The organism is Streptomyces sp. NPDC004658 (assembly GCF_040609555.1).
Classification (GTDB): Bacteria; Actinomycetota; Actinomycetes; order Streptomycetales; family Streptomycetaceae; genus Streptomyces.
The window spans coordinates 1-57,671 of sequence record NZ_JBEXKG010000027.1 but is presented as its reverse complement, the minus strand read 5'-3'; the positions used below and the strand labels follow the sequence as shown (position 1 = coordinate 57,671).

Here is a 57,671-nt window from a genome sequence, read left to right as displayed (position 1 = left end):
CTGCCCGTGCTGCCGCTCGACGACGAGGTCGTGCTGCCCGGCATGGTGGTCCCGCTGGACCTGAGCGACGCCGAGGTGCGGGCCGCGGTGGAGGCCGCCCAGGCCGCCGCCCGCTCCGAACCCGGAAAGCCCAAGGTGCTGCTGGTGCCGCGCATCGACGGCACGTACGCCAAGACCGGCGTCCTCGGCACGGTGGAACAGGTCGGCAGGCTCGCCGACGGTGACCCGGGGGCCCTGATCCGCGGGCGCAGCCGCGTCCGCATCGGCGCCGGCACCACCGGCCCGGGCGCCGCGCTCTGGGTCGAGGGCGCCCGCGTCGAGGAGACCGTTCCCGAGCCGCTGCCGGGCCAGGTCGCCGAACTGGTCAAGGAGTACAAGGCGCTCGCCACCACCTGGCTGAAGAAGCGCGGCGCCTGGCAGGTCGTGGACCGCGTCCAGGCCATCGACGACGTGTCCGCGCTGGCCGACAACTCCGGCTACTCGCCGTTCCTGACGACCGAACAGAAGGTCGAGCTGCTGGAGACCGCCGACCCGGTGGCCCGGCTCAAGCTCGCCACCCAGCAGCTGCGCGACCACCTCGCGGAGCAGGACGTCGCCGAGACCATCGCCAAGGACGTCCAGGAGGGCGTAGACAAGCAGCAGCGCGAGTTCCTGCTGCGCCGTCAGCTGGAGGCCGTCCGCAAGGAGCTGCGCGAGCTCAACGGCGAGAAGGAGGGCGAGGAGTCCGACGACTACCGCGCCCGCGTCGAGGCCGCCGACCTGCCGGAGAAGGTCCGCGAGGCCGCCCTCAAGGAGGTCGACAAGCTGGAGCGCGCCTCCGACCAGTCGCCCGAGGGCTCCTGGATCCGCACCTGGCTGGACACGGTCCTGGAGATGCCGTGGAACGAGCGGACCGAAGATGCGTACGACATCCAGGGCGCGAAGGCCGTGCTCGACGCCGAGCACGCGGGCCTGGACGACGTGAAGGAACGCATCACCGAGTACCTCGCCGTGCGCAAGCGGCGCGGCGAACGGGGCCTGGGCGTCATCGGCGGGCGGCGCGGCGGTGCCGTGCTCGCGCTCGTCGGCCCGCCCGGCGTCGGCAAGACCTCGCTGGGCGAATCCGTGGCGCACGCCATGGGCCGCAAGTTCGTCCGCGTCGCCCTCGGCGGCGTCCGCGACGAGGCCGAGATCCGCGGCCACCGCCGTACGTACGTCGGCGCGCTGCCCGGCCGGATCGTGCGCGCCATCAAGGAGGCCGGGTCCATGAACCCGGTGGTCCTGCTGGACGAGATCGACAAGGTGGGCTCCGACTTCCGGGGCGACCCGGCCGCCGCCCTCCTCGAAGTGCTCGACCCCGCGCAGAACCACACCTTCCGGGACCACTACCTGGAGGTCGAGCTGGACCTGTCCGACGTGGTCTTCCTCGCCACCGCCAACGTCCTGGAGGCCATCCCGGAGGCGCTCGCCGACCGCATGGAGATCGTCCGCCTGGACGGCTACACCGAGGACGAGAAGGTCGTCATCGCACGCGACCACCTGCTCCCGCGCCAGCTGGAGCGGGCCGGCCTGGACAAGGACGAGGTCACGCTGGACGAGAGCGCGCTGCGCAAGCTCGCCGGCGAGTACACGCGCGAGGCGGGCGTGCGGACCCTGGAGCGGTCCATCGCTCGGCTGCTGCGGAAGATCGCCGCCCAGCACGAACTGGGCGAGCGCGAGCTGCCGTTCACCGTCACCGACGGCGATCTGCGCGGGCTGATCGGCCGGCCGCACCACGTGCCCGAGTCCGCCCAGGACCCGGCCGAGCGCCGTACGGCCGTCCCCGGTGTGGCGACCGGCCTCGCGGTCACCGGCGCCGGCGGCGACGTGCTCTTCGTGGAGGCGTCCCTGGCCGACCCGGAGACGGGCGGCGCCGGGCTGACCCTGACCGGCCAGCTGGGCGACGTGATGAAGGAGTCGGCGCAGATCGCGCTGAGCTTCCTGCGCAGCCACGGCGCCGAGCTGGAGCTGCCGGTGGCCGACCTGAAGGACCGGGGTGTGCACATCCACTTCCCGGCGGGCGCGGTGCCGAAGGACGGCCCGAGCGCGGGCATCACGATGACGACGGCCCTCGCCTCGCTGCTCTCCGGCCGCCTGGTCCGCACGGACGTCGCCATGACCGGCGAGGTCTCGCTGACCGGCCGGGTGCTGCCCATCGGCGGCGTGAAGCAGAAGCTGCTCGCCGCCCAGCGCGCCGGGGTGACCACCGTCATCATCCCCAAGCGCAACGAGCCGGACCTGGACGACGTCCCGGCCGAGGTGCTGGACAAGCTCGACGTCCACACCGTGACCGACGTCCGGCAGGTCCTGGAACTGGCGCTCGCGCCCGCCACGAGCGACGCGGCGCCGGAGGTTCCGGCAGCGGCGTGACGGACGCTGCCGGATGAGGGAAGGCCCGGGTTCCGTGAGGGAGACCCGGGCCTTCGCCATGCCCCCGTACGGCTTTCCGGGCCCCCGCTCACCAACGGGTGTCAGAGCGCGGTCAGCGACTGCTCCGCCCACACCGTCTTGCCGATCCGGTCGTGCCGGGTGCCCCAGCGCTCGGCGAGCTGGGCGACCAGCAGCAGGCCCCGGCCGCCCTCGTCGAAGATCCGGGCCCGGCGCATGTGCGGGGTGGTGCCGCTGGCGTCGTAGACCTCGCTGATCAGGGTCCTGCCCTGGTGGATGAGCCGGAGCCGGATGGGCGGGCGGCCGTAGCGGATGGCGTTGGTGACCAGCTCGCTGACCATCAGTTCGGTGGTGAACGCGGCCTCGTCCAGGCCCCACGCGGACAGCTGGTCGGTGGCGTACCGGCGGGCCAGGGAGACGACGGTGGGTTCGTCGGACAGCTCCCAGGAGGCGACGCGGTCCTCGTGCAGGGCCCGGGTGCGGGCCACCAGCAGGGCGATGTCGTCGTCGGGGCGGTGGCTGAGCAGGTCGGCGAGGACCCGGTCGCACACCGACTCCAGCGATGTCGCGGGGTGGCCGAGCGCGATGAACATCCTGTCCAGCGCCTCGTCGATGTCGTGGTCGCGGGCCTCCAGCAGCCCGTCGGTGTAGAGCGCGAGCAGGCTGCCCTCGGGCAGCTCCGTCTCCATCGCCTCGAAGGGCAGCCCGCCCAGGCCGAGCGGTGGCCCGGCGGGCACGTCGAGGAAGCGGACCATGCCGTCCGGGGTCACCACGGCGGGCGGCGGATGCCCGGCGCGGGCCACGCAGCAGCGGCGCGACACCGGGTCGTAGACGGCGTACAGACAGGTGGTGCCGATGCCGCCTGCGGTCTCGGTGTCCGGGTCCGCGCTGCTCTCGTCGGCGGCCAGCCGCAGCACCAGGTCGTCCAGGTGGGTGAGCAGCTCGTCGGCGGGCAGGTCGACGTCGGCCAGGGTGCGCACCGCCGTGCGCAGCCGGCCCATGGTGGCGGACGCCCGGATGCCGTGGCCCACCACGTCGCCCACGACGAGCGCCACCCGGGCCCCGGACAGCGGGATCACGTCGAACCAGTCGCCGCCCACGCCGGCCCGGGACGCGGCCGGCAGATAGCGGGTGGCGATCTCCAGGGCCGCCTGGTCGGGGACGGAGTGCGGGAGCAGGCTGCGTTGCAGCGCCACGGTGGTGGTGCGGGCCCGGGACCAGCCGCGGGTCTGCTCGATGCCGGCGGCCGCCTTGGTGGTGAACTCCTCGGCGAGCCGCAGGTCCTCCGGCCCGAAGGGCCCCCGCCGCCCGTGCCGGCCGAACAGGGCCACGCCGAGCGTGCTGCCCCGGGCGAGCAGCGGCACCGCCAGCAGGCAGCGCGTCCCGGACGCGCGCAGCCAGGAGGCGCCCGGGTCCAGCGCCGCCCACTCGGCCACGGCCGGGTCCGCCATGTCGTACAGCAGCGGGCGGGCCGCCGTCAGACACCGGGCGGGCGGCGAGTCCGCCGGGCAGACGACCGCCTCGCCGACACCGGCACCCGCGCCGGCGCTGCCGGCGTCGCTGCCGCGGCCGGGTCCGCCGCCGTCCGGGACCGCGCGCAGGGCGGCGCGGCGCAGGACCACCTGCTCCGGCGGCCGGCCGGCGGCCTCGGCGGTGGTCCACGGGGAGTCCAGCAGGTCCACCGCCATGAGGTCGGCCAGCCGGGGGACCGTGACCTCGCCGAGTTCCTGGGCGGCGCGGGCCTGGTCCGCCCCCGTGCCGGCGGGCGCGCCCGCCTCACCCGAGGGGCGCCTGCCGGGCTCCTGGGCCTGCTCCGGCGCGGACAGGCACACGGCCCGTACCCGGCCGTCGGCGTCCTTCAGCGGGGTGAGGACGACGGCCCGGCCGAGGTCCGGACCGAGCCGGCCGGGCGCCTCCTGCGGCCGGCCGCACTCCAGCGCCCGCCGCATCGACCGGTCGGCCTCCTCGCTCGCGGCCCCCGGCACGATGTGGGTGAGGCGCAGCCCGCGCATCGCCGCCTCGGGCAGGGCGAGGGCGTGTTCCATCCGGCGGTTGGCGCGCACCAGGCGCAGGTCCGCGTCGAAGATGGCCAGCGGAAAGGGGGACTGGAGGAACGTCCACTCCTCCAGCGGCTCGCCGCGCGGCGGCTGCGTCCGGGCCGTCACCGCGCTCACCACGAGCCAGTCGGTGGCGCCGGTGGGCGAGGTCCGGCGGTGGGCGAGGACGCCCAGTTCGAGGCGCGTGCCGTTCTGGTGGCGCAGCGGGACGGTGCCGTTCCAGCGGGTCCGGCCGGCCAGTGCCCGCCGGACCGCCGCGCCGTCGGCGGCGAGCAGCGCGGTGGCGGGCCGGCCGACCACCGCCGGGGAGTCGTAGCCGAGCAGCCGCCGCGCGCCCTCGCTCCAGCCGGTGAGGATGCCCTGCTCATCGATGGTGGCCGTGGCCGTGTACGTCGACTGTCGCTCCATCGCCGCTCATCTCGCCCTTGCTCGGCAGGCTCTCCTGACCAGCATGATCCCGGGCGGGGCGGAGCACCAACGCAACGCGGAGCGCACGGTGGCCCCTGCCGTCCGGCAGGGGCCACGCGGCGCGGGAGGCCGTGAGCGGGGCCGCCGGGTGCCGGCGGCGGGCCGTCAGCCGAGGGCCAGGGCCTGCACCCGGTCCAGGGCGCCGTTGAACTTGTCGTGGTCGCCGACCGTCGGTCCGGAGGAGGTGTACTGCCACATCGTGTAGTACGACCACCCGGCCGGCAGCGTCCCCGGGTCGGAGGCGTAGCGGGCGATCCACAGCGGGTTGTTCACGGCGAAGCCGCCGTAGTTGCCGGTGCACTGGGTCCACCAGCTGGTGGCGGTGTAGATCACCGGGTAGCGGCTGGTGCGCGCCTTGTAGGTGTTGATGAAGTCGGCGATCCAGCTGACCATCTGGCTGGCGGTCTTGCCGTAGCAGGCGGCGCCGTACGGGTTCCACTCGATGTCGAGGGCGCCGGGCAGCGTCTTGCCGTCCCGGGACCAGCCGCCGCCGTGGTCGACGAAGTAGTTGGCCTGGGTGGCGCCGCTCGTGGTGTCCGGGGTGGCGAAGTGGTACGAGCCCCGGATCATGCCGACGTCGTAGGAGCCGTTGTACTGCTGGGCGAAGTACGGGTTCGTGTAGTACGTGCCTTCCGTCGCCTTCGTGTAGGCCCAGCGGACCCCGCTGTTCCACAGGGTCGACCAGGCGACGTTGCCCTGGTAGCCGGAGACGTCGACGCCCTCGGTCTGCGTGACGTCACCGGTGCTGGGCGTCCCGTCCTGGCCGTCGTGGGCGAGGACGCCCATGCCCATGTGGGCGGAGCCGCGGCTGGGCGTGCTCGCGGCCTGGGCGGAGGTGAGCGGAAGCGTGAGGGAGAGCGCCGCGAGCAGGGCCGTGAGCAGGACGGCGAGGGGGCGCGGGCGCAACGACAGGGGGGAGCGGGGGGAGCGGACGGAGCGGGTGGAGCCGGGTCTGAGCACGGGCATGGCGTGCCTCCGGGGAGTCAAGTGGGGGAGTGACCTGGGGGATTGCGACACCGACCGTCGGCCCACTGGCGTGGGCATGCCATAACTGACGTGGTAAGGAAGCTACGCACGTAGATGACGGCGTGGGAAGAGGGTCCGGACGACGCCGTTGGTCTACGCCTGCGAAATACTGACAGAGCTGCGGCAATGACGATTTTTGACAGAAACTTTCAGGACCGCGAAACCGAGCAGGGGTGCTGACGTGCACGAGGACGGAAGCGGCGGCGCGCACGGCGCCGCCGACGAGACGACGCCCAGTGGTGCAGACCAGGAATTCCTGGCGCTGGAGCGGGAGTTGACCGTGCTGCTCCGGCGTGCCCGCGCCAACCAGGGCGAGATGGCCCGGGAGGTCCACCCCGACCTGGAGTCCTCCGCGTACGGCCTGCTCATCCGGCTGGACGAACTGGGCGGCCAGCGGGCCACGGAACTCGCCGGCTACATCGGCGTGGGCAAGGCCACCATGTCCCGCCAGCTGCGGGCCCTGGAGAACCTGGGCCTGATCGCCCGTGAGCCCGACCCCGCCGACGGCCGTGCCTGGCTCGTCACCCTCACCGACGAGGGCCGCCGCCGCGTCGGCACGGTCCGCGAGGCCCGCCGCGCGCGCTACGTCCGCCAGCTCGCCCACTGGGACCGCCGCGAGGTCGCCGAACTGGCCCGGCTGCTGCACGAGCTGAACGGCGTCATGGCGAAATGACGCCGCACCGGCGGCGCGTCCCGGCAGAACGCAACGGCCCGCTCCCGCCGTACGCCCCGGCGTGGGTGTGCGGTCCGCTGGCGGCGCAGGGTCCGGCGCCGGTGTGGGTGTGCGGCCCGCTCCCGCCGTACGGCCCGGCCCCGGCGTGGGTGTGCGGCCCGCTGGAGGCGCAGGGTTCGGCGCCGGTGGTGGGTGTGCGGCCCGCTCCCGCCGTACGGCCCGGCGCCGGTGTAAGTGTGCGGTCCGCTCCCGCCGTACGGCCCGGCGCCGGTGTAAGTGTGCGGTCCGCTCCCGCCGTACGGCCCGGCCCCGGCGTGGGTGTGCGGTCCGGCGGCGGCGCAGGGTTCGGGCCCGGCCGCGTCGCGCCCCGTCCGCCCGTCACAGCTCCACGTACACCACCGTCGCGTCGTCGTGCGTCTTGCCGCGCCCCAGGAACGCCCGCTCCTCGCTGTCCGCCGTCTCCAGCTCCCGTACCCGCTCCACCAGCGACCGGGCGCCCTCCTTGGCGACCAGGTCCAGCAGGGCCGTCCAGTCCCCCTCGCGGAACGTCTCCGTCCAGCGGGCCGCGCCGTCCGTCAGCGCCGCTAGCGCCCGGACCTCCCGCCGGGGCAGGGTGCCGGTGACCGCCCGGGCGGCGACGGCGGGGTCGGCGGCGGCGGTGAAGAAGCCGCCCTCCTTGTTGCGCAGGGTGGCGTCGACCAGGGCGTCCGTGGCGAGCGCGGAGCGGGGGAGCCGGGCGAGCCGGTCGTCCAGCACCGGGGTCACCGTGCCGTCGGGCCCCCGCACCAGCAGCGCGGAATCGGACAGCACCAGGTACTCGACCGCGGCGGCGGACCAGCGCGTCAGGACGACGGTTGCCTGGGGGGTTCGCGGGTGAGAAAGCTCACAAGTGTCCGCATGGGCGTCGGCGGTCCGCCGGATCGCCCGCGCGAGAATCTCCGGGAGCGTCAGATCTAGGCGCGAAACGGTCAGTTCGGTCAGCGCACCGCCCAGTCGCGCGGTGAACCAGGGGACGGAATGCAGACAGCCCGTCCCGCCGCTGGGCGGAGTCACTCCGTCCAGCACGATCACGCAACCTCCCTGTCCGGAGGCGGGTAGTCCGACACCGGCGAAGTCCTCGTTGGGGCGGGACGCGTCGCCGGGTTCCGAAACGAGATCAGTGCGCATCCAGCCAGTCTGCACGAGCCCTTCACACGGTGTTCCGAAGGCCGGCACGTGCCGGTGAAATCCCACGACCCCGCAGGTCAGGCGCCTGGTTTGGGTAGGAATGATCCACTCCGGGAAGGCGTGGCGGCGAATATTGCCAAAGCCTGCCGCGCGCGTCCAACCGGCCCACCGTGCAAGAGCGTCGCACGCGCCAGAGGAACTTGCCCGCCAACTCCCCTCCGATGTTCACTCCTTCGGGTGGCGGGTCAGGTGATGCGCGACCACTGCCCACCGGCGCTGGGAGGGTCGGGAACCGTACGAACCGGGTGTACGCACCACTTGGCACCGAGCTGACGGGGCGCCACCCGGGCCCCTGGGTAGACGAGTTCAGGAATGCGAGCACCGGTGCAGAAGAAGCGGCCTCGGCGCACAGGCAGGCAGACGGCCCCCGAGGGGACCGTCCCCCAGACCCCCGTGGGCTCCGGTCGCCCCACCCATGTGCGCACCCGGCTGATCGTCGCCGTAGCCGTGGTGGCCGCCGCCGTCGCGGGAGCCGGCGCGCCCGCGCTGCTCACCGCATCGGAGGACGTCAGCGACTCCCAGGACCTGGTGACGCTCGCCGCCCGCACCCAGGACGCGCTCACCCTCGCCCACTCCCTCGCCGACGAACGCGACGAGGTGACCTCCTACGTCGCGGCCGGCCGCCCCAAGGACAAGGCGCCCTCCGAGGACCGCAGCGCCCGCGTGGACCGGCAGGTCGAGGAGCTGCGGGCCGACACCGACACCCCGGCGAGCCTGCGCACCGCCCTCGACGGCATCGACGCGCTCCGCCGCAGCGCCCTCACCGGCAAGACCGGCGCCCTGCAGACCCACCAGGCGTACTCGGCGACGATCACCGCGCTGCACCGGCTCGCCGAACAGCTGGCCGAGCAGACGCCCCCGCGGGCCGGCTCCGGCGCCCACGCCCTCGCCGAGCTGGACTCCGCCGTCCAGCAGTCCGCCGCCGCCCGCGGCCTGCTGCTGGCCGCGCTGAACATCCCGTCCAGCACCCAGACGGTGATCGACCCCACGACCGGCCTGCCCACCACGAGGGCCACCAGCACCGACGCCGACCGCAAGCAGCGCGACGCGCTCACCGCCGCCGCCCAGCAGGCCCGGCTGCGCGCCGACGCGGCCCTCGCCGACTTCCGCGAGACCGCGCCGAAGGCGGCCGTCGACTCGTACGACTCGACGGTCACCGGTCCCGAGGTCAACTCGGCCGACAAGTACCTCGCCTCGCTCACCGACCAGCCCACGCTCGCCGACAGCGAGCTGACCACCAGCACCAAGAAGCTGGACGCGGCCCTGTCCGCCCGCGTCGACCTCATGCGCGGCGCCGAGTCCGCGCTCTACGACCACCGCACCAAGGACCTCGCGAAGCTCCGGGACGACGACGTCACCGCCCTGGAGATCCGCGTCGCCGTCCTCGGCGCGCTGATGCTGGTCGCGGTCGGCATCGCCACGGCCATGGCCCGCACCCTGACCCGCCCGCTGTCGGTCCTGCGCCGCGGCTCGGCCCGGCTCGCCGAGTCCGAGGACCCGGCGGCCCAGGAGCCGATCGCCTTCACCGGCCGCAACGACGAGTTCGCCCAGGTGGTCCGCTCGGTCAACGCCCTGCACGCGCACGCCGTGGCGCTGCACGAGCGGGTCACCACCCTGGAGACCGACCGCAAGCACCTGGTGGGCCAGCGCCAGAAGATGGCCGACGCCCGCGAGGAACTGCGCGCCGAGCTCGCCGAGTCCACCGCCCAGCTGGAGCGGCTGCGCACCAGCATCGGCTCCACCTTCGTCAACCTGGCCCTGCGCACCCTGGGCCTGGTCGAGCGCCAGCTCGCGGTCATCGAGGGCCTGGAGGAGCGGGAACAGGACCCCGACCGCCTCGCCACCCTGTTCAAGCTGGACCACTTCGCCACGGTCATGCGTCGGCACAGCGAGAACCTCCTGGTGCTCGCCGGAACCGAGCACGTCCAGCAGCATCCGGGGCCGGTGCCGCTGGTCGACGTCGTCCGGGCGGCGGTCAGCGAGATCGAACGCTACGAGCGCGTCCGCATCGCGGCCCTCCCGCCGCACGCGCACGTCGCGGGCTTCGCCGCCGACGACCTCTCCCACCTGCTGGCCGAGCTGATGGAGAACGCCACCTCGTTCTCCCCGCCGGACCTGCCCGTCGAGGTCTCCGGCTGGCTCCTGGAGTCCGGCGAGGTCATGCTGTCGGTCCAGGACGAGGGCATCGGCATGACCGCCGACCGCCTCGACACCCTCAACGGCCGCCTCGGCGACTTCGACCCCGAGGCCCTCTACGACCAGGAGGGCGAGGACGGCCTCGGTCTCGGTCTGTACGTCGTCGCGCGCCTCGCCCACCGGCACGGCGTCCGCGTCCAGCTGCGCGAGCAGAAGCAGGGCGGCATCGCGGCGGTGGTGGTCCTGCCGGCCTCCCTGCTCGTCGAGGCCCCGCCCGCGGCGCTGCCGCCCCAGACCGCCGCCCCCGGCGCCACGGGCACCTTCACCCTCCCCGGTGCCGACGCCGAGGCCAACTCCAACGTCCTGCCCACCCGCGCCAAGCACCAGGACCCCCTGGTCACCCTGGCGGAACAAGCCGTACGGGACGCCTCCGCCGAGGCACCGAAGGAGGCACCGCGGGAGGAACCGGCGGAGGAGGCGCACGAGCAGGCGGCCCGGCCGGCCCAGGACACGGAGACCCGCCCGAAGGCCCCGGTGGAGACGTACGCCGAGACCACGATGGAGCTGCTGCTCCCGAACGTTCCGGCAGCCGCCGGCGGCGAGGACACCCCGCAGGGGTCACCCGCACCCGACGACGAGACCCGCACGGGCGGTGCGGCAGGGCACACGGACTCCGAAGACGAAGTCCAGGAGGAGCGGCTCACCAGCAAGGGGCTCCCCAAGCGCACACCGAAGATCACCGCCCCCACCACCCCGCCCCGCCAGCGCAGTACCAGCGTCGACGCCGAAGCCCTGCGCCGCAGGCTCGGCGGCTTCCGCACCGGCGCCCAGGCCGGCTACCGCGACGTAGAGGCGGAGATCGCCGAACAGACGGCCAACAACCGGCGGCCGGCCAGCGACGCACACGCCGAAGAAGCCACGGGGGGCACAGCCGAGGAGGCAAGCAGTTGACCGCGCCCACTACCTACGGACTGAGCAGTGAAGCCCGCAACCTGCACTGGCTGCTGACCAACCTGGTCGAGGAAGTACCCGGCATCCAGTCCGTCGCCGTGGTCTCCTCCGACGGACTGCTCCTGCTGTCGTCCGACCCGGGTCACACGGAGGAGGCCCGCCAGTCCCGCGACGCCAAGCGGACCGGCCCCCGGGGCTCCTCCGCCGACCTCGCCACCATCGTGTCCGGCATCGGCAGCCTCACCGTCGGCGCCGCCAAGCTGCTGGAGTTCGGCGGGGTCAAGCACACGATGGTCGCGATGGAGGAGGGCAGCCTGTTCGTGATGTCCATCAGCGACGGCTCGCTGCTCGGCGTGCACGGCTCGGCCGAGTGCGACATGAGCGTCGTCGCGTACCACATGGCGCTCTTCGTCGGCCGCGCCGGCCACGTCCTGACGCCCGAACTCCGCAGCGAACTGCGCAAGAACCTGGAAGCCGAGTCGGCGGGGAGCGACCGATGACCGGCACCCCGAAGAAACCAGGGAAGACGCAGCTCCCGGTCCGCGGGGGCGACCGCAAACCCGCCCGCGTCCGCCCCTATTCGCTCACCGGCGGCCGTACCCGCTTCGGCCACGTCCTCCTCGTGGAGACGTTCGTGGCCGCGCTGGAGGCTCCGGAGGAGCGCAAGGAACTGACGAACGGTTCGCTCACCACCCGGGTCATGCCGGAGATGCGGGCCATCGTCGAACTGTGCCGCCGTATGCGCACGGTGGCCGAGATCGCCGCGCTGCTGAAGATGCCGCTCGGCGTGGTCCGCGTGCTCCTGAGCGATCTCGCGGACCAGGGAAAGATCCGTGTGTACGGCACCGGAACCGGTCACGGCACCGGCCGCCCGGACCGCGCTCTGCTGGAAAGGGTGCTGAGTGGACTCCGCCGTCTCTGACGCCACCGCCTCCTTCGGGGGCACCCCCCTCGTCGCCGGGTTCGCCGAACCGGACGAGGACCTGAAGTCCTGGCAGACGGACCGGACGCGCGCCCCCATCGCGACGAAGATCGTGGTGGCGGGCGGCTTCGGCGTCGGCAAGACCACGCTCGTCACCTCCGTCTCGGAGATCACGCCCCTGCAGACCGAGGCGCTGATGACCGAGGCCAGCGAGGGCACCGACGACCTGTCCGCCACGCCGGGCAAGCTCACCACCACCGTGGCCATGGACTTCGGCCGCATCACGCTCGACGACGACCTGGTGCTCTACCTGTTCGGCACGCCGGGCCAGCAGCGGTTCTGGTTCATGTGGGACGACCTGGTGCGCGGCGCGATCGGCGCCGTCGTCATGGCCGACACCCGCCGGCTGAAGGACTGCTTCCCGGCGCTGGACTACTTCGAGAGCTGCGGACTGCCCTACGTCGTCGCGGTCAACCACTTCGACGGCAGCGAGCGGTTCGAGCCGGAGGACGTGCGGGAGGCGCTGACGATACCGGCGCACATTCCTGTCATGATCATGGACGCGCGGCGGCGGATCTCGGTGATCGAGACCCTCCTGGCCCTGGTGGCCCACGCGCTGGACGAAACCCCCGAGTAGTCCTCATCCCTCGTCCTCATCCCGTAGGAGGCACCACCCGCATGCGGAAGATACTCGTCGTCGGGGCCGGTCAGTCCGGCCTCCAGCTCGCCCTCGGCCTGCAGTCGCACGGCTACGAGGTCACCCTGATGTCGAACCGGACCGCGGACGAGATCCGCTCCGGCCGGGTCATGTCGACGCAGTGCATGTTCGACACGGCCCTCCAGCACGAGCGCGATCTCCAGCTGAACTTCTGGGAGTCCCAGGCCCCGAAGATCGAAGGACTCGGCGTCTCGGTCGCCGCGCCCGGCTCGCACGACCCGGGCCCCACCCAGCGGGCGATCGACTGGGTGGGCAGGCTCGACGGGTACGCGCAGTCGGTGGACCAGCGGGTGAAGATGGCCGGCTGGATGGAGACCTTCGCGCAGCGCGGCGGCCAGCTGGTCATCCACGGCGCCGCGGTCGGCGACCTGGACTACTTCTCCCGCACCTACGACCTCGTGCTGGTCGCGGCCGGCAAGGGCGAGCTGGTCTCGATGTTCGCCCGCGACCCGGAGCGCTCCCCGTACAGCGAGCCGCAGCGGGCGCTGGCGGTGGCCTACGTCCACGGGCTCGGCCCGCGCCCGGAGCACCCGGAGTTCGACGCGGTCCGCTGCAACCTGGTCCCCGGCGTCGGCGAACTGTTCGTCATGCCGACGCTCACCACGTCGGGCCGCGCCGACATCCTGTTCTGGGAGGGCATACCCGGCGGCCCGCTCGACGTCTTCCAGGGCGTCAAGGACCCGGCGGAGCACCTCTCCCTGACCCTGGAACTCATGGAGAGGTTCACGCCCTGGGAGTACGCGCGGGCCACGAAGGTCGAACTCACGGACGCGGGCGGCACCTTGTCCGGCCGCTACGCCCCGACCGTCCGCAACCCCATCGGCCGGCTGCCCTCGGGCGGGCTGGTGCTGGGCGTGGCCGACGTGGTCGTCGCCAACGACCCGATCACCGGCCAGGGGTCCAACTCGGCGTCCAAGTGCGCCGCCGCCTACCTCGCGTCGATCCTGGAGCACGGTGACAAGCCGTTCGACGAGGAGTGGATGCGGCAGACCTTCGACCGGTACTGGGCCACCGCCCAGCACGTCACCAAGTGGACGAACGCGATGCTGGCGCCGCCGCCGGAGCACGTGCTCAACCTCATCGGCGCGGCCGGGCAGTTGCAGCCGGTGGCGGATCGATTCGCCAACGCGTTCAACGACCCCGCGGACTTCGAGGACTTCTTCTACGACCCGGACAAGACGGCCGCGTACCTGGCCTCCGTCACGCAAGGCTGACAGCTTCAGAGCCGGCCCCGGCCTTCGTCAGCAGGTGCCGGTCGGCGTCGGCAGCCCTCGCACGCCCCACAGACGGCCCCGGAGCAGCTCTCCGGGGCCGCTGGCGTCACCGGCGCCGTTGTCAGCGCTCTGAACGAATCCAATCCCGGACCAATAATAAGTAGCCACCGGCAGATTTCGTTGAAGAGCACATAAAGGTGTTCCGAAGGTGCCGCCGGTCGTCCACTCTGCAATCAACGCAGATGGTTACCTCGCTCTCCGGGATCAATTGTTACAGCTTTTACGGTCACTTCTTCAACGGCCCCTACGGGTTGACCCGAAGCCCGCAGGGTGCTCGAATGGAATCAAGAACATCTGGGGCGCCTGGAAAAAAAGGCGGCGACCATTAGAGGGGCTCATTTCTTGGACCTCGCGCCGGCCTGTCCAGCCGTAGCCCTATTCTTCCGTAACCCCGTCGAATGCCGCTTCGCGTCGAAGCGGGCGGCAAGACGGTCGCGAAGGAGCTAGGAGGACCGTGATGACCCAGGCGCAGGTGCCCACCCTCGCGGGTGCTCCCGCGAGCGCGTGGGAGAGACTGGCCCGCTTGGTGAGCCAGCAGAACGGCAATGAGGTGACCGCTGACCAGGTGCGGGAGGAGTACGTCCACCGGCTCCAGACCGCGGAGAAATACCCTCGATTCGACGTGACTGTCGAGCGGCCGAAGCCGCATTTCAACGCTGACGGAAGCGCGCATCTGGGTCCGTACCAGGTCGACTTCGGTATCGGCAGCATTTCCCTCGAGGGCGATTTCAACCCGGGCCCTCCGTGGTCGGCGGACATAAGGGTCGATCTCAACGTGATCGGTGTCAACGTCTGGAACGACACCATCCACCTCTCCGACGACGGCGCGTACGTTTCGCTGCACCCGAACGTCGGAGTCGCCAAGGCTGATGTGACCATCGGGGTCTTCGGCAGCAACTACTGCCTGAGGACCTATGGCAGGGCCTGCTACTGGAGACTGTTCAGTTGGTCCTGCGCGGACTACGACGAGACCCTTTACTGCTTCGGATAATCCGAGGCGGTTCAGGACACCCGGGCCGACCCGCCGCCGAGTGGGCCGGCCCACGGAATGCGACCCCTTTTTTTGCGGATGACGTCGAACCGCAAATGCCTGCGAATCGCCCTTTGACCCGGAAGACGCTGGACCACCAGGGCGATGGCCTCCTGTGCTGTAGCCGCCGGGCCAACTGTCCGGCTTCGGAGGCCGCTTCCAGCAACTCCACCCGTACCCGCCCGTCGTCCCGTACTGCCTGCCTACCAGCCTGCTTCGACGACGGCTTCGCGCGCTGCATCCCTGTTCACGTCACCATCGTGCACGAGGGCGAGAGCGGCCTTCGTTCGGTCCGGGACGTACTTCAGAAGGTGATGAGGATCTTGCCGAGCAGGCCGCTGGCTTCGAAGCGCTCGTGGGCGGCGCGGATGTCGGTGTACGGGTAGCGGTCGGCGATCCGCAGGCGCAGTTCGTGGGCGTCGACGAGCTTGGCGAGATGCGCGAGGTCGGTGGCGTTCTCCTGGACATAGCTCTTGCGGGCGCCGGGCACGTCGGGCAGGGGGTGGTCGGCGATGGAGACGTAGCGTCCGTCGGGTACGAGGGCGGTGGACGCATCGATGCCGGCCGTGTCGAGAATCACCGGATAGCGGCCGTGGGGCAGGTCGTCTCTACGGTGCCAGACCTCCTGAGCACCGAGCTCCCGGGCGGCGTGTTCGTGTCCGGGGCGGGAGACCAGGGCATCAGCCTGAGCGCCGGTTTGACGGGCCAGTTGTACGGCCAGGCCGCCGACCGCCCCGGCCGCGCCGATGACCAGGATGCGCTCGCCGGCGGTCAACTCGGCGGTGCGCAGGGCCTGCAGGGCGGTCACCCCGGCCAGGGGCAGGGCCGCCGCGTCGGCCAACGGCACCGTGGCAGGGGCGGCGGTCACCAGACGGCCGGGCAGGGCCACGTGCTCGGCCCACGTACCGAGGCCGGTGGCGATCTGCGCCGACATGGCGATCACGGGCTTGCCCACTTCGTGGGCCGGGTCGGTGCTGGCGACGATACGGCCGGCCAGGTCCCAGCCGAGCGTGGCCGGCAGCGGCGGGCCAACCTGCCAGGCGCGGGTCTTCCAGTCCACCGGGTTGAGACTGCTGGCTGTGGTGCGGATGAGGACTTCGCCATCGGCGAGGACGGGTTCGGCGATCTCGCGGACGGTCAGGACCTCAGGGCCGCCGTGGCGGTCGATCTGGACGGCATGCATGGTCGGGAGAAGACCTTCCAGGGCGTGAGGAGTGGCGGTTCACACAGCGGTGGAGACCGCGGCCTTGCCGGTACGTGACGCGGCCTGGGCGCGGGGCAGGATCAGGTGGGTCAGGGCCAGGCCGGCCAGGCTCAGCACGGCCCCGGCCAGTCCGGTCCAGCGCAGCGCGCCCGCGGCCACGAGGAGCCCACCGAGGGCGGAGCCGACGGCGGCGCCGAGGTTGAACGCGCCGACGTTGACGGAGACCGCCAGGGTCGGGGCCGCCCCGGCGTGGTGCAGGATCAGGCCCTGCAACGGGGCGATGGTGGCGGTGGCGAGCAGTCCCAGGACGAGGACGGCGAGGACGGCGGTGGGCTGCCAGGCGGCGGCGAACGGCATGGCCGCCAGCACACCGGTCAGGCCGCCGAATACCCCGCGCACGGTCGCGGACATGGACTTGTCGGTCAGCTTGCCGGCAGCCAGGTTGCCCAGGAAACTGCCGGCGCCGTACGCAAGCAGCAGGGCGGAGACGGCGGCCGGGGAGAAGCCGGCGACGCGGGTGAGCAGCGGTGCGATGTAGGTGAACACGACGGCGACACCGGAGAAGCCGACCGCGGTAGTGGCGATGGCCAGCAGCACCGGCTTGCGGGTCACCACCCGCAACTCGTCACGGACGCGCGTAGTGGGCGCCTGCTGCCTGGGCAGCACCAGTGCCAGCAACGCGACGGCAGTCAGGGTGAGCGCGGTGAGCACCGCGAACGGGGCGCGCCATCCGGCGGCCTGCCCCAGCAGCGAGCCCAATGGCACCCCGAGCAGCGTGGCCACGGTGAACCCGGAGGCCACGGTGGCGATCGCCGAACCGGTCCTGTGCTCGGGCACCACGCTTGTGGCCGTCACCAGCGCCAGCGCCAGGAACGCGGCGTGGCTGAGCGAGGAGATCACCCGCCCGGCCAGCAGCACCCCGAACGTAGGGGCCAGCGCGCTGATCGCGCTCCCCGCGGCGAACAGCAGCATCAGACCGAGCGCCAGACCCTTGCGAGGCAGCCGCGCGGTCGCCATGGTCACCACGGGACCGCCGATCACCACCCCGAGCGCGTAGGCGGTCACCGCCTGGCCGGCGGTGCCCTGCGACACCTGAAGATCCGAACCGATCTCGGGCAGCATGCCCGCGACCAGGTATTCCGACGTGCCGACAACGAAGACGCTCGCGCACAAGGCGGCGAGCGAGAGGAAGCTCTTGCTCATGCCCCGGACGCTAGAGTCTCACATCGATGTGAGAGTCAAGCGGCGTCGCCGCCGCCCAGGCATCCGTGAGGAGGAGCACGTGCGGATCGGTGAGCTCTCCCGCAGGACCGGCGTACACGAACGACTGCTGCGTTACTACGAGGAGCAGCAATTGCTTCAGCCCGAGCGGCGCCCCAGCGGCTACCGCGAATACAACGAGGCGGACGTAGACACAGTGCGCCGCATCCGCAGCCTGCTCGCCGCCGGCCTGAGCACCGCCACCATCGCCACGATCCTGCCCTGCCTGCGCGACGAGGGCGAGCGCCTCGTGCCGACCTGCTCCGACCTTCTCGCCGACCTGTTCAAGGAACGCGAGCGGATCACCAAGGCCATCACCGACCTGGAAATCTCCCGGTCCGCGCTCGACGACGTCATCGCCGCCGCCCCCGCCGACGTCGCCGAACGCGCCCGGCGCAGCGCGCTGTCAACAGCCGGCCGGCGACAACTAGGCCCGCCCGTCCGTACCGGGTCGTACGGCGCCCAGGACGGGATAGCTGGCGATCGGTGACACCGTGACCTTCTCGCCCGGTCTGGGTGCCTGCACGACCTTCCCGTCGCCCACGTACATCGCCACGTGGGTCGCCTCCGGGAAGTACACCACCAGGTCGCCCGGCCGGAGCCGGTTCAGCGGGACCCTTCTGAGGCGGTCCCACTGCTCCTGGCTGGTGCGCGGGATCGGTGACCCCGCGTGGGACCAGGCCTGTGAGGTCAGGCCCGAGCAGTCGTACGCGTCGGGGCCCTGCGCGCCCCACTGGTAGGGCTTGCCGAGCTGGTCCATGGCGTAGCGGACGGCACGCTGGCCGGCCGGGGTGGCCGCCGCCCGGTCGGCGGGCAGGGCTCCGGCGGTGGTCAGGCGCTGCTGGGCCGCGGTGACCCCCTGCTGTTCGAGGCGGGCCACGGCCGCGAGCTGGGCCGGGGTGAGGCCCGCCAGCAGGCGTTCCACCTCGGCGAGCTTCGCCTGGACGTCGTCGCGCTGCCGCTTCAGCCGGCCGGCCAGGCCGAGCTGGGTGTCGAGGGCCTTGCGGGCGGCGCGGGCCAGTGCGTCCCTGCGTCGCTCCGCGGCGGTGAACCGGGCCACCGTGCGGGCCTGTTCGCGTGCCAGTTCGCCGAGGACATGGCCCTCGTCCAGCGCGTGCTGCGGGTCGGGCGCGAGGAGCACGCGCGCGTACGGGCCGAGGCCGCCGCTGTTCTGGTACTGCTGCCGGGCCAGGCGCCCGGCCGCGGTGCGGCTGCCTTGCAGGACGAGCCGGGCGCGGGCGAGTTCGCCGTCGAGGCGGGCCACCTCGGCGCGCTGCCGCTCCAGCCGCTCGGTCGTGGCGTTGTAGGTCTCGGTGGCCTGTTCGGTCTTCCGGTACAGCTGCTGAAGGTCGGTCAGCAGCTGGGCCACGGACCGCTGGGGGTCCGGCGTGGCCACGGCGGGTGCGGGCGCGAGGACCGCCTGGGCCGCCACCGCCGTCGTACAGGCCAGTCGCAGAAGCCTTCCTGACATGTCATCACCTCCGCTGCACGGGAAGCGGAATCTCCGCTTCCCAGCGCAACCCGATAATCAGACGTGTCGGTGCCGGCCGGGTACGAAGCCTGCGCGGTTCGGCGCAGTGGTTTCACCCGTTCGCGTCGTCCGGCTTGCCGGTCGGCGTGGCGTCCGGCTTCGACCAGGGCCAGCGGAGCTTCCCGCCCGACCTGTCGTCCGGGTCGTAGCGGTACTTCCACCCCTGGATCAGCCCCAGCCTCCTGCTGTGCCCCCGGGGCACGCGGCGGTAGACGAGCACCGTGGGCGGGCCGCCCCCGGGGTCCGGGACGGGGATGCGGTACGTCTTCGGGGGGTGCCCGGTGGGGCCGACCAGGACGGGCAGCACGCGCCCGTCCATGGGGCCGCCCTCGAAGGGGGTGTCCTGGCTCTTCACAGGTCCAGTCTCAGCCATCCGCCGACAGCGCGGTGACCAGCGCGGCCGTCTGCGGGTCCCGGCCCGCGGTGACCGTGAGGACGGCCACGAACTGCTCCACCAGCCAGTCGCGCAGCTCCTCCACCGGGGGCTGCTTGTCCTCGTCCAGCCAGATCAGCGAGGCCGCCTCCACGGCCGTGATCCACATCCGGACGGTCATGCGCAGCCGGGCCCCCGGGTCGGGGACGCCGAGGTGCTGGTAGATGTGCTCGGCGGCGGACCGGCGCACCCCGTCCACGATGGCGGTGGTGCGCGAGGTCTCCACCACGCTGCCGCCCTGGAGCAGCGCGCTGAAGCCGGTGCCGTGCCCGCCCACGAAGGCCAGATAGCGGTCCAGGGCGCGCGACAGCCGGGCCAGCAGGGGGCCCTCGCGGGGCTCGTCGAAGCACTGCCGGAGCTCCTCGGCGGCGGAGCGCAGCGCGGCCTCGTACAGCTGCTGCTTGCCGCCGGGGAAGTACCGGTACACCAGCGGGCGCGACACCCCGGCCGCCTCCGCCACGTCGTCCAGCGAGACGTCCTCGGGCGCGCGGTGCGCGAAGAGGCCCAGGGCGGCGTCGAGGAGCTGGCTTCGTCGCTCCTCGACGCTGAGCCGACGGTATGCGGGGGTGGCCGACGGGGTCATGCCTCGCAGCCTAATCGCCGCGCGGCCCCGGCCGGCTTCCCACCTGTTTCGGCTCCCCGCCCCTCCGGCCGGCGCGGGCCCTAGGCCAGGAGGCCGGAGGACCTCCACAAGCGTCGGCCGACACCCCGCAGCACCCCGATGTCGTCCAGGAAGTCCGTCAGCCGCTTCGCGCCCGTCTGCATGACCTCCCGCCGGTGCCCGCTGGCCTTCACCTGCGCCATCGCCTCCCGCTTGTCCAGGCCGACGTTGGTGTAGACCTCCGGGTTGACGAAGGCGACGGAGAAGACGCGGGCGAACTCGCCCGACGTGACCCGGGTGAACTCCTGGGACCACTTCGGGGCCGTCACCATCTGGCGCCGCAGCTCCTCGCGGGCGTACCGGACGTGCCGCGCCTCCTCCACCACGTGGATCCGCGTGACGCCCCGGATCAGCGGCTGCACCCGCTCGTCGGGGAACGTCAGCCGCTGCATCCAGTCCAGCACCTCCTCGCCGAGCAGCGTGGCGGTGAAGGAACCGGGGGTGGTGGAGATCGTCTTGAACAGGCGGCCCAGGTTCTGGTGGGCGCGGCTCACCGGGTACCAGGGCGTGCCGCCGTGCGAGATCAGCCGGGCGAACATCTTCGAGTGCCGGCACTCGTCCTCGATCTCGGTGAGCGCGTACCGCACGTGCGCGCTCGTCGCCGCCTTGTCGTAGATGTGCCGGACCAGCAGCTGCATGAGGATGATCTCGAACCAGATGCCGAGCGAGGCGAGCGCGGCGGCCTCGTGCTGGGAGAGCAGGATGCGCTGTTCCTCGCTCATGCGCTTCCACATCGGCGTGTCGTACAGCGACACCAGCTCCGGCGGCCAGAACCACTTGCCCTCCTCGAAGGGCGCGTCCCAGTCCAGTTCCGCGTCCGGGTCGAAGGAGTGCTTGGCGGAAGAGGCGAGCAGCCGTTCGGCCACCTGTTCCCGGTCCTTGAGCAGGCCGAGCGCGTCGCGCAGCCCGTCCAGCGCGTCCGCTTCCGTCAGGGTCGTCATGGCTCCCTCACCTCGTTACCCGGGGGTAGTCGTTCCTGCCTCTTATGAGACTGCCTGTCAGCAAGACCGTCAATCCCCTGCGCATGACTTGTTGACTCGGCGTCTACGTGTGAGCCTGCGGGGTATGCCGACCCATGAGCTCTACGCCAACGACCCGGGCGACTCCCCCTGGCGGGTTCCCGCCGCCGGAGCGGCCCGGTTCAGCTGGGAGTACGACGACGGCCGCGACCGCCTCCTCGCCCTCTACCAGAAGGGCAAGGACAAGCAGTGGGACGGGCGGACGCGGATCGACTGGGACCTGGAGGTCGACCCCTACGACGCCCTCGGCACACCCGACGAGGCGATGTCCCTGTACGGCACGCCGTACTGGGACAAGCTCTCCGAGAAGGACAAGGGCGAGCTGCGCCTGCACTACGCCTCCTGGCAGTTCAGCCAGTTCCTGCACGGCGAGCAGGGCGCCATGATCTGCGCGGCGCGGATCGTGGAGTCCGTGCCCGACCTGGACGCCAAGTTCTACTCCGCGACCCAGACCATGGACGAGGCCCGGCACGCCGAGATCTACGGCCGGTTCCTGCACGAGAAGATGGGCCTCGTCTACCCGATCAACGACAACCTCCAGTCGCTGCTCGGCGACACCCTGCGCGACAGCCGCTGGGACATGCCCTACCTCGGCATGCAGGTGCTGATCGAGGGCCTGGCGCTGGCCGCCTTCGGCATGATCCGGGACACCACGAACAAGCCGCTGCCGAAGCAGATCCTGACGTACGTCATGCAGGACGAGGCCCGGCACGTGGCCTTCGGCCGGATGGCGCTGCGCGACTACTACAAGCAGCTCACCGACGCCGAACTGCGCGAGCGCGAGGAGTTCGTCATCGAGGGCTGCCACCTGATGCGCGACCGGCTGCGCGGGGTGGAGGTGCTGGAGAACTTCGGCATCCCCAAGGCCGAGGCGGAGGCGCTCAGTGAGCGGTCCGAGTTCCTCCGGCTGTTCCGGAAGCTGCTGTTCAGCCGGATCGTCCCGTGCGTGAAGGACATCGGCCTGTGGGGCGAGCGGCTCCAGCGGGCCTATGTGGACATGGGCGTGCTGGAGCTGGGCGACTCCGACCTGGACCTGCTGATGGCCCAGGACGAGGAACTGGCCGAGCAGTTGGACGCCGAGCGCTTCGCCGCCGAGGAGAGGGAACGGGTGGCCGAGGTGGCAGGGGCGATCGAGTCGGGGGCGGCGGAGGACTGACCGGGCGCGGGACGCGGCGCCGGTTGTTCACCCGCGTGCAGTAGCGTGCTGGCGTGTCCATGCCTCCACCGCCGCAGAATCCCGGCCCCTACGGCCAGCAGCCCCCTCACGGTCAGCAGGCCCCGGGTCCGTACGGCTCCCCGTACCCCCAGCAGCCCTACCCGCCGCAGCAGCCGTACCCCCAGCAGCAGCCCTACCCGGCCCAGCAGCCGTACCCCGGCTGGGGCGTGCCGCCCATGGCCCCGCCGCCGAAGAAGCGGCGGATCGGGCTGGTCCTCGGCATCGTGGGCGGTGTCGTCGCGGCCGTCGTGGTGCTGCTCGTCGTGCTCGGGATGGTGGCCGAGAGCGGTTTCCCCGCGGCGGAGCACAAGCTGACCCTGCCCGGCAAGCTGCTCGACGGGACGTACCAGCTCGTCGACGACCTCTCCGGGTCCGAGGGCAAGAAGATCAGCGACGAGGCCGACGGAGCCTGGGACGCCAAGGACACCCACGGCGTGGTCGGCACCTACAGCCCCGGCGGTGACGAGGCCAAGGGCACCCTCGTGGTGTCCGGCATGTACGGCCGGTTCAAGAACACCGAAGAGGCCCGCACGAACATGATGAAGGGCGCCGGCGAGAGCGACGGCGCCACGATCGCCGTACCGGCGAAGGAGTTCGAGCTGGGCGGCGTCACCATCAGCTGCGAGGTGATGACCGAGGAACACCTCGGCACGAAGATCACCGTGCCGGTGTGCGCCTGGGCCGACGGCAACACGGGCGCCACGGTCGCCGAGGTGGCCACGGCGGCCATGGACCAGGACCCCTCGGACGTCGACCTGGAGGCGTTCGCGCGCAAGACCCTCACGATCCGTTCGGAGATGCGCAAGCCGATCGGCTGACCCTCACCGCCCCAGCACCGCCCGCATCACCTCCCGGGCGATCGGCGCCGCGTCCCCGCCGCCGCTGATCTCGCCCCGGTCCGCGGCGGCGTCCTCCACCACCACCGCGACCGCCACCTGCGGCTCCGGCGCGTCGTCGGCCTGCGCCCAGGAGACGAACCAGGCGTAGGGCACCCCGGCGTTGCCGACCCCGTGCTGGGCGGTGCCGGTCTTGCCGCCGACGAGCGCGCCGGGGATGGCCGCGTTGGTGCCGGTGCCCTCCTCCACCACGCCGGCCATCAGCTCCCGCATCCGGGCCGCGGTGGCCGGCCGGATGACCTGCCGCGCCGGCCGGGCCGCGCTGCCCAGGACCGTCTCGCCGCCGTGCCGGGTGGTCCGCTCCACCAGGTAGGGCGGACGCAGCCGGCCGCCGTCCGCGACCGCCGCCGCCACCATCGCCATCTGCAGCGGCGTGGCCCGCGTGTTGTACTGCCCGATCGAGGACAGCGCCAGCTGCGCCCTGTCCACGTGCGTGTCGAAGGTGCTGGGCGCCACGGCGACGGGGATGCGCACCCCGGTGTCGTTGAACCCGAACGCCTGGGCCGTGGCCGCCATGTCCCGCACCCCCACGTCGACGCCCAGCTTGGCGAAGACCGTGTTGCAGGACCACTCGAAGGCGTCCCGCACCGAGGCGTCCCGGCAGCCGTCGCCCTCGTTGGTCAGCCGGGTGGTGGTGCCGGGCAGCCGGTAGGGGTCGGGGGAGTCGGTGCGCCGGTCCAGGTCGGTCACCACGCCCGCGTCCAGGGCCGCCGCCGCGGTGACCACCTTGAACGTCGACCCCGGCGGATACGTCTGCCGGACCGCCCGGTTGAGCATCGGCTTCTCCGGGTCCTGGTTGAGCCGCGCCCACGCCGACGTCACCGCCTCGCTGTTGCCGGACAGCTCCGAGGGGTCGTACGACGGGCTGCTGACCAGCGCCAGGATGCGGCCCGTGGCCGGCTCCACCGCGGCCACCGCGCCCTTCCGCCCGGCGAGCCCCCGGTAGGCGGCCTCCTGCGCCTGCCGGTTCAGGGTCGTGACGACGTCGCCGCCGCGGTTCGGCGCCCGGGTCACGTCGTTCCACAGCGGCAGCGGCGCGAGCAGCGGATCGGTGCCGGAGAGCACCCCGTCCTCGGTGTGCTCCAGGTAGGTGGTGCCGTACTTCTGCGAGGAGAAGCCGGTGACCGGCGCGTACAACGGGCCGTCGCGGTAGGTGCGTTCGTAGCGCAGCTGCTCCCCGGTGTCCACCGACCCGGTGACCGGCTCGCCGTCCACCACGATGTTCCCGCGCGGCACCTGGTAACGAGCGATCGCGGCCCGGCGGTTGGCCGGATTGCCGTTGTACTCCTCGGACTGCACGACCTGCACCCGCGTCGCGTTGGCCAGCAGGGCCGCCAGCAGCAGGGCGCAGAACACGCAGGCGTGCCGGATGTACTTCCCCATCGGGCGCCCGCCGTCGGGAAGGCCGTACTCGGTCACGGTGCCTCCCGGCCGTCGTACTGACTGCGCGCCGAGTCGCTCACCCGGACAAGCAGCGCCACGATCGCCCAGTTGGTCACCACCGACGAGCCGCCCTGGGCGAGGAACGGCATCGCCATGCCGGTCAGCGGGATCAGCCCGGTGACCCCGCCCGCGATCACGAACACCTGCAACGCCACGATGGAGGCGAGCCCGACCGCGAGCAGCCGGCCGAACGGCTCGCGCAGTGCCAGGCCCGCCCGGTAGCCGCGCTCCACCAGCAGGGCGTACAGCAGCACGATCCCCGCGAGCCCCGCCAGGCCCAGTTCCTCACCGGCGGTCGCCAGGATGAAGTCCGACTTGGCGGCGAAGCCGATCAGGATGGAGTGGCCGAGCCCGAGCCCGGTGCCGAGGAAACCGCCGGCGGCGAAGGCGAACAGCGACTGGGAGAGCTGGTTGGGGCCCTGCCCGGCCTCGATGGTGGCGAACGGGTGCAGCCAGTCCTCGATCCGCCCGCCCACATGCGGTTCGAGCCGCCCGACGGCGAACGCGCCGAGCACGGCGAGCAGCAGCCCGACCGCGATCCAGCCGGTGCGCCCGGTCGCCACGTACAGCAGCACCACGAACAGCCCGAAGAACAGCAGCGAGGTCCCGAGGTCCCGCTCCAGCACGAGCACGCCCACGCTCACCAGCCAGATCGTCAGGATCGGCCCGAGCACCCGCCCGGTCGGGAACTGCAACCGCCACAGCCGGCGCCCGGTGTACGCGAGCGCGCTGCGGTTGGCGGCCAGGTAGGCGGCGAAGAACACCGCGAGCAGCACCTTCGCGAACTCGCCCGGCTGGATGGAGAACCCGGCGATCCGGATCCAGATCCGGGCCCCGTTGACCGGCGGGAACAGGATCGGCAGCGCCAGCAGCACGAGCGCGGTCACCACACAGACGTACGCGTACCGCTGGAGCACCCGGTGGTCACGCAGCACCAGCACCACGGCGATGAACAGGCCCACCCCGAGCGTGGACCACACCAGTTGCGTGGGGGCCGCCCGGTCGCCCGGCGTCTCCAGGTCCAGCCGGTAGATCAGGACCAGCCCGAGCCCGTTGAGCAGCACGCCGATGGGCAGCGGCAGCGGGTCGGCGTACGGCGCCCGGATGCGGACCGCGATGTGGGCGAACAGGGCGAGCACCCCGAGCCCGGCGCCGTACCCGACGGCACCGGGCGGCACGGTACCGGCCCGCGCCAGTCCCACCGCGCAGTAGCCGTACACGGACAGCAGGACGGCCAGCACGAGCAGGGACAGCTCGACACCCCGGCGCCGGGGGAGGCGCACGGGACGCGCGGGAGCGGGAGCCGCCGCCAGGGTGGTTCCGGCCTTCGTCATGCCCGGAACCTACCTAAACGGGGCGTCTTGTGCGGGGAGGGCGGGGCCGCGCCCCCTGGGGTCCCGGGATCTACTCGGCCACCGGCAGCGTCAGCGTCGCCACCGCGCCCCCGTCCACCGCGTTGGCGAAGGAGAGCCGCGCCCCCAGCACCTCCGCCTGCCCCACCGCGATGGTCAGCCCCAGCCCATGCCCGGTGGCCCCGCCCTCCGTGCGGAACCGCTGCGGCCCGTGCGCGACGAGGTACCCCGGAAAGCCGCCCCCGTGGTCCCGCACGGTCACCACGGGCCCGTCCACGGTCAGCACCACCGGCGGCGCCCCGTGCCTGTGCGCGTTGGCCACCAGGTTTCCCAGCACCCGCTCCAGCCGCCGCCGGTCGGTCTCCACGCGCGCGTCCCGGAGAATCCGCACCACCGTGTCCGTGCCGGACGCCCGCACCACCCGCTCCGCCAGCGCGCCCAGCTCCTCCGTGTCGACCTCCAGCCGCTCCCGCCCGGTGTCCAGCCGCGAGATCTCCAGCAGGTCCTCGGTGAGCGTGCGCAGCGCCGCCACCCGGTCCCGGACCAGCTCCGTCGGCCGCCCGGGAGGCAGCAGCTCCGCCGCCGCGTGCAGCCCGGTCAGCGGAGTGCGCAGTTCGTGCGCGACGTCCGCGGTGAACCGCTGCTCGCTCAGCAGCTTGCTCTGCAGGCTCGACGCCATCGAGTCCAGGGCCGCGGCCACCGCCGCCACCTCGTCCTGCGGACGGGTCGGGTCCTTCGTCCGGGGGTCGTTCACCCGGGCGTCCAGGTCGCCCGCGCTGATCCGCCGGGCCACCCGCGCGGTGGTGTGCAGCCGCCGGGTCACCCGGGTCACGGCGAACACGCCGACCAGCACGGTCGCCCCGATCGCCAGCCCCGACGACCACAGGATCGACTGGTCGAGACCGGCGATGGTGCGGGACTGCTGCGAGTAGTCGACCTCCACGGCCAGCGCCCGGTGCCCGGCCGCCGGTCCCGCCGCCCACATGGTCGGGCGCCCCCGGTACGAGGCGACCATCGTGCCGCGCTCCCCGGCCACCGCCAGCCTCCGCAGCGACGCGGGCAGCCCCGCCGGGTCCACGCCGGCGCCCGGCAGCAGCGTGTCCCCGGCCTCGTACGCCTCGGTGGCGTCCGCGAGCCGGGACAGCGCCAGGTCGCGCGCCTGGCCGACGGTCTGGTTCCGCACCGAGACGTGCACGAGCACACCGAGCAGCGCGGCCAGCGCGCAGCACATCACCGTGATGAACGCGGCGGCCTTGACGGCGAGGGTCCCGGCCCACTGGGGGAGCGCGAGCCTCATCACGGGCTCTGCGCGGGGGAGGGCGACGGGGACGGCGTCTTGCTGTGCCGGCCGTCGCCGACGTGCAGGTACTCGTCGCGGGAGAACACCATCGCGCGCTGGCCCGGGTCCCACAGCCAGGTGGTGCGGTACTCGTAGCCGGAGATGTCGGCCGGCGAGCGTTCGATCAGCGCCCGGCCGGCCAGCTCCACCCCGATGATCGCGTCGTTGTCGGCCAGCACCTGCACCAGCCTGTGCCGCTCGACGGTGTACACCCGTACCGCCGTCTGGTTGGTCGGGTACAGCCGGAAGCCGAGCGTCAGATCGGCCCGGCCGTCCCCGGTGAGGTCCCGGTAGTACGGCTTCAGCAGCGGGCAGCGCGCCCGGTCCCCGCCCGGCCGGCACTCCTTCATCCGGTCCACGGTCCCGTGGTAGGCGCCCTTCGACCCGTAGTCGTCGGGGTGCGCCTTCAGCTCCGCCTCCACGACGTCCACCGGGTCGACCTTCCGGATGTCGTCACCGGGGACCGTGACGCCCCGCACGGTCGCCCGGGTCGCCACGTCGTACGGGTACGCCGGGCTGGACGCCGGACGCAGATCGGGCCAGAGCTTGGCGGGGCTGACCGCGGTGGGGGTCGGCCCGGCGCCGCGCAGCTCGCCGGTGTCCCCGCAGGCCGCCGCGGTCGCCGAGAGCAGGGCGACGGCGGCCACGGCGAGGGCGGTGCGCGCGGGACGGCGGACTGGCATGGTCACATTCTGACGGAAGTGACCTTTGTGTTGCTTCGTGGGTCGGGCAGGGGGACGGGCACCCGGTCCGCGGGGCGGGCGGGGCGGCCAGGCCGGGCACCGGGAACACGGCCGGCGTGCCTACTCGGCCAGCTCCTCCAGCAGCCGCACGGTCGTCAGGCCCGCCCGCAGGTACTCCACGAACAGATCGTTGTGCAGCGCCCAGGCCGAGCGCCGGGCCCGGATCAGCTGGATCGCCTGGTCGGCCGAGTCGCCGCGCTGCACCAGGGCGTGCGCGATGACCAGCCCCGAGCGGTTGTACCCGTGGTAACAGCGCACGAGCACCCGGCGGCCGGCGTCCAGCGCCTCGTTCGCCGCGCGCGCCAGCCGGATCACCCCGGCGAGCTGCGTCCCGTCCAGGGGGCCGTCCGGGATCGGCCACACATGGTGCTCGACCCCTGGATCGGGGCCGTACCCCGGCAGCCGCAGCAAGGACTGCACCACGTCGAACTCGTCGTGGACGACGGCGAACTCCAGGCCTCCGGACCGGCCCCGGAACTCGTGCCCGCCCATCCACAGGCCAGGCACGATCTCGCTCCACGGGCTGTCCGGAGCCGGTACGTCGGGCTGCATTCCGCGGGTCCGCAACGGCGCCTCCCCAACTCCCGCCTCACCGGGCCGCCCTCCACGGTAACCGGTCTTGCCCCGGGAGCACCCCGCCTGTTCCCATGGTCGAGGGGTGATGGCGCATGAGCACACTGCGCGTGGTGCCGGCCTTCCGGCACGGCCGGGAACGGCTGTACGTCTGCCGCGAGGACGGCAGCAATATCGCCTGGTACGACCGTGAGACAGGCCGGGTGAACCTGCTCGGCGAGGACAGCAGGGACGATGTGCTCCACGCCCTGAAACCCTTCCTGACCGGCCCGGTGACCGTCGGCCCGCCCCCGGTGCCCACCCCCGCCGAACTCGCCCGGCTGACCCTGCACCCGGACGACGACCTGGCCCCCAACCGCCCCGGCGAGGCCCTGCTCGTCGCCCTCGACCGCGACCCCGGCCCCGCCCACCGGCTGCGCCCCGACCCGCGCCGGCGCGCCCTGACCGCCGAGCAGACCGTCGGCGAGGTACTGGACGGCCTGGAGGGGGCCGGCTGGCACACCCTGCACTCCCTCCCGCTGCCCGGCGGCGACCGCATCCACCACCTGGTGATCGGCCCCGGCGGCCTGTTCGCCGTCCACGCCCTGTACGCCCGCAGGATCCGCGTCCTGGTCGCCGACCCGATGGTCACCCTGGGCCGCCGCGAGACCGAGCCGCTGCTGCGCCGGCTGCGCGCCGACGCCGACCGGGCCTCCTACGCCCTGACCGCCGAGGTGCGCCCGCTGCTGGCCCTCGTCGGCCCGTCCGAGGTGACCGTGACGGCGCAGCCGCGCGGGGTGCGGATCATGACGGACACGGACCTCGCGGGCCTCGCCCGGCTCGGCGGGGTGCTCAAGCCGGCGGACGTGGAGGCGCTGCACGGGATGGCCCGGGACCGGAACACATGGGGGAGGCTGTAGCGGACGCCGCCCGCGAGGGCCGGGGTGCCGTCACGGCAGAGGGGCCGCCGACCGCCGGTCCAGCAGCGGCTCCATCAGGTCCCCGTGATCCCGCAGGCGCGGCGCCACGTCCTCCGCGAGGATCTCCAGCTGCCCGGGACTCCGGCAGTCGGCCACCTCTTCCCAGGTCACCGGCGCGGACACCAGGGGGGAGCGGCGGGCGCGCACGGTGTACGGGGTCGCCGTGGTCTTGCGCGCCGCGTTCTGGCTCCAGTCGACGAACACCTTCCCCGGCCTGAGGCTCTTGGTCATCCGGTGCACCACCAGCCGGGGCATCGCCCGCTCCGCCTCCACCGCCAGCGCCTTGGCATACTCGGACGTCTGTTCGGAAGAGCTCCCGCGCACCGCCGCCAGCAGGTGCAGCCCCTTCGACCCGGCGGTCTTCGGGTACGCCTCGATCCCGTCCGCCGCGAGCCGCTCCCGCAGCCACAGGGCGACCTCGCAGCAGTGCACGATCGTCGCGGGCGCGCCCGGATCGAGGTCGAACACCAGCCGGTCCGCCTCCTCGGGGGACTGCACCAGCCACTGGTGGGTGTGGAACTCGGTGACGAGGTTCGCCGCCCAGACCAGACTCGGCAGGTCCTGCACCACGACCATCCGGGCCGGACTGTCCGCCGACGACCGGGGGACCTCGGCCGTGGTGACCCACTCGGGCGTACCCGGCGGCACGTTCTTCGTGAAGAACAACTGCCCGTCGGGGCCGTCCGGATAGCGCAGGAACGACACCGCACGGTCGCGCAGATGCGGCAGCAGGGCCGCCGCGGCGGTCGCGTAGTAGTGCAGCAGCTCCCCTTTGGTGAAGCCGGTCTCCGGATACAGCACCTTCTCCAGGTTGCTGAGCGCGACCCGGCGCCCCTCCACCTCTGTGATAGGCGTCATACGATGACAATCCCAGACAAACCATGAAAATCAGCAAAGGGAAGGGTGCGGCACGTGCGATCGATATGGAACGGCGCCATCTCCTTCGGGCTCGTCAGCATCCCGATCAAGCTGGTCAACGCCACGGAGAGCCACGCCATCTCCTTCCGGCAGATCCACACCGAGGACAACGGCCGCATCCGCTACCGCAAGGTGTGCGAACTGGAGGACCGCGAGGTCAGCCAGGCCGAGATCGGCAAGGCGTACGAGGACGCCGACGGCTCGATCATCCCGATCACCGACGAGGACCTCTCCCACCTGCCCATCCCCACCGCCCGCACGATCGAGATCGTCGCCTTCGTCCCGGCCGAGCGGATCGACCCGCTCCAGATGGGTGCGGCCTACTACCTGGCCGCCGGCGGAGCCCCCGCCGCCAAGCCGTACACCCTCCTGCGCGAGGCCCTCAAACGCAGCAACAAGGTCGCGATCGCCAAGTACGCCCTGCGCGGCCGGGAACGCCTCGGCATGCTCCGCGTGGTCGGCGACGCCATCGTCATGCACGGCCTGCTCTGGCCGGACGAGGTCCGCTCCCCGGAGGGCGTCGCCCCCGACGCCTCCGTCACCATCCGCGACAAGGAACTCGACCTCGCGGACGCCCTGATGGACACCCTCGGCGAGGTCGACCTGGAGGACCTGCACGACGAGTACCGGGAGGCGCTGGAGGAGGTCATCGCCGCGAAGGCCTCCGGCGAGGCCCCGCCCGAGGCCCCCGAGCCCGCCGCCGGCGGCAAGGTACTGGACCTGATGGCCGCGCTGGAAAGCAGCGTCCGCGCGGCCCGCGAGTCCCGCGGCGCCCCGCCCCGCGCCGAGGAGGCCGAGGTCAGACCCCTGCGGCGGGGGCGGACCGAGCCGAAGGAGACGGACGGCAAGAAGTCGACGTCCGCGAAGAAGACGGCCGCCGCGAAGAAGACGGCACCCGCCCGCAAGACGACGGCCAGGACGGCGGAGGGCGCCAAGAAGACGGCGACCGCGAAGAGCGCGGCCACAGCGAAGAGCACGGCGAAGAAGACGACGACGAAGAAGACGACTTCACGGAAACGCTCCGCGTGACGCCCCGGAGGCCCGGAACACACCTGCTGTCGCGACCGACCCGGACCTGGCTTGGGAGGGCGTACTTCCCCCCAAGCCAGGTCCGGGCTCAGTTCTCCTCGAAGCCCGTGTCCTCGAACTTCAGCTGGGCGGTGTTCTCCCGGACGGTGCGCACCTGCTGTTCGGTGAACCCGTCGGGAGTGCTCGCCGTGATCTCGATGCGGACCTCGAGCGTGACGCCGTCGGCCGCTTCGAGGTGCGCCAGGACCTCCTGCTGGATGTTCGCGAAGTCGGCGGCCGGACGGTCGGGGTTGAGGGTCTTGACGCCCCAGAACCTGCGGGTGACCTTCCTCGCCGGCGGAGCCGGGGGCTGGGAGCCGGGGCCCGGCGCGGGCGTGACGGCACCGGGACGGGGCGACGGGCCGCCGCCTTCACCGCTGTTGCCACCGTCCGCGGGGGTGGCCTGCTCGACCGGCGGGGTGGCCACGGCCCGTTCGCGCTGGGCGACGGCTCGTTCCGGGTGGACGAGGAGCGTGTCGTCGGTGACGAGACCGGGTTCGGGCTTGTCACCGTGGATCCACAGGTTCCGGTACTCGCCGGTGGCCTCGTCGTAGCCGTCGGCGAGGGCGAAGGCGTCCTGCTGCCAGAGGAGGACGTCGGCGGCACCGAGTACGGCCTGCTCCAGCACCTGCCGGTTGGGCAGGCGCTTGAGGTAGGGGTACTGCGTGTACCAGGACCACAGGTCGCCGAACCGCACGTGCCCCTTGCCCCAGGCGCCGGCCAGGGCGCCCTCGAGCGCCATGCGCACCAGCGTGGCCCCGAGCACCGGAGTGATCCAGCCCTTGGCCTTGAGCGCCGCGGTGACGCGCTCGGCGAGGGAACCACCGTCCTTGGCGATGCGGGTGAAGGAGACGGTGGGCTTCTGCCCGGGCATCTCGGTCGGGACCAGCGCCGCCGTGAAGGCCGCGCGGACACGGTCGTCGACGGCCGCGTCCAACTGGCGTGCGCGGGTGACGGACTGCTTGCGCTGCTGGGCGCTCAGCTCCAGCTCCTCGGCCTCGTCCGCGATGGACTGCCAGGCCCGGTACTCCCGCACCACGCCGTCGAGCTCGGGGTAGGTGTCCCGGTCGGCGGCGACCATGACCAGCATGTTGCGCCGCTGCCGCTGCCCGGTACCCGCCTCCCGCAGAAGACGCGCCGCGAAGTCCGTGGCGGTGGACGCGTCCTTGCCCCAGGTGAACCTCGGGTGCAGCACGACGAGCTTGAGCACCTCGGAGTCCGGGATGTCCCCGGTGTCGAGGGGCGCGGCGTGCACGGCACCGAACGAAGCCCTGGACGCCTTCGCCATGGCCTTGAGGCGTTCGACGATCGTGGCGTGCACGTCGGCCTCGCCGTAGCCGGCCGCGCGGTCGGCGGCCACGCGGGAGACCGAGGCGGCCAGGTCGTACCAGGAGCGGTCGCCGTCCTCGTAGAAGTAGGTCGCGCGCTGGCCCAGCAGGGCGCGCGCGTCGCCGATGTGGTTGATGACGTCGCCGGGAACCGCGGTGCCCAGGCGGAGCTGCTGGATGTCCACGCCCTTGTGCGCGGAGCGCAGCGTCGGGACGGTCGCCATGAACACCGACCGGGCCACACGCCTGGTCAGGGCCCGCTGCCCGAACGACGGACGCTCGCGGTCGATCTGCACCGGGGTGGCGCCCTCGCCGTCGACGTCCTTGTCCACCACCGGCTTCCAGTTGTCGTCGAGATACTTCGTGATCTCGCTGAAGACCTGGGTGTCGTGGACGGGCACGGCGCCCGGGGTGATGAGCGGGGCGGTGTCGTTGGCGGCCCACAGCGCGTTGATGACCACGCTCATCAGACGCAGCACGCCACGGGTGCGCTGGAACTTCGGCAGCGTCGACCAGTCCTCGTAGAGCCGGTCGAACAGCTCGGGGTGGATCGGGTACGCCGCGCGGATACGCTGCTCGTACGCGCCGGTGCTCGTCTCGCGGGGGAAGAACCCGGTGTTCTCCTGGTAGTACTTCACGTACTGCTTGGCCACCGCCGCGATGTCCGCCAGGGCCACGGCGTCGGGCTCTTCGAACAGGCGCCGGCGCACGATCTCGAAGGACTCGATGTTGTTGGCCGGCCGCCAGTCGTCGGCGTTCCGGCCGATGGTGTGCTGGAGGGTCTCCAGAGCGACGTGCCCGTTGGGGCCGCCCACCTCCAGCGCCGAGCCGCCGCCCCCGTTGTCCAGGGAGTCGGAGGCGGGAATGGAGACCACCAGCATCACGCCGGGGATGGACTTGGCCATCTCGGTCAAGTGCTGGGCGAAGGTGTGCTGCGTCGCGAACGTTCCGCCGGGCAGGTCGTCGCGGCCCACGAGCTGGCGGGCGTAGGCCACCCACTCGTCGATCAGGATCAGCACGCTCTTGCCGCCCGCGACGACGTCCCGTACGACGGCGTCCAGCGCGTCGCCGGGATCGGTGCCGGTCGCGTCGGCCATCGCGACCCGGTCGAACGCCTCGCGCTCTCCGAGCTGCCAGGCCAGCTCCCCCCAGAGGGTGCGCACCTGCGTGCCGTCGTCCTTGAGGATCGGCTGGCTAGGGGAGAGCTTCGTCCCGACCAGGGTGACCCGCTTCACGTCCAGCGACTTCAGCGGATCGCCCTCGGCCGCGGGCAGGGACGCGTGGACGACGTCCTGGACGGCCTGGGGCAGCGCGCTCGTGGTCAGACCGGCGGAGAACAGGTGGTACAGGGCCAGCATCGAGTGCGTCTTGCCGCCACCGAACTGGGTCTGGAGGTTCACCACCGGGCTCGCCCCGGCGTCCCCGGACAGGCGCTTGAGCGCACGCGTCAGCAGGTCGGACAGACCGCTGGTGAGATAGGTCCGGGAGAAGAACTCCGCCGGGTTCAGGTACTCCGGCGCCGCGGTGTGGCCGTGGGCCACCGCGTAGAGGTCGGCGGCGAACTCCGCGGCGGAGAACTGCCCGCGGATCACGTCGTCGTGCGGCTTGACGACCTCACGCCACGGCTTGATCGCGGTGCCGGCCTGCATACCGGCCACCTTGACCGCTTGCGCCTCACGCGTCAGCCGGTTGCGGGTCTGCTTCTCGAAGACCTCCCGCTGGTGCTCCATGCGCATCTTCGCGACCGCGTCGGCCTCGTCCCCGGCACCGATCACCGTCAGCAGACGCTCGATCGTGTCCAGCGCGCGGTAGGTGTCGTCCGAGGAGAACTTCTGCCCGTGATGCGCGGCGTTCGCCGTCTCCCGCAGCTCGGACGCCAGCGCGGACTGCGGGCGCGAGAGGTCCTTGTCGAAGACCTTCCACCTCTCGGTGACCATGCGCAGCAGGAACCGCACGTCGTCCCGCGAGTACGTCTTGGCCGTACCGAACTTCGCCTCGTCCTCCGCGGCGATCAGCGCGACCCAGTCCTTGCCGGCCGGAGCCTGGGCCGACATCCGCATGTCGACCCACGGGCGCATCCCCTCGAGCAGCTGGTCCAGTCCGCGCAGGACCTTCTCGTTGTTGGTCAGCGCCATCAGATCTCCTCCCCGAAGAGCGTGTCGGCCACAGCGGCCGGGCGAACCGAGGCCGACGTCGCGGAGACATCGGCCCACGCCCCTCCGAGACCGTTGAACAGGCCCGCCGTCGAGGGGTCCTGAGATTCCATCAGCTCGTACAGGCGGGTGGCCAGGCGGTTGACCTCGTCCAGGTCCACCTTTCCCTGCACCCCGGCCATGAGCCGGGCGGCCTCCTCACGCCCCTCGGTCGCGTACGCACGTGCCAGATGGCAGGTGACCTCCCACAGCGACAGCCGGTCGTCGTGGGCCGGGTCCCACCGGGGATCCAGGTCCAGCGGCTTGATGAGCGCCACCTTCCCGCCGCCGGAGGTGAGGACGCTGCTGCGGGTGATGCCCTCCACCGACAGGCCCAGCGGCACGGCGATGGACTCCGCGTCACCGTAGGGGCGCGTGCTCCAGGCGTAGGAGCGGAACCAGTCCAGACAGAACCGGGTGTCGGCGTCCAGCTCGGCGTCGTGCTCGTTCTGCAGGGCGTCGAAGGTCTGGTTGATGAGGGTCAGCGCCGTCTTGACGGTCATGGTGGAGCCGTCGTCCTCCAGCACCCGGGAGTACTTGGAGAACACCGCCATCCCCGGGCCCAGGATCGTCTGGCGCAGATCCGCGGGGGCGATGGCACCCTCACGGATCCGCGGCAGGGCGTCCTCCAGCTCCGCGTGCAGCGTGGCCAGGAAGCCGGTGCGGTCGGTCGAGGGAGCCGTACCGGCCCGCGGACGCAGCGCCAGCACGATGGAGGAGGCGAGGGCGTTGGTGCCGGAGGCGATCATGCGCGCCGCCCGCTCCGACCGGACCGGCCAGGTCGCGGTGATGGTCCAGCCGGCCCGGATCATGCCCTCCAGGAACGTGGACCAGCCGGTGCTGGTGATCCCTTCCTTCTCCAGCTCCGCCTGCTTGAACGCGTAGAAGACGGTGATCGGGTAGTCCCACGACGCCGCCTCCCGGGCGTGCCGGAAGACGTACTCGAAGCCCTCCTCGAAGAACGCGGCGGCCTTTTCCTTCGTGCCGTGCCGGTAGGGGTTGGCGACGAGCTCCTCCGCTTTGGGGACGAGCATGGTGCCGAACAGATCCGGATGGATCTCCCGGAGCGACCTGCGCAGCCAGACGTAGAAGAAGTCGGACAGGTCCGAGTACCCGATGTTGTCGTAGTACGGCGGATCGGTGCAGACGAGCAGGCCCGTGTAGTCGCGGCTGGCCGCGTCCGCCTGGACGACACGGCCGGCCGGCTGGTCGGCCGGCAGGGCCTCGATCCCGTCGGCGACCCATTCGACATGGGTCCCGAAGTTCCCCACGGAGTTGGAGAAGACGTTGACCTCGGTGTAGTCCCAGGTCATCGCGATGGCATGACGCGGGAAGGTGTTGCGCACGCCCTCGATCTGCGGAATCCAGCTGCAGATGGAGGACGACCAGTCCGCGAGCTTGGAGATGGCCATGGAGAGGTACGTCGCGACCGCGTCGGCGTAGGCCTCGGCCCCGGTCCCTCCCTCCGAGAGGCGTTCCCCGCGGGGCAGACCCGCGGCGACGGCGTCGTCGAGCACCTTCGTCCGGGCCTCGCCGACCAGGTCGCTGAATTCCATGAGCGCGGTGAGCTGCCTGTTCGTGAACAGGTCGGAGAACTCCGTCAGCCCGTACTGCGGGGGAGAGAACCACCGCGGGTTGTTCGCCACGGTTCCCGTCGGGGCGCCGGACGGCGGCGCGACGTCCGCCGCTTCGATCTGGCGCGCGCTCGGTGCGACGTAGACGCGCTGCCGCTTGCCTTCCGCGACGACCGCGAGGAGCTGGGTGCCCATCCTGCCGGCGACCCCCTCGGCCCGGATGGCGCTCAGGGGGGCGAAGCCTCCGCAGGAGACGCAGGTCGCCCCCTTGCCCGTGGTCATGGTTCCGTCGTCGGCCTTTGACGGCGCCCGCTGCGGATCGCGTCCCACGGCGAACTCGACGCGGCGTCCACCGGGGGCCGAGGCGTCGTCCACCAGTGAGGGAACGAGGTAGGCCGTCTTGCCCTTCTTCTTGGCGAGCCACCAGGTACGCACCAGAGGCATCCGGATCCCGCAGGCCGGATTCGGACACACGACGGTCCGGGCCCAGAGCCATCCGACGACCGTCGCCTCGGTGGTGGCACCGGTGGGTTCCCCGTCGGGGCCCGGAACGGGGACGTCGGCCTTCGGGAAGAGGTGCCCGATGCGTGTGGCGGCGCGCTCGCGCATCCACGCGCCGTAGCGGCGCACGTCCTCCGCCAGCCCGGTGGCGCCCGGCCACCCCCCGAGCCGGCTGTCCGCGACGCCGGGGAACACCGGTGCCCGGTCCGCGAACTTCGGCGCTATCTCGATCAGAGCCCTGCTCTTCAGGGCGGGGACGGGGTTGAGATCACTGGCCTGAGCCGTGAGCCCGAGCCGCTGCGCCTCGACCGGGATGGTCCCTCCGCCCGCGAAGGGATCGAGAATGGCCGGAGGGTTCCCGCCCGTGCTCTTCAGGATCTCGTCCCGGGCCTCGCGGTAGACCCTCTCGTTGGAGGTGTTCTCCCACTGCACGATTCCGCGGATGATCCCGTGCAGCCGCTCACGCTCCCTCTTCTGGTCCTCCTCCGTGGGAAACAGGTCGGGATGCGACGAGGGGTCGTCGACGAGCTGCGCGAACAGCACCGCCCGGACCGAGGCCAGGGGGCGGGGCGCCCACCACAGGTGCATCGTCGCGGGGTGTCCCTTGCGCGGCACGGACTTCTCGTGGACGGACGCCTCGTTGATGTCCTCCAGCGGGAGGGATACCTCGATGAGCTTGCGTCGGGGGACGGAGTCCGAAGACGTTCCGGGCTGCACTGCGGTGTTCACCTGCTCACTTTAGATTCCTGCGTGCTCAAGCTGTCCATCGGGTGATGCGCGGACGAACGCGCGGATCTCCCCTACAGGGGCTCCACACCGCGGTCCCACTCCGCCTTCCACTTGCGGCGCAGGTCGTCGACGTACGTGTCCAGGACCAGGTCGGCGAAGGGATTGAGTACATAGCGGACCTGGTCGTTCGACCCGTCGGGGGTGCCGGGGTCGACGGCGACCAGGGCGAGCCGGTAGTCGGGCTCGGCGTTCTTGGCGTAGCCGACCTCGCTGGTGGTGACCGTGAAGGAGTCGGCACCCAGCACACGCCCCTTGACCTCGATGAAGACCAGGTGGCCGTCGGGCTTGCGGGACCGGATGTCGAAGCCCTTGTGGGAGTGCGCCATCTCCTCGGGCACCCGGCCGAGCCGGCGCTCGGCCGCCAGCACCGCGTCCACGGCACGACGCTCGGTGACGGTGGTGTCCAGGGCGGAGCCGTCCGGCGCCGGCTGTTCGCCGGCGCCCGGGACGGCCGCGGCGGGCAGGACGAGCGCCGCGCCGATGATCTTCGGTGGGTGCACGGTGACCTGGGCCTCCAGATCGAGCTCGCTCTGGCGGCGGGCGAGCCGGGCCTCCAGGGAACGGGCGCGCTCACGCGCGGTGGCCGGGGAGACGCGGATCTTCCTGCCCGCCGCCTGCGCCTCCGCGAGCTTGATCGACTCGCCGTCCCAGTAGTTCATCTGAGCGAGCAGCCGCTGACGCACCAGCTTGCGGGTCCGCTCCACGGCGGGGACGACCCGAGCGGCGACCTCGGCCCGGTGCTCGGGCAGGCCGTGCCGGATCGCCCAGCCCTGCGCGATCTTCTCGACGCCGTCGGCGAGCCAGGCAGACGACAGCTCCGCGTCGACGGCGAGGGCCAGCGCGCTCTGCTGCTCATGGTCCGGGTCCACGGGCAGCGACAGGTCGAGGTACGGGGCGGGACCCGCCGGCCGCGCGGTTCCGTCCGGCAGCACGGAGACGTACGCGAACCGTTTGCTGATCGCGGTGCCGCGCCCGTCCGACAGCTCTTCCAGCAGGGCGAACACCAGCCGGGGCGTGGTGGCGGCCCGGTCCAGGAAGGTGGCTCCCCGGGTCAGCGTGTCGCCGTACCGGTTCAGGATCTCGTCGATGATCGCGTCCATCAGCGGATGACCGGGCGCGATCAGCTCGGCGTCCGGGCGGCCGGGCATCACCACGGCCGAGGGCTCGAAGGTGACGCGCCCATAGCGAGGGCTGACACTGCGCCGGCCCTCGCGCAGGACGGCCGGCACCTGGGTCAGCTCGAACCGGTCCTTCTCCCGCTTGGAGGCCCGCCCGCCCAGGGCACGCAGGGACTCCATCACGAAGGCCTGCACGAAATGGGGCTGCATGCGCCGGGCGCGCGCCTCGTCCATCTGCCGGCGCAGCTCGGCCAGCTCCTCCAGCCCGATCTCCGGGGTGGCCAGGGCGCGTTCCCTGATCAGCTCCTGGAGGCCGTCGGCCACGGACCTGTCGATGACCTGGTCCAGATAGGCCCGGACCTCCGGCTGCTCGCCGTAGCGGATGGCCCGCACGAGCAGATCGCGCAGCGGCTCGTCCGCGAAGGCGTTCTCCCCCAGCACGTCGAAGACCTTGCCGCCGTAGGCGCGGCGCTGCTGCTCGATCTTGGACAGCAGGCGCTGGAAGACCTGGCCCTCCCTGGTCTCCGAGGCCACGAGGTTCCACAGGCGGCAGACCTCGCGCTGGCCGATGCGGTGGATGCGTCCGAAGCGCTGCTCGATGCGGTTGGGGTTCCAGGGAAGGTCGTAGTTGACCATCAGGTGCGCGGCCTGGAGGTTCAGCCCTTCGCCGGCGGCGTCGGTGGCGATCAGGACGTGGCAGCGCGGGTCGTTGGTGAACGTGGTGCGGATCTCCCGGCGCGCCTGCCGCGCGGTGCCACCGTGGATGGTGCGCACGGCATCCTCGTCGCCGCCCAGCAGGGTGGTGATCCGGCCCGCGAGGTAGTCGAGGGTGTCGCGGTGCTCGGTGAACACGATGATCTTGTGCGGGGCGTGGTTGCTGCCGGCCAGGCCGTCCTCACGGGCCTTGAGGACGAGGGACCGCAACTCCTGCCACTTGCGGTCCTCACCCGAGGCACGGACCTGCTGCGCGATCTCCTCCAGCCGCGCCAGGACCGCCAGCTCGGCGTCCAGCTCGGCCGCCGTGCGCGCGGCGGTGGCGACGTCCAGCACCTCGCTCTCCAGCTGCTCCAGCTCGGCGGCACCCAGCTCGTCGGCGTCGAAGTCGTCCGGGTCGAACGACGGCGTCTCGGGCGGGGGGACGAACCTGCCCGCCAGGGTCTCCTCACGGTGGGCGCGCAGGCGCGCGGCCCGGCGCCGGATCGACTGGTAGATCGCCTCCGGGCTCGACGCCAGGCGTCGCTGCAGGACCGTGAGCGCGAAGCCGACGGTACGGCGCCTGCCGTCGGCTCGCTCCGCCCGGTTCATCTCCGTGCGCACGTACTCGGTGACCTCTTCGTACAGGTGCATCTCCAGCGGGGAGAGCCTGTACTCCACGGTCTCGGCCACCCGCTCGGGGAACAGCGGCTTGCCCTCGAAGGTGAGCAGATCCTCCTTGATCATCCGGCGCATCAGTCCGGTGGTGTCGGTGGAGTGCACCCCCTGCCGGTACTGCCCGGCGAACCGGTCGGGGTCCAGCAGCGCGAGGAACGTCTGGAAGTTGGCCTCCGACCCCGAGTGCGGAGTCGCCGTCATCAGCAGGAAGTGCCGAGTGATCCCGCCGAGCAGCTGGCCGAGCTCGTAGCGGCGGGTCCGCCGGAGTTCGTTGCCGAACCAGGAGGCGCTCATCCGGTGGGCCTCGTCCACGACGACGAGGTCCCATTCCGACTCCGCGAGCAGGGTCTGCCACTCGTCGTTGCGGGCCAGCTGGTCCATGCGCGCGATCAGCATCGGGTTGCGCCGGAACGGGTCGCCGTCGCGGTCGGCCTCCGCGAGATCACGGGTCAGGATCGCCATCTCGATCCCGAACTTCTCCACGAGTTCGGTCTGCCACTGCTCGACCAGCCCACCCGGCGCGACGATCAGGCACCGCTGCACGTCCCCGCGGAGCAGCAACTCCTTGAGATACAGACCCGCCATGATCGTCTTGCCCGCGCCCGGATCGTCCGCCAGCAGGAAGCGCAGGGAGCCGGGCTGCGCCAGCAGGGTGCCGTAGACGGCGCGGATCTGGTGGGGCAGCGGGTCGATGTCGCTGGTCTCCACCGCCAGCATCGGATCCGACAGCCCCGCGTGCCGCATGCGCAGCGCCTCCGCCGCAAGCCGGAACCGCTCGGGGTCGGCGTCGAACGACCACCGCGCCCTCGGCGCCTCCCGCCGCAGCCCGGCGATGTCCTCGGGGAAGAGCACCTGGTCGAACAGGTACCCGGAGTCATCGCGGACCGTGACCTGAAGAGCGTCACCCACCGGCGTGGCGGCCACGACGGTGACCGGCCCCGCGGCCAATCCGGCCAGCCGGACCCCGGGCTCGACGTCATCGGCGCGCATACGACCCTCCCCCCAACCAGGCGCTCCCCCCACGACCGGGCGCCGAGGACTCGCTACCAGGCGCCGTGGACTCGCCACCGGGCGCCGTGGACTCGCCACCGGGCGTTGAGAGGCTCGGCGCCGGCCGCGTTGGGCGCTGGTACGACGAGCTGCCGAGGCGCAGCAGCTGTAGCATTCAACCACTTTCTCCACGGGGGGTTCACATTTGGGGGTGGGGGCGGGGCCAGGGGCTCTGCAGCCGCCGGTGCGCTGGTCCGCGGTGGACAGTTGGTGATCGAGACGGGTTTCCGGCTGCTCGCGTCGCAAGGGGCAGGCCAGGCCCTCATCCGCGTGGCTGTCTGCATGGCGCCCGACCGGCAGATGCGCACCGTTCACCATGGCAACGCGCCACGGTAAGCCGTCAGCCGACCCTGCTTGCCTGAATGGGGCCCGAGGTGCTGGCGTAGTTGCCTTGGGTGCTCTGCCGAGCGTCCTTGCTTCCCGGCGGGATGCAGAGCACCGTCGGAAGATCGCTCAAGAAGCCGCCCGGAGCCGCACGCATCCCCTCCGCGCGTGCCCGTGCCACCAGTGTCCCGAACTGACACCACGGCCGTGGTCAACGCTTGTCCACGCCCTTCGTGAGGATCGTGGGCTCACTTGTCGTCGCGGTCGGCGCCCAGCGGCGCTGTGAGTAGATCGTCGGCGTGCGGCCAGATGGTCAAGGCCAGTGCGCCGAGGTAGGAACCACGTGCGCGGATCCGGTGCTCGTCCCAGGTGGCGGTCCAGTCGCTGATGTCAGCGTTCGGTGGTGCGCTGAGCAGGGTGCCGTGGGTGAGACGCAGCAGGCTGTGCTGGCTGAGCCATTGCCGCTTGTCCTCCCACGCCATGTTTCCCAAAGTGGGGTTCAGGCGAGCGGTGACTAGGGTCAGGTTGCCGAGAGTGTGGACCAGTTCGTCGCGGTCGGAGCCTTCGGACGGATCATCTTTCAGGGGCGGCCAGTTGTCGCGCCAGCTCTGCGGCATGACGTGCTCGATGGTCAACTTCGCGCCCGCCTGCTCGCCGAGGGGGACGACGAGCTGCTCGGTGTGGTCGGTGCGCAGTTCGTCCTCCAGCGCTTCCAGGAGGATGCGTACCCCGCGGCGGTACAGGCGGGTGTAGATGGGGTCCTGCTCCAACGAGGCACGGAACTCATGGTCGCTCGGCCAATGACGGTGGGCTCCCTGCATGGCGGACAGGGCCTTGATGACGGCCTCGTCCGCACGGTCGGGCTGCCGGGCTGCGGCTGCGACCAGGTCACGGAAGACGTTGTTGTGGTCGCGGTTGCTGAGATTGAGCAGCGCCCGGCGAACGAGGTAGCTGTCGATGGCACGGATCGCCCGTCGACGACGCTCCAGGGGCAGCACGGTCTCGTCGAGGCCGAAGAGGAGAAGAAGCAGCGGCATCGGCGTGGAGGTCTGAAGGACCTTCATCCGGTACAGGAAACGGCCCTCGACGCCGTGCTGCGGGTAATCGTCGATCAGGTCATAGATGTCGGCGTACCGCGCCAGTTCGGCGAAGACGTCCTCCGTGGGGACGGCGGCCGAGAGCAACCAGCGCTCGAATTCCTTGAACAGGGTGGAGGAGGTGAACTCCCGCTGAGTTCGCATCGTGAGCCAATACGTCAGGAAGACATCGAGACGGCTTCGTGTGATGCGGCCGGTCGTCTGTTCCGTGCGCCATTCGTCCTGGTCGAAGGGTGCCCAGTACGTCTTGTAGAGCCGGTCGACGTCAGCACCGGCACGTTCCGCGTCACGGAACAAAAGGTTCTTGATCAGATCTGCGTGCTCCAGCGGTGTGCCGCGGCTGTTCAGCGTCTCGAAGACGACCTGCGCGTCGTCGTGTTCTTCCAGGTCGATAATCACCAGACGCAGCTGTTCCCGCAGGGTCTGCACCAGCGTCCCCAGCCGCTCCTCCGGTTCGGCGGCTTCTGCCAGCCAGGCATCGATTTCCTGTTGGAAGTAGGTGACGGCTTCGGCGAGCCGTCCTGCCCCGCCCTGACCGAGCATGACGGTGCGGAACTCGTCGCGGTCCGCGTTGGTCGGCCACACCTTGTACAGGTGATCGGGGTGCTGGGCGCGGTCGAACAGGTCCTCGTCGTTCTCCAGGAACTTGCTCAGCAGCCGCACGGACCGCTCGTGATTGAGAGTCGCCGCCGACAGGCGGGCCGCGAACAGGAACAACTGTAGGGTCGTCAGACGCTGCTGGCCGTCAATGACCTGTCGCGTCTCCAGACTTGCCGAAGGGTACGGCGTCTCGTCGAAGACAACCGCGCCGAGAAAGTGCGGAGCCACCGTCTCACCGGTCAGGGCCGCCTGCTCGGCCCGCTCGACGGTGCGGCGGATGTCCTCCCACAGAGCTGACCAGTTGTCGTCCCGGTTCCACACGTATGGTCTCTGGAACAGCGGCACCGTGTAACGGATGTCCCTGCCGAAGATCCGGCGAAGGTCGACTGTATCTGCTCGCATGGACCGAGCTCCCCTCTTCGCTCTGCGGTTATCACCGTAGCGATCACTACCGCAGTCGGCTGGCCCGATCCGTGAAATTCGGCGGCATGACAGCAGGCGCACAGTGGACACCGGGGTGCCGTCGAGTGTGCCGCCGCGGTCTTGGGGTAAGCGGTGCGACTGCCGGGGGGAGCGGCTGACGGCGGAGGTCGGCGACGACGGCAGTTGTCCGGTCGGCAACTTGCCTGACCTGCCGCGACGCGCCAACCACGGGGAAAGGGGGGCCGTTTTCGTCGCTGCGCCGACCTGGTCCGGATATCTGACACAGGCTGGGGGTACCCGCCTCTCAGCATGGCCCATGGCCGAGTCCGGTACGCGGTGACAGCAACGGAGAACCAGATGAAGGCCCGCCAATCAGCAGCCCCGCCAGCGCCGACGCCGGTTCCAGTGGATGATCAGCCCGCCGAAGTCCTCTCCGGCCGCTACCGGTTGGGCGCGAGAATCGGATCGGGAGGCATGGCCGACGTGTACGAGGGCGTGGACACGCGCCTTCGCAGGCCCGTGGCCGTCAAGGTGTTCCGGCCCGGCCCAGACCCGCAGACGGAGGACCGTCTCACCGAGGAGGCCGTCCTTCTGGCCCGCCTGCAGCACCCGGGACTGGTCACCGTCTACGACGCCGGCCGCCACGACGACCGCACCTACCTGGTCATGCAACTGATCAAGGGCACCACGCTGCGCAGCCTCTTGGCGTGTGGAGCGCTGTCAGAGCGGCGTGTGGTGGATGTGGGCGCCGCCCTCGCGCGGGTGCTGTCCTATGTCCACCGCGCCGGCGTCGTGCACCGAGACATCAAACCGTCGAACATCCTCCTCGACGCGGCCGGTGCTCCTCACCTCGCTGATTTCGGCATCGCGCGCCTGGCCGACGCCACCCGCCATACGGCACCGGACGTGCTGATAGGCACCGCCGCCTATCTGGCACCGGAGCAGGTCGAGGGCAGGCGGATCGGACCGGCCGCCGACGTCTACGCGCTCGGCCTGGTCCTGCTGGAGTGCCTGAAAGGCGAACTGGAGTACCAGGGCACGCCGTTGGAGGCGACAGTCGCCCGCCTGCACCGCCCACCCGAACTCCCCACCTGGCTCCCCTCGGACCTCGCGGCCCTGCTGCGGGCCATGACCGCCCAGGACCCCGAGGCCCGTCCGGACGCCGAGCAGTGCGCGCGAGCCCTCGCCTCCCGGAACGCCGGACCTGATCGATACCCCCTGCCGCTCTCGGCGCCTTCCGAGGCCCGCCTTCCGACGCCGCTGGCCGCTCACCCCGGAACGGAAGAGCACATACGCTCCCAGGAGGCGGCAGTCACCCGACGCAACCTCCCCGGCGGCACTCGCCACAGCCGGCGCCTGGCAGCGGGGGCGGCCCTGGCTCTCTCCGTGGCCCTGGGCGCGACTCTTGCCGTCACATCGAGCACTGGCACAAGCGACGACCGGGCAGCAGCGGCGCCCGCCGAAACCCCCTCGCACCCGCCCTCCGGTACGGCGACTGACAAGAGCCGGCCAGGTGCCCTCCCACCCACCGGATCCCACGGCGCTCAGCCCCCCTCCAGGGCATTCGATGCGTCCCACCCTGCGGCTGCGGCAACCGGATCCCACGCCCAGCCCGTCTCCAGGACACTCGGCGCTTCTTATCCGGCGGCTGCCCCCAGCTCGAGCCGCAGCGCCTCTGCACCGCCCGCGAGCTCGAGGCCGCCCGGATCGGCGACACCGCCGCCACGACCCGCGCCGACCGCAGCCGGGGCCGCCGGCCCGAGCCGGACGACCCCCGCGACGACGCCAACCGCTGGCACGACGCCCCCCTCACCAAGTCCTTCGAAGAGCGGCACCGCTACCGGCACACCGCCCAGCCCAAGCCCGACGCATTAGAGGCCGAGGACCGAACCCGCCGTGCCGTTACATGCTTTAGGGGCACACCCGGCTCAGGAGTTCGATCCGAGCCCGCTCCGGCCACGGTCGTCGGCTGGGGCGACAGCCGGACGGAGACGCTGGTGTACGTCTCCTTCCGGCGTCGTTGGTGTCAAGCGTAGATGTCAGCAGCCCTCACTCTGCCTGTCTCGCAGGTCGATGGGTGTACCTGGACAGATGGACAGATGCGAAGGGCTGGTCCACCCTTCACTCCTATGACCGCCCCTCATCATGAGGCTGCCACGCGATCGCGGCTGCCTGAAGCCATTTGTGCCGTAGCCGAGGAGATAGCCGGGTTGCTCCGGTCGTGCACAGATGCCCCGGTGCCCATTCCTGGTGCTGAGTGGACGGTTGGAGAGTCTGCGGCGCATCTGGTCCTGGCCAACCAGCTGATGGCTGCCCTTGCCGCAGGGCGTGAGCAGGTGTATGGCGACGGCACACCAGGAGGACTTGCGGCGGCCAACGCCGCCTCGCTGGTTTCCTTCCCCGAACGCGACACCTCCGTCCTGGCGGACGGCATCGTCCGGCATGCGCGGGCATTCACCGAGGCGGCCGGCCTGCGGTCGGCGGACACACCGACGGTGACACCGCTGGGGCCCATGGACTTGGGAATCCTCAGCTCCTACTTGCTGACCCACATGCTTGGGCACGGCTATGACATCGCAGCGGCACTTGGCCAACCACACATGATCGACCGCGACAGGGTCGATTTGGCGATGCCGTTTCTGATCACTGCGATGCCCCGTGTCGTCGATGTACGAGCGGCTGACGGGCACAGTGCCTGTTACGAGCTAAGGGTGCGCGGCCTCTCTCGGCTCACAGTGACGTTCACCAACGGCACAGTGGCCGTGCACGCCGAGCCCCCGCGCCGTCCAGACTGCACGATCATGATCGAACCGATCACGTTCTTCCTGCTCGCACTGGGCAGGCGCAGTGCTGGCGGTGCCATCGCCCGAGGCAAGGTCCTCGCCTGGGGGCGCAAGCCCTGGCTCGCACCAGGTTTCCCCGCATTGTTCACCGCACCCTGACGGACGCTTGCCTGGTCCCGCCCAGGAAGCACATTGAGCTTCCTCGAGATGCGAAAAGCGACGCTGGCGGCGCGCGTTTACACGCTGGACCCGATGGCGCGATGATCGAGCGCGACGGTCGGTAGTTCAGCTCGGAGTCCGGCTTGCGGCGCTCGGAAGTGGCCCTCGGGGCGGGTGATTCTGGTATGGCGGAGCATGAAGACAGTGCCTCTGGCACGCTCTGTGGGTTCCGCGTCAAGCCGACCCCCGGTCGCAGACGCATGTCAGCCGTCGCCTGGTCCGGGATCCGGGGGTGTCCTCGATCACCGTACGCAACTCCTGAGAACCAGGACATGACAAGGTGAGGTTCCGCACCGGATAACGCCGACGCGGAACCTCACCTTGAAGAACCGTTCACCCGGTCCAGTTCATTGCCACGGTGTGCGGCTGATCAGCCCTTGCTCAGCGCGACCACGGCGGTCTGCGTCACCGTCACGGTCTGGCCGTAGTGCGGGTCCTGGGCCTGAGCCTGGGCCTGTACCTCGACGTCGCCCTTCTGGAACGGGGTGGTTCCGGTGGGCGCGGCCGTCGCGGTCCAGGTGACCGGGGCGCCGGGCTGGCAGGCCACCTTGGTGGCGTAGGAGCCCTTGATGAGGATGCGGTGGGCGACCTGGGTGACAGTGCCGGAGACGTTCACCTGGGTCGGCTCGTTGCAGCTGACGGTGCCGCCGATGGTGGCCTTGCCGTTCAGGTAGCTCGCGGTGCCCTTGAGGTCGATGGCGACGCCCAGGTCGAGCGCAGCCGGCGGCGCCGGGTTGTCGATGTGGATCTCGCCGCGCAGTGCGGCGGTGCCGCCCTCACAGTGCTGCTCGTAGGTGGCGTCGAGTTTCTGCACATAGCCGTTCGGGCCGAAGACCACGTCTGCGACGGAAAACGATCCGGTCAGCGTGTTGCACCCGCGTCCGTTGCCGTCGATGGAAAGGCCGGGCTCCGTGGCCTCGTTGAACGGATAGCGGGTGGCGCCGGTGTAGTCACCGGGCGCGAGCTGTTGCCCGGCGGGAGCAGCGAGATCGAGGTACCACCAGTCACCGTTGGCACCGTCGACGCTGACGGAGATGTGGTTGTCGTCGCTCGAACCGTTGACGTTGAGGGTATCGCCGGCGGCCGGCGAGTAGGAGTACGACTGGCCGCCGCTGATGTAGTCGCCCGCGTCGCCGCTGAAGCTCATCGAGCCGGACGATACGGTCAGTGCCTGCGCCTCGGGCCCGTGCAGCAGGCCGGTGCTCGCACCGGCGAAGGCCAGAGTGAGCGCGAGCGCGGTGGCAACTCGGGTGAAGGCGCGGTTGGGCACGCGAAGGTTCAAGGGTCCCCCTGGGACGTGTGGACAGAGGAATGCGAATGGAGGCGAACTTCGAGGACACCTCCCTACCTGCACTCAGCGCACAGCGGATGCCCAGACGTCACAGGTTGCACGCATGTCCCTTCTCACGCGTCGAGTTGGACCGGTGCGCACAACCCTTGGTCGGTGTCGTGAGTCCTTCCATGCCCCATACGTACGTCGGGCGGCGACAACCATCCACTGAACCGCTCCGGGTTCGGTAGGGACGGCAGGATTCGAACCTGCGACACCCGTTTTAGGAACTCGATGGCTCCTCGGCACCGCCGGGGAACCACCCGGTCACATTGGCCGTGTCGGACCGCCTGGGAGTGCCGGCGTCCGGCGCCGTTGATGTCACGCATGCATGTCAGAGCGGCCCAACTGCGCGCGCTCACTGGCACGTTGGTCCCGTGGTTCACTTGGAGCGCATCGCGATAGAGATCACGGAGTACTACCGAGCACTCGACGAGAGCGCCACCCTGCGGCACCACTTCCGCCATGCCGACGAAGAAGGCGGCCTCTGGTATATCGAGGCTGTACCCGACCGCGGCGAGTTGATCGTCATCAAGCAGGCCGAGCTGATCTCGGCCAGCCAGCTCCACCGGTACAGCTGGGAGCACTTGGAGGACGAGCACGGCGGCCTGACAGACCAAGCGGTCGACCCTGAAGAGGATCTGCTGGAAGCCATCCCGGCCGACGAGTTCCAGCGGGTGTGGACTCGGTGAGCGGGCTGGACAACCACTTCAAAAGAGAGGCTGGGGTGTCTCGGGCCTGAGCTGCGACTTCGTCGGCCGAGGAACAGGCGGTTACTCGACTGCGGGATACCGGTGTTGACCGTGGCTGCCCCCTGCATCTGGCACGGCTGTGGCACGAACCTCAGCCGACGACAGCCAGCCACGACGGCGGGTGCGCCAGCCGACCAGGCGCGCGTACGCCTCGCTGTACCCCCGTCGACCTCAGCGACGTTGTCGGGTCCGCCGGCCGGTCCTTCCGCGACGAACGGAGCGGCACATGGCTCCGGAGGCCGGTTGGGACCCCGGCAACGCGGCAGGTCAGGGCCCTGCAGGTGTCAAGTCAGGCGGGACGAGTCCACGGGTAGTCCACGGCCGACCGGCACCGCTTTCGCGCGCAGGCACCGGCGTTGACTATGAGGTGCGCTCCCCGACCGACGCCGGTTAGCTGCTGTGACTGCGATGTCGAACTGTCAGGGCGCGCGCGTCCAACCACTTTTGCGGTTCTGCAGCCGCCCGCCTAGTTGCACGACTGGCCGTCAGCAAGCCATAGGCGATCGAAGATCACAGTACGGTCACGTACCGTCACGTAATGAACGCATCCTAAGTTGATCGGTTAACTTGATGGGGCTTTCATCAGCAAGGGGGATGAAGTACTGACGGGTGGGGACCTGCGTGACCTGTGGGCAGTCTGCTTGTCCGTCCGCATGCTGTGCTGCCGCACAGCCATCCGTGCTGCCGCATCGTGGCGTTGCCCGCCTGGCATCGTGATTGCGCTTTGCCCCCGCAGGACCACGGGGAGATCAGTGGAGCTGAACATCACGACCGACTCATACACGAGCTCCGACGATGATGCAGTCGCGAGAGCCGGGGTGCGGGCTGGTGCGGAGGTGGTCCGCGCCATGTACAGCCAGCGGCTCAGTCCCATCGACAAGGGTGCAGGGAACTTCGTCACCGCCGTCGACCGTGGAGGCCGAGAAGACGATCCTCAATGTCCTCCGTGTCGAACGGCCTGTGGTGCTCGGCGAGGGAGGCGGCCGACGGGGCACCGACGCTGTGCGCCAGTGGTTGGTGGATCCTCTGTAAGACACGCTGAGCTGCGCTGTCACCCCACGGGCGCCCACTTGCTCGCGCCAGACGCGGCCGACTTCCATCAGGGCGGTGAAAGTCCCAGCGCGGCGGGGAGGCGACTGCGCGTCCTCGGCCGCCGGCTACCTCGGTGACGTCGCGTCAACCGTGACGCCAAGCGCGTACAGCCCGGAAGGCGATCAGGAGACCAACAGGTCCTGGCGAGGTCGTCGGACCGTGCGGCATCATGATATTCAGACGAAGGCGATGGTTGGAAAGAAGTGCATGCCTGAAACTGCGGTCGCTCCTGCGAAAGTTGTCGCTCACCACCCCTCCCTCCTGTTAATGAGGAACACGTCCGCCCGGCTCACAAGCGTGGAGTTGTTTGCTGGCGCGGGCGGGCTCGCGCTGGGTTGTCAGGAGGCTGGCTTCGACCCGCTGGCGACCCTGGAGTTAGACAAGTGGGCCTGTGACACGGTGCGACAAAACCAGGCCCGGGGTCACGAGCTCGTCGCGAACTGGCACGTCGAGGAAGGCGATGTGCGGGACTTCAACTGGTCCCGCATCACAGACGAGGTGGACCTCCTCGCCGGTGGCCCGCCGTGCCAGCCGTTCTCCATTGGCGGCCATGGCAAGGCAGACGACGACGAGCGTGACATGTTCCCGGCCACGGCGGAGGCGGTCGCCCATCTGAAGCCCCGCGCGTTCATCATCGAGAACGTGAGGGGCCTGGCGCGCCCGAGGTTCGCTGATTATTTCCAGTACATTCAGGCCAGGCTTTCGATGCCCCTGCTCGCCGCGAAGTCCGGCGAACTGTGGACGGATCACCTGCGGCGGCTCCAGGCCGCGAGCAAGGACATCTGCAACCAAGAGTTGGCCTACCGGGTCACGCCCGCCTTCGCCAACGCGGCGGACTACGGAGTACCGCAACAGCGACAGCGCGTCTTCCTGGTCGGCTTTCGAAACGATCTGAACGTGACGTGGGAATTTCCGCATGCCACGCACTCGAGGAGAGCGCTACTGCACTCCCAGTGGATCACTGGTGAGTACTGGCAGGAACACGAAGTGCCCAAGGCGAGACGTCCAGAACGGCCTAACGTTCCCATACCCGCGGAACTACGGCCGGACGAGGTCAAAGCACGCTGGCGCACCATACGCGATGCACTGGTCGGTCTTCCCGAGCCGACGCTCACGGGCACAACGGGCGTCCTCAATCACGTTCTTCAGCGTGGAGCTCGTTCCTACCCGGGGCACACCGGTAGCCCGATAGATTGGCCAGCCAAGACGTTGAAAGCCGGGCGTCACGGGGTCCCTGGCGGCGAGAACATGCTGCGTGAGACGGACGGCTCCATACGCTATTTCACGGTCAGGGAAAGCGCACGCCTGCAGACCTTCCCGGACGACTACGAGTTGCATGGCCCTTGGGGCAAGGCGATGCGCCAGCTCGGCAATGCGGTGCCCGTCGAGCTAGCGCGGGTCGTGGCTGCCAGCGTCCATGCCGCCCTGCGCGCGGAGGGACCCGAGTCATGACGGAGACGGAGACGAGACCTAACACCCTCAACTTGATGCCGTCCCCGCGGATCTTGGAAATGATCGCGGAGGTCGACCTTCAACTTCATCAGTGTCTGTGCGAGTTGATTGACAACTGCCTCGACGAGCTCATTGAGGCCACCCGTGTCGATGAGACGTTGGAACCTCGAATAGACATCACCCTGCCGACGGCGGGCAAGGCGAACAGGGGCGCCAAGGTCGTCGTGAGTGACAACGGCCGGGGGATGTCTCAGGAGGAATTGGGTCACGCTCTGAGCGCCGGCACGTCGGGTAAGCAACGGTTCGGCAGCCTCGGCCTGTTCGGCATGGGCTTCAACATCGCCACTGCTCGCCTCGGCACGGTGACGGAGGTCCGTACGGGACGACGTGGCGACGACCATTGGATCACCGCCACTATCGACCTTCGAGCGATGCAACAGCGGTCGTCGTACGAGGTGCCCCTTCGCTACGATCCGAAGGATCTCGACGAGCACGGCACTCTCGTCTCGGTCACGAACCTCCGCGAAGACATCGTCGACAAGTTGAGGTCGGCGAGTTCGATCCGGGAAGTCAGCAAGAACCTGGGGCGAATTTACACCTACATGCTGCGTGATCCCGACGGGCCTCATTCAGGCGCGGAGCTGATGGGCGGCTTGAACCAGCGCCTGTACGTCAACGGCCGCCATGTACCCCCTCTCGTACCATGCATCTGGGGCCCGACCCGGTCGGTCACGTACAAGGCCGGGAAGGTCCCTGCCGCGGAACCGATCGACGTGCCACTCACCAACGCGTTCGCATGCATGAACTGCGGTCGCTGGTACACCTCAAGGCACGATAAGTGCGTTGATTGCGAGAGCACTGACATCCAGGAGCGAGAGCGCCGGATCGTGGGATGGCTGGGCGTGCAAAGGTTCGCCGACAAGTCCGATTTTGGTTTGACATTCCTCCGGTACGGACGCGCGATCACGACTAGGGACCGGTCACTGTTCGACTGGGAGGGGCCGGACGGGGACATCGAGCTGGAGTATCCGATCGAACTCGGTATGGGCCGCATCGTCGGTGAGATCCATCTCGATCACGCGCCGGTCAACGTCCGCAAGACCAACTTCGACACGTCGTCGCCGGAGTGGCGGTACATGGTCGCGAAAGTGCGAGGCGACCTGCCTTTGCGTCCCCAGCTCTCGAAGCGCCTGTTCAATCGGGAGAACGACTCCCCGATGAGCCGGTTCTTCAACGCGTTCCGGGAGAACAAGCCGGGTCTCCGGTACCTCATGCCCGGTAACGGCAGCACCGCCATCCACACTGAGGCGAAGAGATGGGCACAGAAGTTCCGCAGCGGGGATCCGGAGTATCAGACCGACGAGAAGTGGTACGACGCCGCAGTCGATCATGACCGGGTCAAGAACGGACCACCACCGGAGCCGGCCTCGCCCTCTGACGAGGATGACTGGCTAAAGGAGGAGGGGCTCGGACATCTGGGAGCGGGGGCGGCCGACGGCCCCACACCGTCCAAGGATAAGAAGCAGCCGGATGTAGCCGCGGAGACGCTGCCGGAGACCGAAGAGCAACGCTTCGCGAGGTACAAGGAGCACGCGACGCTGCTTCCCGACACCGACCGCGAAGTTCGCCTCGGTACCGCTCAGGCGTTCCTTCGCGTCTATGTCACCACCGGAGTCGAACTGATCAAGGACGGCCAACGGCAGCCGACTGTCGTTCGGATCGTAGCTGGCGAGGTGGAGATCTACGTGGATTCCGATACCGCGCTGATCGCGCGGTACGGGTGGTCTCCGCTGAACGTCGCGCTCTTCTGCGCGGCACCACAGTTGAAGAACGTGTACTCCGTGTCGGGCTCCATTGATGGACTGGTGACCTCGATCCTGGAGCAGTTCCCTGACCGGCGAGTGCACTCGAGTGCGGTGCGTGCCCGCGCGGAGATGCTGCTGGAGGGCCTGCGCGAGCGGCTCGCCGACCTCACTTCGAAGGACGCGTCCACGTTCTGGTCGGCCCTGTCCGGCGAGTCGAAGCGGGCTGCCGAGTCGTACGCCATCGCGGTGGCACCGGACGTCAATTGGAAGGCTGCGGTAGAAAACGGCGAGTTCGCACGCTACCTGGGCGCTGAGGGCATCCTCGACCTCGTTACGAACGCTCCCGAACTGGTGCTGGACGGCGGCTTGTTTCGTAGCACCTATGCGGCGCTGGGCGAGGAGACGCAGGCGGACCAAGTGGCCCGCGTCAGCGCCTTCCTCACTGACCTCAAGCGGATGGTTGTGGGTCCACCCCTGCAGAACACCCTGGAACTGTCCCGCTTGCTCCTTACTGCGGACCTGCTGGACTCGGAGATCGTCCAGGCATGAACCGATCATTCCTAGAGCCGGCCTTCCTCGTCGAGGAGGGCCCGAAGGGCTTCACGCGCCAGCTGGAGCGGTTGCTCGGCCTGATCTCGTTCACGGACGTGGTCAACATCGATGGTCCCGGGGACAAAGGCGCTGACCTCCTCGGCCGACTCAACGATGAGGACTGGATCTTCCAGTCAAAATGGAAGAAGTCGGGCAATGTGGACCGCGAGGCGGTGGACGAGGCCCACGCGGCGATGCGGCATTACGCCATCCACCGCGCGGTCGTAGTCACCAACCGACTGTTCACCCAGAAGGCCAAGGAGCGAGCGGACGCGCTGAGGGAGGTCGGAGTAAATGTGACCCTCTGGGACGGCCGACGACTAGCGACGATCTACGATCGCGCTCCGCAGCGAGTCACACCGTTCGACCTCCACCCCTATCAGGACCGCGCCGTGGAAGCGGCCTGGGCCGCCCTACAGGACACTGGCGAAGCACTCATTTACCTCGCCACGGGCCTTGGCAAGACGGTTGTCGCCGGCAGGGTGCTGCGACGATTCCTCCTCGCCAACCCGGGCTCCAAGGTGCTGGTCACCGCGCACATGATCGACCTCGTGGAGCAACTCGAACGGGCGATGTGGCGGGACGTCCCCAAGGACGTACCGACCCGTCTGCTGCACGGCGACTCGAAACCGGACTCCCTGCCAGGCGTCACCTTTGGCGTATCGAACACGGCACGTGACTACGTCCAATCGGGATACGACCCTCAGCTGGTGATAGTGGACGAGGCGCACCACGTGGGAGAGGCCGGGAACTACGCCACCCTGATGGGTCTGCTGCCCAAGGCCAAACGGATGGGCGTGACTGCCACGCCGTGGAGGGGTGACAAGTACGACATCGAGCGGACCTTCGGTGAAGCAGTCGAGCGGGTGTCCATCTCGGAGGGCATGAGACTGGGGTACCTCGCCGAGGTGAAGTACCGTGTGTTCGCTGACAACATCGACTGGGACTTCGTCCGCCACGCCTCCGAGCACGGCTACTCCATCAAGGACCTGAACAAGCGTCTCTTCATCCCCGAGCGGGACGAGTCGGTCCGGGAGCATCTTGAGAAGGTCTGGGACCGGACCACAAACCCCCGCGCCATCATCTTCTGTCAGACGATTGAGCACGCGGAGCGGATGCGCGACCTGCTCGCCCGACGGCCCGGCTGGGAAAGGTCCGAGACGCTGCACGCCAAACTGAAGATGCGGGAGCGCCGGACACGACTACTCAGGTTCCGCTCGGGAGAGGTGCCTATCCTCGTCGCCGTAGATATCCTCAACGAGGGCGTCGACGTGCCCGACGTCAATATCCTCTGTTTCGCCAGGGTGACCCACAGCCGGCGCATCTTCGTACAGCAGCTTGGCCGCGGACTACGTCTTCGTAAGGGGAAGACCCACGTGGAGGTGCTGGACTTCGTTAGCGACATCCGGCGGCTGGCTGAGGTGTACGACATGCGCGGACAGGTGTCCGAAGGTGAAATCGAGCAGGTGTCGGTTGGGCGGAACCAGTTCGAGTTCGAGGACCTGAGGGTGAAGGGGCTCCTGGATCAGTGGATGGCTGACGTGGGTGACCTCGGGGGAGCCGACGACAGCGTCCGTTTGGAGTTCCCGCCCATCGAGGGGGTGTGATGGCGGTCCTTCCGGAACCAATCCGCCTGGAGATTTTCGCGGAGTTGGCCCGCCACTTCGATGCCGCACGGTGGGAGGAAGTCTCTCCACCTGCTGCAACGGAGATGTACGACCGCTTCGCCAAGGATCCCAAGATCGGGGGTCGACTCGCTCAGTTCATGCCCACGGAGAAGATACGCCCGTGGATCAAGGACGGACCGGCGAAGCAGTATCGCAGGGCGCTCGAAGGCCTCGGGCCCATGGCCCAGATGACGTCACGGGAGTACCCCGGTCCGCGGTCGGTAGTCCGGCTCGCCCTCGGCGCGGGTTGGACCCCTCGTGCTGAGACGTTGGACGTGAAGCCAATGCGGTGCTTCGCTGACGGTCCCGACGGTGAGGCGGCCTTCGTCACCTGGGGCCCGATGAACAGCCTTCAGGGCATGGTCTGGCACGCCTGCCTACGCCGAGCGGAGTCCGAGTCGCAATTGATCACCATTGCCGTCACCAAGCCCAACACCGCACCGCTGCCCGACGACGACTGGCAGCTCGCGGTCTCGCTGGCCAGCATCTTGAGAGCACGATGCGAGCAGGTCACCTACGCGGTTTCTCGGAAGGCGACCACTCGTTTGCGGACCGTTTGATCACTTCGTCCTCGATCGTGTCGGCTACCTTGACAGGGTCGTCGTGCTCCCAGAAACGGAGTACGGTCCATCCCGCCAAGGTGAAAGCCCTGGTGGAGTCCTGATCACGGCCTTGATTCTCAGCGATCTTGGCCGCCCAAAAATCCTTCCGATCCCCCTTTGCCGGCCGAAAGTGCTCCGGACAGCCATGCCAGAAGCACCCGTCGATCAGAACGGCGACTCGCTGCCTTGTGAAGGCAATGTCGACTGTCCGCTTCAAATTGGAAACGGGCTTGAAGTTCACCCGGTACCGGAGGCCACGCCGATGCAACTCTCGGCGCACAGCCATCTCGGGTGCGGTGTCGCGCCCGCGGATTCGGGACATACGCGCACTGACGATCGGGTCGACACCCCCAGACATCAGGCCCCTCCACTCAAACTCTTAGACTTCAGCGGCGACCTCGACAGGCCACACGTCCGTGGTCGGCGTACTTCTTCTTCCCCTAGGCCTTGCCGGGAATCTCGGTGAGCTGGGTTTTCGCCAGTCAGGCGGCGGCGCCATGCGCTTGCTGGTCGTCGCTGACCGTCCTTGGTTGCAATCGAGCGGCCTCGGACGCCAGAGACGGCCCAGCTTCGGCGCGCTCGGCTGACGGCCGGCACCTTGGATGACCCTGTCTGAACGTCAGCCAACGACAGCCAGCCACGACGGTGGGTCGGCGCACGTGTGCCTCGCTGCACCCACCGGCCTCAGCCACGCTATCTACGCAGTCGACGAGAGCAAGCCACGACAGCCGGTTCGTGACGACGTCGCCTGAGCCCTGAGCTCGGGAAGCTGGGGCGTTTAAGGGCCTGGTGAGACGCCTGACCTGCGGCTGACTGTGCTGAACCGCTTCAACATCAGCGGTTCAGCACCCGCCATTCCCCGTGGCTCCCGCTCCACCTGGCACAGCTTTGAGTCGTGAGGCAGCCGACCTTTGTCACAACCGGGGGCGCGCCGGTATCCACCGGGCACGCCTCCTGCTCACGGTCCCCCTGTTCCGGGCACGGTTGTGCGTCTCTATCAGCGAGTCCCCCTGCACATCCAAGCGGCCGTCTGGGGCGGCTTCTTCACTCTGGCCTGCGGTGCACACCCTCACCGTGCTGGGTTCTCCCAGGGGTCGTAGCGGTTCAGTGCCGTCTGCTCTGGTAGCCGAGCCGCTTGGCCGCTCAGCGTCGCTCCCGGACTTCTGAGGTCTTCCGCGGCCTGACACGAGTGAAAGGTAAGGCTGGCAAGCAGTGTGGCCCGAAGTGCTCCCCAAGCGTTCTTATCTCTACATCGAGGAATGGCACGGTCGAACGCAGCGTTGATCATCGGGGTGCTGCAGCGCGGGCACGGATGTGCTCTCGGCGGCAGCGGGCTCTGCTTGAACGACGACCGGCAGGCCAGACATGCGAAATGCGGCTTGTAGGGCGTCGCGTATCGGCACATGCCGCCAGTGTCGGCGTACAAGCGAACGTGCACCACCTCGTACGGATGAAAGTGCACCATTTTTGATGCGGTGACGGGGCGTCGGCCGTGAGTCTGCTGCTGT

The 57,671-nt window shown here is 70.3% G+C and carries 41 protein-coding genes and 1 pseudogene (1 of these 42 running past the window's edge); 21 read left to right on the top strand and 21 right to left on the bottom strand.

The features are described from left to right. Positions 1 to 2,388 carry the 3' portion of an endopeptidase La gene (gene lon, locus ABZV94_RS12940; RefSeq protein ID WP_356340237.1) on the top strand. 33 nt of this gene lie to the left of the window's left edge, so 2,388 of the gene's 2,421 nt are visible here — the last part of the coding sequence; its start codon lies off the left edge, out of view; its stop codon occupies positions 2,386 to 2,388. A gap of 101 nt (positions 2,389 to 2,489) precedes the next feature. Here lon and ABZV94_RS12935 read toward each other — a convergent pair whose 3' ends face one another. Both ABZV94_RS12935 and ABZV94_RS12930 read right to left on the bottom strand, forming a co-directional pair. Next, positions 2,490 to 4,871: a SpoIIE family protein phosphatase gene (locus ABZV94_RS12935; RefSeq protein ID WP_356340236.1), complete on the bottom strand. Its 2,382-nt coding sequence runs from the start codon at positions 4,869 to 4,871 to the stop codon at positions 2,490 to 2,492. Positions 4,872 to 5,036: 165 nt separating this feature from the next. Next, the gene (locus tag ABZV94_RS12930; protein ID WP_356340234.1) at positions 5,037 to 5,897 is read right to left on the bottom strand and encodes a lysozyme; all 861 of its coding nucleotides are present in this window, start codon (positions 5,895 to 5,897) and stop codon (positions 5,037 to 5,039) included. Positions 5,898 to 6,138: 241 nt separating this feature from the next. Here ABZV94_RS12930 and ABZV94_RS12925 point away from each other — a divergent pair, with 241 nt between their 5' ends. Then, positions 6,139 to 6,630, top strand: a complete 492-nt coding sequence (locus ABZV94_RS12925) for a MarR family transcriptional regulator (protein ID WP_356340232.1) — start codon at positions 6,139 to 6,141, stop codon at positions 6,628 to 6,630. Between the two features lie 378 nt (positions 6,631 to 7,008). Here ABZV94_RS12925 and ABZV94_RS12920 read toward each other — a convergent pair whose 3' ends face one another. Continuing rightward, positions 7,009 to 7,797 carry a protein phosphatase 2C domain-containing protein gene (locus ABZV94_RS12920; protein ID WP_356340231.1) on the bottom strand — a complete coding sequence of 263 codons (789 nt, stop codon included), beginning with the start codon at positions 7,795 to 7,797 and terminating at the stop codon, positions 7,009 to 7,011. A 384-nt stretch (positions 7,798 to 8,181) separates the two neighbouring features. Between ABZV94_RS12920 and ABZV94_RS12915 the strand changes: the two genes are divergently transcribed. The 6 genes from ABZV94_RS12915 to ABZV94_RS12890 all read left to right on the top strand — a co-directional run bounded on the left by ABZV94_RS12915 (position 8,182) and on the right by ABZV94_RS12890 (position 14,849). Continuing rightward, positions 8,182 to 10,944, top strand: coding sequence for a nitrate- and nitrite sensing domain-containing protein (locus tag ABZV94_RS12915; protein ID WP_356340229.1), 2,763 nt, complete (start codon positions 8,182 to 8,184; stop codon positions 10,942 to 10,944). Then, on the top strand, positions 10,941 to 11,444 hold the full coding sequence (locus tag ABZV94_RS12910) for a roadblock/LC7 domain-containing protein (RefSeq protein WP_356340228.1): 504 nt from the start codon (positions 10,941 to 10,943) through the stop codon (positions 11,442 to 11,444). The genes ABZV94_RS12915 and ABZV94_RS12910 overlap by 4 nt, the downstream gene beginning before the upstream one ends. Continuing rightward, entirely contained in the window at positions 11,441 to 11,866 is a 426-nt protein-coding gene (locus ABZV94_RS12905; RefSeq protein ID WP_030657823.1) for a DUF742 domain-containing protein, read from the top strand. The genes ABZV94_RS12910 and ABZV94_RS12905 overlap by 4 nt, the downstream gene beginning before the upstream one ends. Continuing rightward, positions 11,847 to 12,503, top strand: coding sequence for an ATP/GTP-binding protein (locus ABZV94_RS12900; protein WP_356340226.1), 657 nt, complete (start codon positions 11,847 to 11,849; stop codon positions 12,501 to 12,503). The genes ABZV94_RS12905 and ABZV94_RS12900 overlap by 20 nt, the downstream gene beginning before the upstream one ends. Before the next feature lie 41 nt (positions 12,504 to 12,544). Further along, positions 12,545 to 13,798, top strand: coding sequence for a styrene monooxygenase/indole monooxygenase family protein (locus ABZV94_RS12895; protein ID WP_356340224.1), 1,254 nt, complete (start codon positions 12,545 to 12,547; stop codon positions 13,796 to 13,798). A gap of 517 nt (positions 13,799 to 14,315) precedes the next feature. Then, entirely contained in the window at positions 14,316 to 14,849 is a 534-nt protein-coding gene (locus tag ABZV94_RS12890) for a hypothetical protein (RefSeq protein WP_356340222.1), read from the top strand. Between the two features lie 343 nt (positions 14,850 to 15,192). Here ABZV94_RS12890 and ABZV94_RS12885 read toward each other — a convergent pair whose 3' ends face one another. Both ABZV94_RS12885 and ABZV94_RS12880 read right to left on the bottom strand, forming a co-directional pair. Beyond that, the gene (locus tag ABZV94_RS12885) at positions 15,193 to 16,071 is read right to left on the bottom strand and encodes an NADP-dependent oxidoreductase (RefSeq protein ID WP_356340219.1); all 879 of its coding nucleotides are present in this window, start codon (positions 16,069 to 16,071) and stop codon (positions 15,193 to 15,195) included. A gap of 39 nt (positions 16,072 to 16,110) precedes the next feature. After that, positions 16,111 to 17,295: an MFS transporter gene (locus tag ABZV94_RS12880; protein WP_356340218.1), complete on the bottom strand. Its 1,185-nt coding sequence runs from the start codon at positions 17,293 to 17,295 to the stop codon at positions 16,111 to 16,113. Between the two features lie 79 nt (positions 17,296 to 17,374). Between ABZV94_RS12880 and ABZV94_RS12875 the strand changes: the two genes are divergently transcribed. Continuing rightward, positions 17,375 to 17,842, top strand: coding sequence for a MerR family transcriptional regulator (locus ABZV94_RS12875; protein WP_356340215.1), 468 nt, complete (start codon positions 17,375 to 17,377; stop codon positions 17,840 to 17,842). Here ABZV94_RS12875 and ABZV94_RS12870 read toward each other — a convergent pair. The 4 genes from ABZV94_RS12870 to ABZV94_RS12855 form a co-directional block, all read right to left on the bottom strand. Further along, entirely contained in the window at positions 17,780 to 18,823 is a 1,044-nt protein-coding gene (locus ABZV94_RS12870) for a C40 family peptidase (RefSeq protein WP_356340212.1), read from the bottom strand. The genes ABZV94_RS12875 and ABZV94_RS12870 overlap by 63 nt on opposite strands. A 112-nt stretch (positions 18,824 to 18,935) precedes the next feature. Further along, entirely contained in the window at positions 18,936 to 19,256 is a 321-nt protein-coding gene (locus ABZV94_RS12865) for a hypothetical protein (protein ID WP_356340210.1), read from the bottom strand. Then, the gene (locus ABZV94_RS12860; protein WP_356340208.1) at positions 19,249 to 19,899 is read right to left on the bottom strand and encodes a TetR/AcrR family transcriptional regulator; all 651 of its coding nucleotides are present in this window, start codon (positions 19,897 to 19,899) and stop codon (positions 19,249 to 19,251) included. Before ABZV94_RS12860 ends, ABZV94_RS12865 begins: the two co-directional genes overlap by 8 nt. 80 nt (positions 19,900 to 19,979) lie before the next feature. Beyond that, positions 19,980 to 20,918, bottom strand: a complete 939-nt coding sequence (locus ABZV94_RS12855) for a diiron oxygenase (RefSeq protein ID WP_356340206.1) — start codon at positions 20,916 to 20,918, stop codon at positions 19,980 to 19,982. A 124-nt stretch (positions 20,919 to 21,042) separates the two neighbouring features. Between ABZV94_RS12855 and ABZV94_RS12850 the strand changes: the two genes are divergently transcribed. Next, complete coding sequence (locus ABZV94_RS12850) at positions 21,043 to 22,152, top strand: ferritin-like domain-containing protein (protein ID WP_356340203.1); 1,110 nt, start codon at positions 21,043 to 21,045, stop codon at positions 22,150 to 22,152. A gap of 59 nt (positions 22,153 to 22,211) precedes the next feature. Beyond that, the gene (locus tag ABZV94_RS12845; protein WP_356340248.1) at positions 22,212 to 23,030 is read left to right on the top strand and encodes a hypothetical protein; all 819 of its coding nucleotides are present in this window, start codon (positions 22,212 to 22,214) and stop codon (positions 23,028 to 23,030) included. A 3-nt stretch (positions 23,031 to 23,033) separates the two neighbouring features. Here the strand turns inward: ABZV94_RS12845 and ABZV94_RS12840 are convergent, their stop codons facing one another. The 5 genes from ABZV94_RS12840 to ABZV94_RS12820 form a co-directional block, all read right to left on the bottom strand. Then, positions 23,034 to 24,491 carry a penicillin-binding transpeptidase domain-containing protein gene (locus tag ABZV94_RS12840; RefSeq protein ID WP_356340246.1) on the bottom strand — a complete coding sequence of 486 codons (1,458 nt, stop codon included), beginning with the start codon at positions 24,489 to 24,491 and terminating at the stop codon, positions 23,034 to 23,036. A gap of 32 nt (positions 24,492 to 24,523) precedes the next feature. After that, positions 24,524 to 25,885, bottom strand: coding sequence for an FtsW/RodA/SpoVE family cell cycle protein (locus ABZV94_RS12835; protein WP_356340201.1), 1,362 nt, complete (start codon positions 25,883 to 25,885; stop codon positions 24,524 to 24,526). Between the two features lie 70 nt (positions 25,886 to 25,955). Beyond that, positions 25,956 to 27,200, bottom strand: a complete 1,245-nt coding sequence (locus tag ABZV94_RS12830; RefSeq protein WP_356340199.1) for a HAMP domain-containing sensor histidine kinase — start codon at positions 27,198 to 27,200, stop codon at positions 25,956 to 25,958. Further along, a complete protein-coding gene (locus tag ABZV94_RS12825) occupies positions 27,200 to 27,925 on the bottom strand; it encodes a hypothetical protein (protein ID WP_356340197.1) in 726 nt (241 codons plus the stop codon). The genes ABZV94_RS12830 and ABZV94_RS12825 overlap by 1 nt, the downstream gene beginning before the upstream one ends. Before the next feature lie 120 nt (positions 27,926 to 28,045). Beyond that, entirely contained in the window at positions 28,046 to 28,552 is a 507-nt protein-coding gene (locus ABZV94_RS12820) for a protein phosphatase (protein WP_356340196.1), read from the bottom strand. A 101-nt stretch (positions 28,553 to 28,653) separates the two neighbouring features. Here ABZV94_RS12820 and ABZV94_RS12815 point away from each other — a divergent pair, with 101 nt between their 5' ends. After that, entirely contained in the window at positions 28,654 to 29,457 is an 804-nt protein-coding gene (locus ABZV94_RS12815; RefSeq protein WP_356340194.1) for a nuclease-related domain-containing protein, read from the top strand. 30 nt (positions 29,458 to 29,487) lie between these two features. On the opposite strand, the gene ligD is transcribed toward ABZV94_RS12815, so the two are convergent. Continuing rightward, positions 29,488 to 30,375: a non-homologous end-joining DNA ligase gene (gene ligD / locus ABZV94_RS12810; RefSeq protein ID WP_356340192.1), complete on the bottom strand. Its 888-nt coding sequence runs from the start codon at positions 30,373 to 30,375 to the stop codon at positions 29,488 to 29,490. Between the two features lie 54 nt (positions 30,376 to 30,429). Between ligD and ABZV94_RS12805 the strand changes: the two genes are divergently transcribed. Continuing rightward, a complete protein-coding gene (locus ABZV94_RS12805) occupies positions 30,430 to 31,464 on the top strand; it encodes a Ku protein (RefSeq protein WP_356340190.1) in 1,035 nt (344 codons plus the stop codon). 88 nt (positions 31,465 to 31,552) lie between these two features. Here the strand turns inward: ABZV94_RS12805 and ABZV94_RS12800 are convergent, their stop codons facing one another. The 4 genes from ABZV94_RS12800 to ABZV94_RS12785 all read right to left on the bottom strand — a co-directional run bounded on the left by ABZV94_RS12800 (position 31,553) and on the right by ABZV94_RS12785 (position 43,849). After that, positions 31,553 to 34,966: a Swt1 family HEPN domain-containing protein gene (locus tag ABZV94_RS12800; protein ID WP_356340188.1), complete on the bottom strand. Its 3,414-nt coding sequence runs from the start codon at positions 34,964 to 34,966 to the stop codon at positions 31,553 to 31,555. Next, positions 34,966 to 37,827, bottom strand: coding sequence for a DUF1156 domain-containing protein (locus tag ABZV94_RS12795; RefSeq protein WP_356340185.1), 2,862 nt, complete (start codon positions 37,825 to 37,827; stop codon positions 34,966 to 34,968). The genes ABZV94_RS12800 and ABZV94_RS12795 overlap by 1 nt, the downstream gene beginning before the upstream one ends. Positions 37,828 to 37,898: 71 nt before the next feature. After that, positions 37,899 to 41,366 (bottom strand): helicase-related protein, encoded by a 3,468-nt coding sequence (locus tag ABZV94_RS12790; protein ID WP_356340183.1) that lies wholly within the window; start codon positions 41,364 to 41,366, stop codon positions 37,899 to 37,901. Positions 41,367 to 41,998: 632 nt separating this feature from the next. After that, a complete protein-coding gene (locus ABZV94_RS12785) occupies positions 41,999 to 43,849 on the bottom strand; it encodes a DUF262 domain-containing HNH endonuclease family protein (RefSeq protein ID WP_356340181.1) in 1,851 nt (616 codons plus the stop codon). A 426-nt stretch (positions 43,850 to 44,275) separates the two neighbouring features. Between ABZV94_RS12785 and ABZV94_RS12780 the strand changes: the two genes are divergently transcribed. Further along, a complete protein-coding gene (locus tag ABZV94_RS12780) occupies positions 44,276 to 45,745 on the top strand; it encodes a serine/threonine-protein kinase (RefSeq protein WP_356340178.1) in 1,470 nt (489 codons plus the stop codon). Between the two features lie 254 nt (positions 45,746 to 45,999). Continuing rightward, positions 46,000 to 46,812 (top strand): maleylpyruvate isomerase family mycothiol-dependent enzyme, encoded by an 813-nt coding sequence (locus ABZV94_RS12775; protein WP_356340176.1) that lies wholly within the window; start codon positions 46,000 to 46,002, stop codon positions 46,810 to 46,812. A 430-nt stretch (positions 46,813 to 47,242) separates the two neighbouring features. On the opposite strand, the gene ABZV94_RS12770 is transcribed toward ABZV94_RS12775, so the two are convergent. Continuing rightward, the gene (locus ABZV94_RS12770; RefSeq protein WP_356340173.1) at positions 47,243 to 48,154 is read right to left on the bottom strand and encodes a hypothetical protein; all 912 of its coding nucleotides are present in this window, start codon (positions 48,152 to 48,154) and stop codon (positions 47,243 to 47,245) included. 425 nt (positions 48,155 to 48,579) lie between these two features. Here ABZV94_RS12770 and ABZV94_RS12765 point away from each other — a divergent pair, with 425 nt between their 5' ends. From ABZV94_RS12765 to ABZV94_RS12740, 6 genes and pseudogenes are all read left to right on the top strand, one after another. Next, positions 48,580 to 48,894 (top strand): hypothetical protein, encoded by a 315-nt coding sequence (locus ABZV94_RS12765; RefSeq protein WP_356340171.1) that lies wholly within the window; start codon positions 48,580 to 48,582, stop codon positions 48,892 to 48,894. An 824-nt stretch (positions 48,895 to 49,718) separates the two neighbouring features. Continuing rightward, positions 49,719 to 49,983, top strand: a pseudogene (locus ABZV94_RS12760) (inositol monophosphatase family protein); the annotation flags it as partial. A 360-nt stretch (positions 49,984 to 50,343) separates the two neighbouring features. Beyond that, positions 50,344 to 51,498: a DNA cytosine methyltransferase gene (locus tag ABZV94_RS12755; protein ID WP_356340169.1), complete on the top strand. Its 1,155-nt coding sequence runs from the start codon at positions 50,344 to 50,346 to the stop codon at positions 51,496 to 51,498. Further along, positions 51,495 to 53,852 carry an ATP-binding protein gene (locus tag ABZV94_RS12750; RefSeq protein ID WP_356340167.1) on the top strand — a complete coding sequence of 786 codons (2,358 nt, stop codon included), beginning with the start codon at positions 51,495 to 51,497 and terminating at the stop codon, positions 53,850 to 53,852. Before ABZV94_RS12755 ends, ABZV94_RS12750 begins: the two co-directional genes overlap by 4 nt. Further along, entirely contained in the window at positions 53,849 to 55,501 is a 1,653-nt protein-coding gene (locus ABZV94_RS12745) for a helicase-related protein (RefSeq protein ID WP_356340166.1), read from the top strand. Before ABZV94_RS12750 ends, ABZV94_RS12745 begins: the two co-directional genes overlap by 4 nt. Then, the gene (locus tag ABZV94_RS12740) at positions 55,501 to 56,121 is read left to right on the top strand and encodes a hypothetical protein (protein WP_356340164.1); all 621 of its coding nucleotides are present in this window, start codon (positions 55,501 to 55,503) and stop codon (positions 56,119 to 56,121) included. Before ABZV94_RS12745 ends, ABZV94_RS12740 begins: the two co-directional genes overlap by 1 nt. Here the strand turns inward: ABZV94_RS12740 and ABZV94_RS12735 are convergent. Further along, positions 56,072 to 56,485 (bottom strand): very short patch repair endonuclease, encoded by a 414-nt coding sequence (locus tag ABZV94_RS12735; protein ID WP_356340245.1) that lies wholly within the window; start codon positions 56,483 to 56,485, stop codon positions 56,072 to 56,074. The genes ABZV94_RS12740 and ABZV94_RS12735 overlap by 50 nt on opposite strands. Positions 56,486 to 57,671 lie beyond the last annotated feature (1,186 nt).

Bases quoted from the DNA above. Each gene is read 5' to 3' on its own strand.
- ABZV94_RS12935 (WP_356340236.1), bottom strand. From the start codon at position 4,871: ATGGAGCGACAGTCGACGTACACGGCCACGGCCACCATCGATGAGCAG.
- ABZV94_RS12930 (WP_356340234.1), bottom strand. From the start codon at position 5,897: ATGCCCGTGCTCAGACCCGGCTCCACCCGCTCCGTCCGCTCCCCCCGC.
- ABZV94_RS12920 (WP_356340231.1), bottom strand. From the start codon at position 7,797: ATGCGCACTGATCTCGTTTCGGAACCCGGCGACGCGTCCCGCCCCAAC.
- ABZV94_RS12905 (WP_030657823.1), top strand. From the start codon at position 11,441: ATGACCGGCACCCCGAAGAAACCAGGGAAGACGCAGCTCCCGGTCCGC.
- ABZV94_RS12895 (WP_356340224.1), top strand. From the start codon at position 12,545: ATGCGGAAGATACTCGTCGTCGGGGCCGGTCAGTCCGGCCTCCAGCTC.
- ABZV94_RS12890 (WP_356340222.1), top strand. From the start codon at position 14,316: ATGACCCAGGCGCAGGTGCCCACCCTCGCGGGTGCTCCCGCGAGCGCG.
- ABZV94_RS12885 (WP_356340219.1), bottom strand. From the start codon at position 16,071: ATGCATGCCGTCCAGATCGACCGCCACGGCGGCCCTGAGGTCCTGACC.
- ABZV94_RS12880 (WP_356340218.1), bottom strand. From the start codon at position 17,295: ATGAGCAAGAGCTTCCTCTCGCTCGCCGCCTTGTGCGCGAGCGTCTTC.
- ABZV94_RS12870 (WP_356340212.1), bottom strand. From the start codon at position 18,823: ATGTCAGGAAGGCTTCTGCGACTGGCCTGTACGACGGCGGTGGCGGCC.
- ABZV94_RS12865 (WP_356340210.1), bottom strand. From the start codon at position 19,256: ATGGCTGAGACTGGACCTGTGAAGAGCCAGGACACCCCCTTCGAGGGC.
- ABZV94_RS12860 (WP_356340208.1), bottom strand. From the start codon at position 19,899: ATGACCCCGTCGGCCACCCCCGCATACCGTCGGCTCAGCGTCGAGGAG.
- ABZV94_RS12855 (WP_356340206.1), bottom strand. From the start codon at position 20,918: ATGACGACCCTGACGGAAGCGGACGCGCTGGACGGGCTGCGCGACGCG.
- ABZV94_RS12850 (WP_356340203.1), top strand. From the start codon at position 21,043: ATGCCGACCCATGAGCTCTACGCCAACGACCCGGGCGACTCCCCCTGG.
- ABZV94_RS12845 (WP_356340248.1), top strand. From the start codon at position 22,212: ATGCCTCCACCGCCGCAGAATCCCGGCCCCTACGGCCAGCAGCCCCCT.
- ABZV94_RS12840 (WP_356340246.1), bottom strand. From the start codon at position 24,491: ATGGGGAAGTACATCCGGCACGCCTGCGTGTTCTGCGCCCTGCTGCTG.
- ABZV94_RS12835 (WP_356340201.1), bottom strand. From the start codon at position 25,885: ATGACGAAGGCCGGAACCACCCTGGCGGCGGCTCCCGCTCCCGCGCGT.
- ABZV94_RS12830 (WP_356340199.1), bottom strand. From the start codon at position 27,200: ATGAGGCTCGCGCTCCCCCAGTGGGCCGGGACCCTCGCCGTCAAGGCC.
- ABZV94_RS12825 (WP_356340197.1), bottom strand. From the start codon at position 27,925: ATGCCAGTCCGCCGTCCCGCGCGCACCGCCCTCGCCGTGGCCGCCGTC.
- ABZV94_RS12815 (WP_356340194.1), top strand. From the start codon at position 28,654: ATGAGCACACTGCGCGTGGTGCCGGCCTTCCGGCACGGCCGGGAACGG.
- ligD (WP_356340192.1), bottom strand. From the start codon at position 30,375: ATGACGCCTATCACAGAGGTGGAGGGGCGCCGGGTCGCGCTCAGCAAC.
- ABZV94_RS12800 (WP_356340188.1), bottom strand. From the start codon at position 34,966: ATGGCGCTGACCAACAACGAGAAGGTCCTGCGCGGACTGGACCAGCTG.
- ABZV94_RS12790 (WP_356340183.1), bottom strand. From the start codon at position 41,366: ATGCGCGCCGATGACGTCGAGCCCGGGGTCCGGCTGGCCGGATTGGCC.
- ABZV94_RS12785 (WP_356340181.1), bottom strand. From the start codon at position 43,849: ATGCGAGCAGATACAGTCGACCTTCGCCGGATCTTCGGCAGGGACATC.
- ABZV94_RS12775 (WP_356340176.1), top strand. From the start codon at position 46,000: ATGACCGCCCCTCATCATGAGGCTGCCACGCGATCGCGGCTGCCTGAA.
- ABZV94_RS12750 (WP_356340167.1), top strand. From the start codon at position 51,495: ATGACGGAGACGGAGACGAGACCTAACACCCTCAACTTGATGCCGTCC.
- ABZV94_RS12745 (WP_356340166.1), top strand. From the start codon at position 53,849: ATGAACCGATCATTCCTAGAGCCGGCCTTCCTCGTCGAGGAGGGCCCG.
- ABZV94_RS12740 (WP_356340164.1), top strand. From the start codon at position 55,501: ATGGCGGTCCTTCCGGAACCAATCCGCCTGGAGATTTTCGCGGAGTTG.
- ABZV94_RS12735 (WP_356340245.1), bottom strand. From the start codon at position 56,485: ATGTCCCGAATCCGCGGGCGCGACACCGCACCCGAGATGGCTGTGCGC.